The organism is Kitasatospora sp. NPDC056327 (assembly GCF_042261735.1).
Taxonomy (GTDB): Bacteria; Actinomycetota; Actinomycetes; order Streptomycetales; family Streptomycetaceae; genus Kitasatospora.
This window is the reverse complement of the sequence record NZ_JBHJRC010000026.1, coordinates 1-49,445: the sequence shown is the minus strand read 5'-3', so window position 1 is coordinate 49,445 and position 49,445 is coordinate 1. Positions and strand designations below refer to the sequence as shown.

The following is a 49,445-nucleotide window of genomic DNA, read 5'->3' as shown; positions in this document are numbered from 1 at the left end:
GGGGGGTTGTCATCGTGGGGGGGGTGGGGCCGGCGCCGCCGCCCCCGCCGGGGGCCGGCCGGGGGGGGGTCCCCCCCCCACGGCGGCGCCCCCGGCCGGGAGATGGCCGGGGGCGCCGTCGTCGTACCGGGACCGGCCCGGGCTCAGTCGACCGTCCAGGTGTCGCCGCCCAGCAGCAGCGCGCCCAGGTCGCCCGGGCCCCGGTCGGCGGCCGCGGTGGCCAGCTGGCCGGCCATCAGCTCGTCGTACACCGGGCGGCGGACGTCGCGGAGCACCCCGATCGGGGTGTGGTGCAGGGTGTCCGCGTCGGCGATCCGGGAGAGCGCGAACGCCGTGGCCGGGCCGGCCGCGTGGGCGTCGTGGACCAGGACGGCCGACTCGTTCTCCGCCGTGACGGCGTCCACGAACAGCTCGCCGTCGGCCCCGCGGAACACGCCCCGGGCGCGGTCCGCACCGAAGCGCACCGGCCGGCCGTGCTCCAGCCGGATCAGCGCCTCGTCCCGGGTGCCGGCCTCCTTCAGCACCTCGAACGCGCCGTCGTTGAAGATGTTGCAGTTCTGGTAGATCTCGACCAGGGCCGTGCCCTCGTGCTCGGCCGCCGCGCGCAGCACCTCCTGGAGGTGCCGGCGGTCGGAGTCGATGGTCCGGGCGACGAAGGTGGCCTCCGCGCCGATCGCCAGCGAGAGCGGGTTGAACGGCGCGTCCAGCGAACCCATCGGCGTGGACTTGGTGATCTTCCCGACCTCGCTGGTCGGCGAGTACTGGCCCTTGGTCAGGCCGTAGATACGGTTGTTGAACAGCAGGACCTTCAGATTCACATTGCGGCGCAGCGCGTGGATCAGATGGTTGCCGCCGATCGACAGCGCGTCGCCGTCGCCGGTCACCACCCAGACGCTGAGGTCCCGCCGGGCGGTGGCCAGACCGGTGGCGATCGCCGGGGCGCGGCCGTGGATCGAGTGCACCCCGTAGGTGTTCATGTAGTAGGGGAACCTGGACGAACAGCCGATGCCGGAGACGAAGACGGTGTTCTCCCGTCTGATCCCCAGCTCCGGCATGAACGCCTGCACGGCGGCCAGGATCGCGTAGTCCCCGCAGCCCGGACACCAGCGCACCTCCTGGTCCGTCTTGAAGTCCTTGGCGCTCTGCGGCGCCTCGGTCTTCGGGACCAGCTTCAAGGAGGGGAACTTCTCACTCATCGGTTGTCCTCCTCGTCCAGGGTGCCGATCGCCGCCCACAGCACGTCCGCCAACTGGGCAGCCTTGAAGGGAAGTCCGCGCACCTGGTTGTAGGACTCCGCGTCCACCAGGTACCGGGCGCGCAGCAGCAGCGCCAGCTGGCCGAGGTTCATCTCGGGGACGATGACCTTGTCGTAACCGCGCAGCACCGCACCCAGGTTGGCGGGGAAGGGGTTGAGGTTGCGCAGGTGCGCCTGGGCGACCTCGCCGCCGTCCGCCCGCACCCGGCGGACCGCCGCGGTGATCGGACCGTACGTCGAGCCCCAGCCCAGCACCAGCACCCGGGCCTCGCCGGAGGGGTCGTCGACCGCCGTGTCGGGCACCGCGATGCCGTCGACCTTGGCCTGCCGGGTGCGGACCATGAAGTCGTGGTTGGCCGGGTCGTAGGAGATGTTGCCGGTGCCGTCCTGCTTCTCGATGCCGCCGATCCGGTGCTCCAGACCGGGCGTGCCGGGCACCGCCCACGGGCGGGCGAGCGTCTGCGGATCGCGCAGGTACGGCCAGAACTCGCCGTCCTCGCGGTTCGGGCCGGTCGCGAAGTCCGGCTCGATCCGGGGCAGTTCACCGACCTCCGGGATCCGCCAGGGCTCCGAGCCGTTGGCCAGGTAGCCGTCCGAGAGCAGGAAGACCGGGGTCCGGTAGGTGACCGCGATGCGGGCCGCCTCCAGCGCCGCGTCGAAGCACTCGGCCGGAGTGGCGGGGGCGACGATCGGCACCGGGGCCTCGCCGTTGCGGCCGAACATCGCCTGCAGCAGGTCGGCCTGCTCGGTCTTGGTGGGCAGACCGGTGGACGGGCCGCCGCGCTGGATGTCCACCACCAGCAGCGGGAGTTCGAGCGAGACCGCCAGTCCGATGGTCTCGCTCTTGAGCGCCACACCGGGGCCGGAGGTGGTGGTCACGCCGAGCGCGCCGCCGAACGCCGCGCCGAGCGCCGCGCCGATGCCGGCGATCTCGTCCTCGGCCTGGAAGGTGCGCACGCCGAAGTTCTTGTGCCGGCTGAGCTCGTGCAGGATGTCCGAGGCCGGGGTGATCGGGTACGAGCCCAGGTAGAGCGGCAGCCCGGAGCGCTCGGCCGCCGCGATCAGGCCGTAGGACAGCGCCAGGTTGCCGGAGATGTTGCGGTAGCGGCCCGGCGGCAGCTTGGCCGGCGGGACCTCGTAGGACACCGCGAAGGACTCGGTGGTCTCGCCGAAGTTCCAGCCGGCCCGGAAGGCGATGATGTTGGCCTCGGCGATCTGCGGCTTCTTGGCGAACTTGGTGCGCAGGAAGGACTCGGTGCCGCCGGTGGGGCGGTGGTACATCCAGGAGAGCAGGCCCAGCGCGAACATGTTCTTCGCCCGCTCGGCGTCCTTGCGGGCCAGCCCGCTGTCCTTGAGCGCCTCCAGGGTCAGCGTGGTGAGCGGCACCTTGTGCAGGTGGTAGCCCTCCAGCGAGCCGTCCCCCAGCGGGTCCGCGGCGTAGCCGACCTTGGCCAGCGCCCGCTTGGTGAACTCGTCGGTGTTGACGATGATCTCCGCACCGCGCGGCAGGTCGGGCAGGTTGGCCTTGAGCGCGGCCGGGTTCATCGCCACCAGGACGTTGGGCGCGTCCCCCGGGGTGAGGATGTCGTGGTCGGCGAAGTGGAGCTGGAAGGACGAGACGCCCGGCAGGGTTCCGGCGGGGGCCCTGATCTCGGCCGGGAAGTTGGGCAGGGTGGAGAGGTCGTTGCCGAAGGACGCCGTCTCCGAGGTGAAGCGGTCACCGGTGAGCTGCATGCCGTCGCCGGAGTCCCCGGCGAACCTGATGATCACCCGGTCCAGCCGGCGGATCGGCTTGGCACCCCTGTGCTGCGGACCGACCGGCGCGGCGGGGCCGGAGCTGCCCCCACCGGGCCCGGGGCGGCCCTCGCCGCCGTCCGGGCCGTCCACTGCTTCCGACTGATCGACCTGACTGGTCACTGCCGCGGACCTCCTCGTGGGCACCAGCCGCGGGCGTGAGCCGTGTGCCCCGTCCGCCTGGTGCACCTCTCGCATCCTATGCACGCGGGGATTGCCTTGGACGGAACTCCTCGATGCGGCGGAAAATCACCGTCGCACTCGTCAACAACGCCCCGGATGACCGATTCCGTACCCCGGCGCGGGGGGTCGGTTCGAATGCGAACACACGATCCGGCGGAGGCGGCGGCGAGCCGGTCAGGAATTCAGATAAGTGAGTACCGCGAGGACCCGGCGGTGGTCCCCCGGGCTCTGCGAGAGGCCCAGCTTGAGGAAGATGTTGCTGACGTGCTTCTCCACCGCGCCCTCGGAGACGACCAGCTGCTTCGCCACCGCGGTGTTGGTCCGGCCCTCCGCCATCAGCCCCAGCACCTCGCGCTCGCGGGGGGTCAGCCCGGCCAGCACGTCGCCCTTGCGGCTGCGGCTGAGCAGCTGCTGGACGACCTCCGGGTCCAGCGCGGTACCGCCCTCGGCGACCCGGACCACCGCGTCCACGAACTCGCGGACCTCGGCGACCCGGTCCTTCAGCAGGTAGCCGACGCCCCGGGTGGAACCGGCCAGCAGTTCGGAGGCGTAGCGCTCCTCGACGAACTGGGAGAGCACCAGCACGTTGAGCCCCGGGTGGAGGGCGCGGAGGGCGACGCAGGCGCGCAGTCCCTCGTCGGTGTGGGTGGGGGGCATCCGCACGTCGGAGACCACCACGTCGGGCAGCGCGTCGGCGGCGGCCAGCTCGTGGATGGTCCTGATCAGCGCGTCGCCGTCGCCGACGCCGGCCACCACCTCCAGGCCGCGGTCGGTGAGCAACCGGGTCAGACCCTCCCGCAGCAGTACGGAGTCCTCGGCGATGACGACGCGAAGCATGGCGGCCTTCCGGATGGGCGGAACTGCGGTCACGGTGCTGACGGGTGTCAGTCTCCCCCATCCCCGCGCGCCCCGGGGCGGCGGGCCGTGATCGGCCCCGGCGGTCCGGCGGCCGCCCGGCGCCCGTCACATGGTGCGGATGGCCACCCCGTCGCAGAGCGCCTGGAGGGCGTCCTTGGCCGGGCCGCCGGGCAGCTGGTCCAGCAGCGCGCGGGCCTCCTCGGCGTGCCGCAGGGTCTCCCGGCGGGCGTGCTCCAGCGCCGGGTGGCGGCGCAGCAGCCGCAGCGCCTCGGCGTGCAGCTCGTCGTCGGCGAGGTCCTGGTGGAGCAGCTCGCGCAGCCGGGTGTCCTCCGGGTCGGCCGGGTCGGCGGGCATCTGCCGCAGCAGCAGGGTCGGCAGGGTCTCCACGCCCTCGCGCAGGTCCGTGCCGGGGGTCTTGCCGGACTCGTGGCCGTCGCTGGCGATGTCCAGCACGTCGTCGGCCAGCTGGAAGGCGATGCCGATCCGCTCGCCGAAGGCGCTGAGGATGTCGATCACCAGGGGGTCGGCGCCGGCCGCCAGTGCTCCTATCCGGCAGGAGACGGCGATCAGTGAACCGGTCTTGCCGGCCAGCACGTTCAGGTAGTGGTCGAGCGGGTCGTCCTCCGGCCCGGGGCCCGCGGTCTCCAGGATCTGGCCGGTGACCAGCCGCTCGAACGCGTCGGCCTGCAGCCGGACGGCCTCCGGGCCGAGGTCGGCGAGCACCTGGGAGGCCCGGGAGAAGAGGAAGTCGCCGGTCAGGATGGCGACCGAGTTGTCCCACCGGGAGTTGGCGCTGGGGGCGCCGCGTCTCACCGGGGCCTCGTCCATGACGTCGTCGTGGTACAGGGTGGCGAGGTGGGTGAGCTCGACGACGACGGCGGCCGGCACCACGCCGGGCGCGTTGGCGTCGCCGAACTGGGCGGCGAGCAGCACCAGCAGCGGCCGGAAGCGCTTGCCGCCGGCCTCCATCAGGTGGCTGGCGGTGACGGTGATGAACGGGACGTCGCTCTTCACGGCGTCGGTGAGCGCGATCTCCACCGCGTCCATCCCGGCCTGGACGTCGCGGGTCAGATCGCGGTCCTGCACGCTGAGCCCAAAGGGTCCCACGACGGTCACGAAGACCACTCCTCTGTCCCTGGTCGATCTAGCGGCCCGGTCCCTGAGTGCCGCCGCTGGCCATACAGGCAGGGTATCCGGTCGTGAGTGGATCACTGCACGGGCGTGCGGCTCTGTCATGCCCGGAGCGTCCCCGCTGGCCAGCACGGATGCCGCAACGGCGCGTCCGGGCCGCGCTCGGGGCGCGACCCGGACGGTCGTCGGTGCGTTCGGCGGGCAGGTCGGCCCCGCCGTGGCGGACGGTCAGCCGACGAAGAACACGGCCTTCGAGGCGAGGTCCAGGAAGTACTGCGGGAGCAGTCCGAGGCCGACCGTGACCAGCACGCCGACGCCGATCGCGGTCGCCGTGAAGGCGCTCGGGATGGCGACGGTCGGGCCGCCCGGCCGCGGCTCGGAGAAGAACATCAGCACGATGACCCGGATGTAGAAGAACGCCGCCACCGCCGAGCTGAGCACGCCCACGATCACCAGCGGGGTCGCCCCGCCGGCCGCCGCGGCCTGGAACACCGCGAACTTGCCGGTGAAGCCCGAGGTCAGCGGGATGCCCGCGAAGGCCAGCAGGAAGAGCGCGAACACCGCTGCGACCAGCGGCGAGCGCCGGCCCAGCCCGGCCCAGCTGGACAGGTGGGTGGCCTCGCCCTTGGAGTCGCGCACCAGGGTGACCACGGCGAACGCGCCGAGCGTCACGAAGGAGTACGCCAGCAGGTAGAACAGCACCGAGCCGACGCCCTGCCGGTTGCTGGCGATCACCCCGGTGAGGATGAAGCCGGCGTGCGCGATCGAGGAGTAGGCGAGCAGCCGCTTCACGTCCTGCTGGGTGACCGCGAGGACCGCGCCGACCACCATGGTGAGGATCGCCACACCCCACAGCACCGGCCGCCAGTCCAGCCGGAGCGCCGGGAAGGCCACGTAGAACAGCCGCAGCACGGCGCCGAACGCGGCCACCTTGGTGGCCGCCGCCATGAAGCCGGTGACCGGGGTCGGCGCGCCCTGGTAGACGTCCGGGGTCCAGGCGTGGAACGGCACCGCGCCGACCTTGAAGAGCAGGCCGACGGTGAGCATCGCCAGGCCGATCAGCAGCAGCGCGTCGTTCTGGGTCGAGGACACCAGTGCCGGGGTGAGCAGCGCGTTGCCGGCGATGACGTCGGCGATCTCGCCGAGCCGCACGCTGCCCGCGTAGCCGTACAGCAGCGCGGTGCCGAACAGGAAGAACGCCGAGGCGAAGGCACCGAGCAGGAAGTACTTGACCGCCGCCTCCTGGGAGAGCAGCCGGCGGCGCCGGGCCAGCGCGCAGAGCAGGTAGAGCGGGAGGGAGAAGACCTCCAGCGCGACGAACATGGTCAGCAGGTCGTTGGCGGCCGGGAACAGCAGCATGCCGCCGACCGCGAACATGGTGAGCGGGAAGACCTCGCTGGTGGTGAACCCGGCCCGGATCGCCCCGCGCTCCTGCTCGCCGCCGGGGGTGGCGGACGCCTGGGCGGTGAAGGCGTCGGCGGGCTCGCCGCCGGCCCTGGGCTCCAGCCGGCGCTCGGCGTAGGTCAGCACCGCGACCACGGCGACCAGCAGGATCACGCCCTGGAGGAACAGCGTCGGGCCGTCCAGGGCGACCGAGCCCATCGCGACCGCGTCGACCTTGGTGGTGCCGTAGCCCTGCGCGGCCAGCACCAGGACGGCGACGAACGCGCCGGCCAGGCCCACCAGGGCCGTCACCACCTGGGCCCAGTGCCGCGTCCGCCTCGGCAGGAAGGCCTCCAGCAGGATGCCGGCGACGGCGGCGCCGAACACCACCAGCATCGGCGACAGCTGTCCGTACTCGATGTGCGGTGCGGGGATGCTCTGGGTTCCGCCGCCGGCGGCGGCGAGCCATCCGGTGCTGCTCACTTGTGCTCACCTCCTGAGCGGGCGGTCCCGTCCTGGCCGGTCCCGTGGTCGGCGGCGACCGGATGGGCCGGCGCCGGGTCGGTCTGGTGCACCTGCGAGAGCGTCGCGTCCACCGAGGGGTTCACCAGGTCGGTGAGCGGCTTCGGGTAGACGCCGAGCAGCAGGGTCAGTGCCACCAGCGGTGCCACCACGGCGAGTTCGCGGGCCCTGAGGTCCGGCATGCCGCGCACGCCCTCCTTGACCGGGCCGGTCATGGTGCGCTGGTAGAGCAGCAGGGCGTACAGCGCGGCCAGCACGATGCCGAAGGTGGCGACGATGCCGACCGCCGGGTAGCGGGAGAAGGTGCCGACCAGGACGAGGAACTCGCTGACGAAGGGCGCCAGCCCGGGCAGCGAGAGGGTGGCGAGGCCGCCGATCAGGAAGGTCCCGGCGAGCACCGGGGCGACCTTCTGCACGCCGCCGTAGTCGGCGATCAGCCGGGAGCCGCGGCGGGAGATCAGGAAACCGGCCACCAGCATCCACGCGGCGGTGGAGATGCCGTGGTTGACCATGTAGAGGGTGGCTCCGCTCTGGCCCTGGCTGGTCAGCGCGAAGATGCCCATGATGATGAAGCCGAAGTGCGAGATCGAGGCGTAGGCGACCAGCCGCTTGATGTCCTTCTGGCCGATCGCCAGCAGCGCGCCGTAGATGATCCCGATCACCGAGAGGACCAGGATCGCGGGGGCGAAGGTCTTCGAGGCGTCCGGGAAGAGCCCGAGGCAGAAGCGGAGCATCGCGAAGGTGCCGACCTTGTCCACCACGGCGGTGATCAGCACGGCGGTGCCGGCGGTGGCCTCGCCCATCGCGTTCGGCAGCCAGGTGTGCAGCGGCCAGAGCGGGGCCTTGACGGCGAAGGCGAAGAAGAAGCCGAGGAACAGCGCCTTCTCCGCGGTGCCGCCGATCTCCAGCCGGCCGTCGGCGATCGCGCCGGTGAGGGTCTGCAGGTCGAAGGTGCCGAGGCCCTGGCCCTGCGCGATCACGTACAGACCGATCACGGCCGCCAGCATGACCAGGCCGCCGAGCAGGTTGTAGAGCAGGAACTTGACCGCCGCGTAGGAGCGCTGGCGGGCCGAGTCGGGGCCGCCCGCCCGGTCGCCGAAGCCGCCGATGAGGAAGTACATCGGGATCAGCATGGCTTCGAAGAAGACGTAGAAGAGGAAGACGTCGGTGGCGTAGAAGGAGACGACCACCATCGCCTCCACCGCCAGGACCAGCGCGAAGAAGGCCTGGGTGCGGCGGCGCGTCTCGAAGGTGTCGGGGTCCGCGGACCCCCCGGCCGCCGCGGCCGGGTCGGCGTCGTGCCAGGAGGCGAGCAGCACCACCGGCACCAGGACGGCGGTGAGCAGGGCGAGGACGGCGCCGATGCCGTCCACGCCGAGCGAGAACGTGATGCCGAAGGAGCGGATCCAGCTGTAGGACTCGGTCAGCTGGTAGCGCGCGCCGTCCGGGTCGAACCGGGCGGTCACCACGGCCGTCAGGGCCAGGGTGACGGCGGAGAAGGCCAGTGCCACGGTCTTGGTGGTCCGCCGCCGCGCCTCGGTGGTCCCGGCGGGCAGCGCCGCGGTGACCACCGCGCCGGCCGCCGGGACGACGCAGGTGGCGGTGAGGAGGGCGCTCATGCCTCGGCCTCCCGACGGTGTGGGTGAGGACGGTTCATCAGACGGACCTCATCAGGAGAGTCGTGGCGACCAGCACCAGCGTGCCGCCGAACATGGAGAGCGCGTACGTGCGGACGTAGCCGTTCTGGATCCGCCGCAGCCGGCCGGAGACGCCGCCGATGGTGGCGGCCAGGCCGTTGACGAAGCCGTCCAGGCCGCGGCTGTCGAAGTAGACCAGGGCCGCGGTGAGCGCCGAGCCCGGGCGGACCAGGACGGCGTGGTTGAAGTCGTCCTGGAGGAGGTCCCGGCGGGCGGCCCGGGTGAGCGGGGAGCCGTACGGCGGCACCACCGGGACGGCCGAGCGGCCGTACACGAGGTACGAGAGCGCCACGCCGGCCAGCATGCAGGCGCTGGTCAGCAGGGTGACGGTGAGTTCGCCGAGCGGCGAGTGACCGTGCTCGTACCCGGTGACCGGCTCCAGCCAGGTGAGGAAGGACTCGTTGAACGCGAACAGCCCGCCGGCGAAGACCGAGCCGAAGGCCAGCACGATCATCGGAACGGTCATGGTGCGCGGCGACTCGTGCGGGTGCGGCTCGTTGCCCTCGGCGTCCGGCTGCCAGCGCTTCTCGCCGAAGAAGGTCAGGATCATCACCCGGGTCATGTAGAACGCGGTGACGGCGGCGCCGGTCAGGGCGCACAGGCCGAGGATCCAGCCCTCCGTGCCGCCCTTGGCGAACGCCGCCTCGATGATCTTGTCCTTGGAGAAGAAGCCCGACAGACCCGGGAAGCCGATGATGGCCAGGTAGCCGAGGCCGAAGGTGACGAAGGTGACCGGCATGTACTTGCGCAGGCCGCCGTAGTGACGCATGTTCACCTCGTCGTTCATGCCGTGCATGACCGACCCGGCGCCGAGGAACAGCCCGGCCTTGAAGAAGCCGTGGGTCACCAGGTGCATGATCGCGAAGGCGTAGCCGATCGGGCCGAGGCCGGCCGCGAGGATCATGTAGCCGATCTGCGACATGGTCGACCCGGCCAGCGCCTTCTTGATGTCGTCCTTGGCGCAACCGACGATCGCCCCGAACAGCAGGGTGACCGCGCCCACCACCACGACGGCGGTCTGCGCGTCCGGCGCCAGGTTGAAGATCGCCCCGGAGCGGGTGATCAGGTAGACGCCGGCGGTCACCATGGTGGCCGCGTGGATCAGCGCGGAGACCGGGGTCGGGCCCTCCATGGCGTCGCCGAGCCAGGACTGCAGCGGCACCTGCGCGGACTTGCCGCACGCCGCGAGCAGCAGCATCAGGCCGATCGCGGTCAGCTTGCCCTCGCTCGCGCTGCCGGCGGTGGCGAAGACCGGCTCGAAGGCGAAGGAGCCGAACTCGACGAACATCAGCATGATCGCGATCGACAGGCCCATGTCGCCGACGCGGTTGACGATGAACGCCTTCTTGGCGGCCGTCGCGGCGCTCGGCTTGTGCTGCCAGAAGCCGATCAGCAGGTACGAGGCGAGGCCCACGCCCTCCCAGCCGAAGTACAGCAGCAGGTAGTTGTCGGCCACCACCAGCAGCAGCATGGCCGCCAGGAAGAGGTTCAGGTAGGCGAAGAAGCGGCGCCGGCGCTCGTCGTGCGCCATGTAGCCCACCGAGTAGAGGTGGATCAGCGTGCCGACGCCGGTGATCAGCAGGACGAAGGTCATCGAGAGCTGGTCGAGCCGGAACGCGATGTCGGCCTGGAAGCCGTTCACCGGGATCCAGCTGAACAGGTGCTCGGTCAGGGTGCGTTCCTCGGCGTCCCGCCCGAGCAGGTCCGAGAACAGCGCGAGGCCGAAGCCGAAGGACAGGGCGGCGAGCGCGGTGGCCAGCCAGTGGCCGTACCGGTCGAACGCCCGGCCGCCGAGCAGCAGCAGGGCGGCGCCGGCCAGCGGAGCCGCGACCAGCAGCGGAATGAGAGAGTTCACCGAGGCCCTCCGCCTACAGCTTCATCAGGTTGCTGTCGTCGACCGAAGCGGAGTGCCTGGTCCGGAAGATCGAAACGATGATCGCGAGGCCGACCACGACCTCGGCCGCGGCGACCACCATGGTGAAGAACGCGATGATCTGGCCGTCCAGGTTGCCGTGCATCCGGGAGAAGGTGACCAGTGCCAGGTTGGAGGCGTTGAGCATCAGCTCGACGCACATGAACAGGACGATCGCGTTCCGCCGGATCAGTACGCCGGAGGCACCGATGGTGAACAGCAGGGCGGAGAGATAGAGGTAGTTGACCGGATTCACTCCGCCCCCTCCTCGTCGTGGTCGGGTGCCGGGCGGGCCGCCGGCGGCGTGCGGTTGGCGGCCACCGGCTCCAGCGCCTGGCGCGGACCGGTCACCGGCGGGCGCTCGGACCGCGGGCGGCCCAGCCAGTCGGCGGTGGTGGCCTCCAGCTCGGCCATCCGGGCCAGCATCTCCTGGCTGACGTCGCGGATCTGGCCGCGCTCGCGCAGGGTCTGCATCACCGAGTCCTCGGCGATCGAGCCGTCCGGCAGCAGGCCCGGGATGTCCACCGCGTTGTGCCGGGCGTAGACGCCGGGCGCGGGCAGCGGCGGGACCTGCAGGTTGTCGGCGACCCGCTGGGCGGCCAGCTCGCGCTGGGTCTTCGGGGGCCTCACGTGCTCGCGGTGGGTCAGCACCATGGCCCCGATCGCGGCCGTGATCAGCAGCGCGCCGGTGACCTCGAAGGCCCACACGTACTTGGTGAAGATCAGCCGGGCCAGGCCCTGGACGTTGCCCTCGGCGTTCGCCTCGGCCAGACCGCCGAAGGTGTCCAGCCGGGCGTTGGCGATCCCGGCGACCAGCAGCACGCCGAAGCCGAGGCCGCAGAGCACCGCGGCCACCCGCTGGCCCTTCAGCTGTTCCTTCAGCGAGTCCTCGCTGGTCACGCCGACCAGCATCACCACGAACAGGAAGAGCATCATGATCGCGCCGGTGTAGACGACGATCTGCACCACGCCCAGGAACACCGCGCCCTGGGCCATGTAACAGACCGCCAGGGCGAGCATGGTGGCGGCCAGGCAGAGCGCGCTGTGCACCGCCTTCCTCATCAGCAGCATGCCGAGCGCGCCGCCGACGGCGATCACCGCGAGCACCCAGAACTGGACGGCCTCGCCGGTGGAGGTGGCACCCGTGACGGCGGCGAGGGTGGCGGGGGCGGCGGTCACGAGTGCGCCTCCTTCTCCCGGTCGGTGCGCTCCTGACGGACCGTGTCCGGCGCCGCCGCGGTGATCTCGCCCCGGTAGTACGCGCCCTCGTCGGCGCCCGGGAAGATCGAGTGCGGGGTGTCGACCATGCCCTCGGTGAGGCCGACCAGCAGTTGCTCCTTGGTGAAGATGAGGTCCTGCCGGGAGGAGTCCGCGAGCTCGTACTCGTTGGTCATGGTGAGCGCCCGGGTCGGGCAGGCCTCGATGCACAGGCCGCACAGGATGCAGCGGGCGTAGTTGATCTGGTACACCGCGCCGTACCGCTCACCGGGCGAGTAGCGCTCCTCCTCCCGGTTGTCCGCGCCCTCGACATAGATGGCGTCGGCCGGGCAGGCCCAGGCGCACAGCTCGCAGCCGACGCACTTCTCCAGGCCGTCCGGGTGCCGGTTCAGCTGGTGGCGGCCGTGGAAGCGCGGTGCGGTGGGCTTCTTCTGCTCCGGGTACTGCTCGGTGAGCCGCTTCTTGAACATGGCCTTGAAGGTCACGCCGAAGCCGGCGGCCGGTCCGAGGATGGACGGCTTCTCGGCCCGCTCGGGCCGGTCGGTCCGGGGGTTCTGGTCGGACGACATCTCGGTTCAGCTCCCTTCGGAATGGTCGGCCCCGTTGAGGGCTTCCTGGAGTTGCTTCGGGGCGCGGCTGGGCCGGCGCGGGACCGGCGGGAGCTGCTGGCCGGGCAACGGCGGCACCGGGTACCCGCCGGCCATCGGGTCGAACTCGTCCCGGGGCCCCGCCTCCTCGGTCTCCGGACGGCGCCTCAGGGCGTCCCGCAGCAGACCGATCAGCAGCAGGGCACCGACCGGGGCACCGACGTACAGCACCACCTCGCCGAAGCCGTAGCCCTCGTTGCGCAGTGCCCGGACGCCGGCGACCATCACCAGCCAGACCAGCGAGACCGGGATGAGCACCTTCCAGCCGATCTTCATGAACTGGTCGTAGCGGAACCGGGGCAGGGTGCCGCGCAGCCAGATGAAGAAGAACAGCAGCAGCTGGATCTTCAGGGTGATCCAGAGCAGCGGCCACCAGCCGTGGTTGGCGCCCTCCCAGAAGGTGGAGACCGGCCAGGGGGCCCGCCAGCCGCCCAGGAACAGGGTGGAGGCGACGGCCGAGACGGTGACCATGTTGACGTACTCGGCCAGCATGAACATCGCGAACTTCAGCGAGGAGTACTCGGTGTTGAAGCCGCCGACCAGCTCGCCCTCGGCCTCCGGGAGGTCGAACGGCGCACGGTTGGTCTCGCCGACCATCGCCACGATGTAGACGATGAACGACACCGGCAGCAGCACCGCGAACCAGGTCGGCTGCTGCGAGGAGACGATCTCCGAGGTGGACATCGAGCCGGAGTAGATGAACACCGCCGCGAAGGACAGGCCCATCGCGATCTCGTAGCTGATCATCTGGGCCGAGGAGCGCAGACCGCCGAGCAGCGGGTACGTCGAGCCGGAGGACCAGCCGGCCAGCACGATGCCGTAGATGCCGACCGAGGCGGTGGCCAGGATGTACAGCAGCGCCACCGGGAAGTCGGTCAGCTGCATCGGCGTCCGGGTGCCGAAGATCGAGATCTCGCCGCCGGCCGGGCCGAACGGGATCACCGCGAAGGCCATGAACGCCGGGACGGCGCAGACGATCGGGGCCAGGATGTAGACGACCTTGTCGGCGCCCTTGACCACCAGGTCTTCCTTGAGCGCCAGCTTCACGCCGTCGGCGAGCGACTGCAGCATGCCCCACGGGCCGTGCCGGTTGGGCCCGATGCGCAGCTGCATCCAGGCGACCACCTTGCGCTCCCAGACGATCGCCACGAGCACCGTGCCGACCAGGAAGGCGAAGCAGAAGACCGCCTTGAGCAGGACCAGCCACCAGGGGTCGCGGCCGAAGAGGCCCAGCGTCTCGTAGGCGGCGAGGTCGTACCCGGCGAGCGGGTTCGAGGTGGGGCTCACTTCTCCTCCTCGTCGGGCTCGGCGCCCTGCGCCTCGGTGTGCTGCGCCTCGGTGTTCTGCGCCTCGGTGTTCTGCGCCGGGGCGATGGTGACCAGGTGGCCGGTGGTGGTGCCGAGGGCGCGGTGGGCGCCGCCCGGGGTGGAGTTGAGCGGGATCCAGACCGTGCGGTCCGGCATCTCCCCGCTGATCTCCAGCGGCAGGGTGAGCGACCCGGCCGGGCCGGACAGCCGCAGCGCGGGGGCGCCCGCGGCGCCGATCTCCTCGGCGGTGGTCGGCGAGACCCGGGCGACGGCCGGGTGCCGGGTGCCGGCCAGGTGCTGGTCGCCCTGCTGGAGCGAGCCGTGGTCGAGCAGCAGGCGCCAGCCGGCCAGCACCGCCTGCCCGGTGGCCGGGCGGGGCAGCGGACCGGGGTGCGCGGCCGGGGCCGCCGGACGCTCGCCGTCCCAGGGCGCGAAGCGGTCCAGCTCCAGCCGGGCGGCCTGCACGTCGGGCAGCCCGAGCCGGTGGCCCAGCGCGTCGGCGAGCATGTTGAGCACCCGCAGGTCCGGGTGCAGGTGGCGGCCCATCTGCTGGTCCGGCTTGAGCGCGGCCTCGAACATCCGCACCCGGCCCTCCCAGTCCAGGAAGGTGCCGGCCTTCTCGGCGGCCGCGGCGACCGGCAGCACCACGTCGGCGTGCGCGGTGACGGCGGACGGGCGCAGCTCCAGCGAGACCACGAACGGGACGGCGGCCAGCGCCTCCTCGGCCCGCCGCGGGTCGGCCAGGTCGTCCGGGTCGAGGCCGCCGACCAGCAGCGCCCCGAGTTCACCGCCGAAGGCCGCTTCGAGGATCTCCTCGGTGTCCCGGCCGGGCCCGGCCGGGACACCGGGCAGGTCCCAGAGGGCGGCGGTCTCGGCCCGGGCGGCCGGCGAGCCGACCGGGCGGCCGCCCGGCAGCAGGCCGGGCAGCGCGCCGGCCTCGACCGCGCCGCGCTCGCCGGCCCGCCGGGGGATCCAGGCGAGCCGGGCGCCGGTGGCGTGCGCCAGCCGCAGCACGGCGGTGAGCGCGCCCGGCGCGGCGGCGGCCCGTTCGCCGACCAGGATCACCGCCCCGGGGGTGCGGAGCAGTCCGGCGGCGCGGCCGGCGTCGTCGCTGAGCGGCTCGTCCGCGGCGAGCGCGGCCAGCCACTCGGCCTCGGTGCCGGGGGCCGCCGGCAGCAGCGCGCCGCGCAGCTTGGCCAGGCCCCGGGAGGCGTGCGCGGCGATCGAGAAGACCGTCAGGCCGAGGTTGCGGTTGGCCTTGCGCAGCCGCAGGAAGACGATCGGCGACTCCTCCTCCGGCTCCAGGCCCACGAGCAGCGCCACCGGCGCGGCCTCCAGGTCCTGGTAGGTCACGCCCTCGCCGGTGATGTCGACGCCCTGTCCGGCGACCGTGGCGGCCAGGAACTCCGCCTCCTCCGCGCTGTGCGGGCGGGCCCGGAAGTCCACGTCGTTGGTGCCGAGCACCACCCGGGCGAACTTGGCGTAGGCGTAGGCGTCCTCGACGGTGACCCGGCCGCCGGTGAGCACCCCGGTGCGGGCCTCGCGCAGCCCCTCGGCGGCCCGGGCCAGCGCCTCCGGCCAGGAGGCGGCGACGAGTTCGCCGTCCCGCCGGACCAGCGGGGTGGTGATCCGGTCGCGCTGCTGGGCGTAGCGGAAGGCGAACCTGCCCTTGTCGCAGTTCCACTCCTCGTTGACCGCCGGGTCCTCGCCGGCCAGCCGGCGCAGCACCTTGCCGCGCCGGTGGTCGGTGCGCTGGGCGCAGCCGGAGGAGCAGTGCTCGCAGACGCTCGGCGAGGAGACCAGGTCGAACGGGCGGGATCGGAAGCGGTAGGCCGCCGAGGTGAGCGCGCCGACCGGGCAGATCTGGATGGTGTTGCCGGAGAAGTACGACTCGAAGTCGTCGCCCTCCCCGGTGCCGACCTGCTGGAGGGCGCCGCGCTCGACGAGGTCGATGAACGGGTCACCGGCGATCTGCTGGGAGAACCGGGTGCAGCGGGCGCAGAGTACGCAGCGCTCGCGGTCCAGCAGCACCTGGGTGCTGATCGGGACCGGCTTCTCGTAGGTGCGCTTCATCCCCTCGAAGCGGGAGTCGGTGTCCCCGGTGGACATCGCCTGGTTCTGCAGCGGGCACTCGCCGCCCTTGTCGCAGACCGGGCAGTCCAGCGGGTGGTTGATCAGCAGCAGTTCCATCACGCCGCGCTGGGCCTTCTCGGCGACCGGCGAGCTGACCTGGGTGCGGACCACCATGCCCTCGGCGACCGGGATGGTGCAGGAGGCGACCGGCTTGCGCTGGCCCTCGATCTCGACGATGCACTGCCGGCAGGCACCGGCCGGATCGAGCAGCGGGTGGTCGCAGAAGCGCGGGACCTGGGTGCCGATCTGCTCGGCGGCCCGGATCACCAGCGTCCCCTTGGGGACCTGGACTTCGACCCCGTCGATGGTGAGCGTGACCAGCTCGACCGCGGTCTCGCCGCCCTTGGAGGTGGATGGCTCAGTGATCGTCACGCGTGCACCTCCCTTTCGGTGGCGGACTGGTGGCCGGGGCGGGGGCCGTCGGCCCAGACGGTGGAGGCGGCCGGGTCGAACGGGCAGCGACGCTCGACGAGGTGCTGCTCGTACTCGGCCCGGAAGTGCTGGAGCGAGGAGACGATCGGGCTGGCGGCGCCGTCGCCCAGGGCGCAGAAGGACTTGCCGTTGATGTTGTCGGCGATGTCGAGGAGCTTTTCGAGGTCGCCCTCGACGCCCTCGCCGGCCTCGATCCGCTTGAGCAGCTGGACCAGCCAGTAGGTGCCCTCGCGGCAGGGGGTGCACTTGCCGCAGGACTCGTGGGCGTAGAACTCCGTCCACCGGGTGACCGCGCGGACCACGCAGGTCGTCTCGTCGAAGATCTGCAGCGCCTTGGTGCCGAGCATCGAGCCGGCCGCGCCGACGCCCTCGTAGTCGAGCGGGACGTCGAGGTGCGCGTCGGTGAACATCGGCGTGGAGGAGCCGCCCGGGGTCCAGAACTTGATCCGGTGGCCGGTCCGGACACCGCCGCTGATGTCGAGCAGCTGGCGCAGCGTGATGCCGAGCGGGGCCTCGTACTGGCCGGGGTTGGTGACGTGGCCGGAGAGCGAGTAGAGCGTGAAGCCGGGGGACTTCTCGGTGCCCAGGCCCTTGAACCACTCCTTGCCCCTGGCCAGGATCGGCGGCACCGAGGCGATCGACTCGACGTTGTTGACCACGGTCGGGCAGGCGTAGAGACCGGCGATGGCCGGGAACGGCGGACGCAGCCTCGGCTGGCCGCGGCGGCCCTCCAGCGAGTCGAGCAGGGCCGTCTCCTCGCCGCAGATGTACGCGCCGGCGCCGGCGTGGACGGTGATGTCCAGACCGAGGCCGGGGCCGAGGGCGTCGGGGCCCAGCAGTCCGGCGTCGTAGGCCTCGGCGACGGCGGCCTGAAGCCGGCGCAGCACCGGGACGACCTCGCCGCGCAGGTAGACGAAGGCGTGGTCGCAGCGGATCGCGTAGGACGCGATGATCATGCCCTCGATCAGCGAGTGCGGGTTGGCGAACAGCAGCGGGATGTCCTTGCAGGTGCCCGGCTCGGACTCGTCCGCGTTCACCACCAGGTAGTGCGGCTTGCCGTCGTTCTGCGGGATGAACTGCCACTTCATCCCGGTGGGGAAGCCCGCGCCGCCGCGGCCGCGCAGGCCGGCCTCCTTGACGAGCGCGATCACGTCGTCCGGGGGCATGGCGAGGGCGGCCTTGAGGCCCTCGTACCCGGCGTGGCGGCGGTAGGTGGCAAGGCTCCAGGGGCGGCTGTCGTCCCAGGAGGCGGACAGGACTGGGGTGAGCAGCTTCTCGGCCGGCTCGGCGGAGGTCATCACGCTTCGGTCCCTTCCCGGCCGGTGCCGTCGGAGCGGGTGCCCTCGCGGGTGGTCGCTTCGCGGGCGGTGGCGTCGCGGCGGGGCGAGACGACGCGGGTGCCGCCGGTGCCGGGCAGGGCCTCGCCGCGGGCCAGCCGCAGACCGGCCAACGAGGGCGCGCCGCCCGCACCGGACTCGTCGACGGCGCCGGGGCGCTCGTCGGGGAAGCCGGCCAGGATCCGGGCGGTCTCCTTGAACGAGCAGAGCCGGGCGCCGCGGGTGGGAACGGCCTCGCGGCCCGCGCGCAGGTCGTCGACCAGCGCCTTGGCACTCTGCGGCGTCTGGTTGTCGAAGAACTCCCAGTTGACCATCACCACGGGGGCGTAGTCGCAGGCCGCGTTGCACTCGATGTGCTCGATCGAGATCCGGCCGTCCTCGGTGGTCTCGTTGTTGACGATCCCGAGGTGCTCCTGGAGCTCGGCGAAGATCTGGTCGCCGCCGAGCACCGCGCACAGGGTGTTGGTGCAGACCCCGACGTGGTAGTCGCCGGCGGGCCGGCGCCGGTACATGGTGTAGAAGGTCGCCACCGCGGTGACCTCGGCCGTGGTCAGGTCCAGCTGCTCGGCGCAGAACCGGATGCCGGTCGGGCTCACGAAGCCCTCCTCGGCCTGCACCAGGTGCAGCAGCGGCAGCAGCGCCGAACGGGCCACCGGGTAGCGGCCGATCAGCTCCGCTGCGTCGGCGGCCAGCCTGGTGTGCACCTCCTCGGGGTACGGCCCGGCCGGCAGCGCCGGCATCCCCAGTTGGACGTCTGTCACCGGTCCACGCCTCCCATCACCGGGTCGATCCCGGCCACCGCGACGATGACGTCGGCCACCTGGCCGCCCTCGCACATCGCCGCCATCGTCTGCAGATTGGTGAACGACGGGTCCCGGAAGTGGACCCGGTACGGGCGGGTGCCGCCGTCGCTGACCACGTGCACGCCCAGCTCGCCCTTGGGCGACTCGACCGCCGCGTAGGCCTGGCCGACCGGGACCCGGAAGCCCTCGGTGACCAGCTTGAAGTGGTGGATCAGGGCCTCCATCGAGGTGCCCATGATCTTCCGGATGTGGTCGAGCGAGTTGCCCATGCCGTCCGGCCCGACCGCGAGCTGGGCCGGCCAGGCGATCTTCTTGTCGGCCACCATGACCGGGCCGGGGCGCAGCCGGTCCAGGCACTGCTCGACGATCCGCAGCGACTGCTTCATCTCCTCCAGCCGGATCAGGAACCGGCCGTAGGAGTCGGCGCTGTCGGCGATCGCGACCTCGAAGTCGTAGTTCTCGTAGCCGCAGTACGGGTCCGTCTTGCGCAGGTCGTGCGGCAGACCGGTGGCGCGCAGGATCGGGCCGGTGGCGCCGAGGGCCAGGCAGCCGGGCAGGTCGAGGAAGCCGACGTCGACCAGGCGGGCCTTGAACACCGGGTTGCCGGTGGCGAGTTTGTCGTACTCGTGCATCCGGGACCGGATGGTCTTCACGGCCTCGCGGATCTGGTCGACCGCACCGGGCGGGAGGTCCTGGGCGAGGCCGCCGGGCCGGACGTACGCGTGGTTCATCCGCAGGCCGGTGACCAGCTCGAAGACGTCCAGGATCAGCTCGCGGTCGCGGAATCCGTAGATCATCAGCGTGGTGGAGCCGATCTCCATGCCACCGGTGGCCAGGCAGACCAGGTGGGAGGTGATCCGGTTGAGCTCCATCATCAGCACCCGGATCACGCTCGCCCGCTCGGGGACGTCGTCGGTGATGCCGAGCAGCTTCTCGACCGCCAGGCAGTAGGCGGTCTCGTTGAACAGCGGGGTCAGGTAGTCCATGCGGGTCACGAAGGTGGTGCCCTGGACCCAGCTGCGGAACTCCATGTTCTTCTCGATGCCGGTGTGGAGGTAGCCGATGCCGCAGCGGGCCTCCGTCACCGTCTCGCCGTCGATCTCCAGGATCAGCCGCAACACACCGTGGGTGGACGGGTGCTGGGGGCCCATGTTGACGATGATGCGCTCGTCGTCGGCCCGGCCGACCGCCTCGACCACCTCGCCCCAGTCGCCGCCGGTGACCGTGAAGACCCGGCCCTCGGTGGTCTCCCGGGCGCCCGCCTCGGCGGTGCCGTCCTGGTGCGTCTCCTCGTAGTGCTGGGTGCTCATCAGCTGTACGACCTCCGCTGGTCGGGCGCCGGGATCTGGGCGCCCTTGTACTCGACGGGGATGCCGCCGAGCGGGTAGTCCTTGCGCTGCGGGTGGCCCAGCCAGTCGTCCGGCATCATGATCCGGGTGAGGGCCGGGTGCCCCTCGAAGACCAGGCCGAAGAAGTCGTAGGCCTCGCGCTCGTGCCAGTCGTTGGTCGGGTAGACACTGACCACGGAGGGGATCCGCGGGTCGGCGTCCGGCGCGGTGACCTCCAGCCGGATCAGCCGGCCGTGGGTGATCGAGCGCAGGTGGTAGACCGCGTGCAGCTCGCGCCCCTGGTCGCCCGGGTAGTGCACGCCGCTCACGCCGAGGCAGAGCTCGAAGCGGAGCGCCGGGTCGTCGCGCAGGGTGCGGGCGGTGCGCAGCAGGTGCTCGCGGGCGACGTGGAAGGTGAGTTCGGCGCGGTCGACGACGGTCTTCTCGATCACCTCGGCCGGGTCGAGGCCCTGTTCCTCCAGGGCGCCCTCCAGCTCGTCGGCGACCTCGTCGAACCAGCCGCCGTAGGGGCGTTCGCTCGCCGTCGGCAGGGCGATCGGGGCGACCAGCCCGCCGAAGCCGGAGGTGTCGCCGCTGCCCTTGGCGCCGAACATGCCCTGCCGGCGGCCGACCACCTCGACGGGGATCTCGCGGCGCGGCTGCTCGCGGCGGGTCTCGGGTACCTGGTCGTTCATCGCAGCAGCCCCCGCATCTCGCTGACCGGGGTGGCCTGCAGTGCGAGCGCCTCGCCCAGCTCCTCGGCGCGGCGCCTGTTCGCGCCGAGCGGCTCGTGCTGGATCTTGTCGTGCAGCTTCAGGATCGCGTCCATCAGCATCTCCGGGCGGGGCGGGCAGCCGGGCAGGTAGATGTCCACCGGGACGATGTGGTCGACGCCCTGCACGATCGCGTAGTTGTTGAACATGCCGCCCGAGGAGGCGCAGACGCCCATCGAGATGACCCACTTGGGGTTGGCCATCTGGTCGTAGACCTGGCGCAGCACCGGGGCCATCTTCTGGCTCACCCGGCCCGCCACGATCATCAGATCGGCCTGCCGGGGAGATCCCCGGAACACCTCCATGCCGAACCGGGCCAGGTCGTAGCGGCCCGCGCCGGTGGTCATCATCTCGATCGCGCAGCAGGCCAGCCCGAAGGTGGCCGGGAAGAGCGACGCCTTGCGCACCCAGCCCGCGGCCGTCTCCACGGTCGTGAGCAGAAAGCCGCTCGGCAGCTTCTCCTCGATTCCCATCAGATCCCTCTCAATGCCCTCAAGTCCGTTGGCTTGTCCGCACGTTCACAAAGTCAGCGGTCAGTCCCACTCCAGACCGCCGCGGCGCCAGACGTAGGCATAGGCGACGAAGACGGTGGCGATGAACAGGAGCATCTCGACCAGTCCGAAGATCCCCAGGGCGTCGAAGCTCACGGCCCACGGATAGAGGAAGACGATCTCGATGTCGAAGACGATGAAGAGCATCGCCGTCAGGTAGTACTTGATCGGGAACCGACCGCCGCCCACGGGCTGCGGGGTCGGCTCGATGCCGCACTCGTACGCCTCCAACTTGGCCCTGTTGTAGCGCTTGGGGCCGGTCAGTGAGGCCATCACGACGGAGCCGACCGCGAACGCCGCCGCGATGGCACCGAGTACGAGGATCGGCGCGTAGGCATTCATAGCCCCCGCTCCCTCCGTCCAGTCGTCCTTGACTGCAGATCGGAACCGACGGGTCACTCTGTGGTGAACCCGGCGTTCCAGTTCCCGTGATCGACCCCATGTGAGGCAGTTCACAAAGCCTGGAACGAGCGCATCCTATGCCCGTCGGCTTGTGATCTGCGACACGCAGTTCAGGACGATCTTTGTGATCTCCGCCACCTTGTGAATGGTGGCGAAGGTGAACATGACGAGAGTTGTCAACGCAAAGAAGTCAAATGGTCACAAGCAGTCGCAATTATCTGCGAAGCGGCTGGTCAGAGCCGTACTCCTATATCAACTATGCATCGCGGGAGGCAAATTTCTGGACGTCATGTTGACGTGTTAAAGGGGCTCACCCGCAGGGGTGGCAGCCCTGCGAACGCCTGCTTGACCCTTCGTTCACAAGCGCGCAACCGGAGCTCAGGCGCCGCTCTCCCAGGACCACGCGGCGATGCCGACCCGGTTGCGGGTGCCGAGCTTGCGCTGGATCGCGGCGAGGTGGTTCTTCACCGTCCCGGCGCTGATGAACAGCTCTGCCGCGATCTCCGCATTGGTCGCGCCCACCGCGACCAGTCCCGCGATCTCCCGCTCCCGTGCGGTGAGTTCCTCGACCGGGCCGACCTTCGGGCACTCCGCTCCCCTGCCACCGGCCGACCGCTTCGGGGGACCGGCCGACAGTCTGCGGAGCAGCCGGACGGTGATCTGCGGGCTGATCAGTGCGTCCCCCGCAACGGCGGAGCGCACCGCCTCCGCCAGCAGCGCCGGCCCCGAGCGCTTGAGCAGGAACCCCGCCGCCCCGGCGCGGAGCGCCTCGTGCACATACTCGTCCAGGTCGAAGGTGGTCACCACGACCACCCTGAACTCCCCGCCCAGCCGCCGGGTCAGCTCCAGCCCGTCCAGCCGGGGCATCCGGATGTCCGCGAGGATCACGTCCGGCCGCAGCCGTTCGGCCAGGGCGATCGCCGCCAGGCCGTCCGCCGCCTCGTTCACCACCTCGATGTCCGGCTGGGCGTCGAGGATGATCCGGTACGCGCTGCGGATCGCCTCGTCGTCGTCGGCGAGGAGCACCCTGATCGTCATCGGCCCGCGTCTCCTTCCGGTCGCCGGAACGGCCCCCGTGCCGTGCCTGCCATGTCTGCTCCTCCTGTTGTCGTCACCGCGCCGGGCGGCGCTGCGGGCTCCGGCCGCGGCGCCCGCCCCGGTGGCGCCGGTCGGGCCGGACGGTTCGGCCCGCCTGGTCGTGCCGGTCGGGGTTTTCGTGCCGGTCGGTTGGTCGTGCCGGTCGCCCCCCGCCGCGGCCGTTCCCGGCGGAGAGGCCGCCCCTCCGCCCGGACGGTCACCAGGCCGTGAGCGGCAGAGTGACCGCCACCTGCCAGCCACCTCCCTCCCGACCGGCGGCGAGCGTCCCGCCCAGGGCCTCCACCCGGGCGGCCAGGCCCGCGAGGCCGCTGCCGCCCCGGCGCGGCCCGGACGGCTGCGGAACCGCACCGCCGTCGTCCCGGACCCGCACGGTCAGCCGCCGTCCCTCACGGCGCACCCGGACCTCGACCGTGCGAGCGGCGGGCGCGTGCCGGCGCACGTTGGTGAGCGCCTCGACCACGACCCGGTAGACGGTGGCCGCCACCTCCCGGGGCACCGCCGGCTCCTCGGCCGGGGCGTCCAACCGCACCTCCACGCCACCCGCTTCGGCGAACCGCACGGTGAGGTCGGCCAGCTCGGCCAGGCCGGGCTGCGGACCGCGCTCCGGACCGTCCGTGTCCTCGCTGCGCAGCAGGTGGACAGTCCGGTCGAGCGAGGCCAGGGCCTGCAGCCCGGCCCGCTCTATCCGCTCGAACAGGGCGGCAGCACGTACCGGGTCCGAGGCCGCCAGCACCGTTCCCGCCTGCGCCTGGGCAACCATCCCGCTGACGTCGTGGGCGACGAAGTCGTGCAGGTCGTGGGCGAGTTCGAGTCGCTGGGAGCGTCGGGCCGCCGCCACCGAACGGAGCCGGGCCTCGTCCAGCCCGCGCAGGTAGAGCCCGACGAGGACGGCCGGGAGCGCGAGGGCCGAGCCGAACCCGAAGAGGGTAAGTCCGTCCTCCGGGCCGAGGACCTCCTGGAACCGGGACGGCCAGAGCGCGACCGCGCCGCCGACCGTCCACACCGCCACCGCCCCTCGCCGGCCTCCCTCGACGCGCAGCGCGACCACCACCAGGGCGAGCAGGGAGGCGAGTTCGAGCATCCCGACGAGGCCCGTCCAGCGCTCGGCCTCGGCCCACCGGCCGGCCGCCCAGACGCCCACCGTGGCGCCGGCCGACACCGCACCGGCCGCACCCGTCACCACCGCCGCCCCCAGCCGGGACCGCAGCAACCACCCGCAGAGGACCGCCACCGGGGCTGCCAACGCCAGCATCTGACTCATCGTCGCCTCCTTTCTCCGGGAAGCCTACGGATCGCCGGATCGCTCCGCCTGTGCCGATCGGCACATTTCCGTACCCGTTCCGAGCAGCGAAGACAGCCCGATCGGCACTGACGGCGGGCCTCGTCCAGGGGTCACTCTTGATCCCGTCGGACCGGCCACCGTGGCCGGCCGGAGGGGAGTCCGTCACCATGTCCACCACCACCGTCGGCGCGACCACCGCCAGCCCGACCACCGCCGCCACCGCCACCGCCCCGCCCGGCTCCGCGGGCACCGACACCGCGGGCACCGACACCGCGGCGACGCGGAGGCGCGCCGTCCCGCCGTCCGGCATCCCGCGCCGGGCCTGGACGACCGCCCGCGCCACCGTCCGGGCCGCGATCGCCTCCGGAGGACTCCGGCGGCTCGTCCTCGGCCTCACCCTCGGCCTCGGCGTCCCGGCCGGCTTCGGCGGGGCCGGCCGCGGTGGTCGAGCCCGGCACCACGGCCCGGGGCACCGTCCACCCGGTCGCGCCGAGCCGGCCAGCCGAGCCGTCGGCCCTCACCGCCGCAGGGCCGGTCCGCCACCGGAGCCGGGTGCCCGCCGCTGGATCCCGTTCGTCGGCGGCCGGACCGGGGAACCGGGCGCCGCGAACACCCCGCAGCACCCGCCGGGGCGATCAGGATCCTCTGCTGCCTGCTCCGGCGGCCCGGGGTCCGCCGGTCGCCACGCCCACCCGCGCCTGCCCCGGCCCCATCCCGGGCAGCCGCCGACGACCACCGCCCCCGCGCCCGACCCGGTCACGACCTGCACCGGACCCTCCACCCACTCCACCCGTCACGCCCGTCACACCGGAACGGACTCCCGCTCCGCCGTCATCGCCTCCCGGCCGGGTGCCGCGGCGGTCCGCCGGCCCCATTCGGTGGCGATCAGGACGAGGGCACCGCCGAGCAGGGCGAGCGGGCCGAGGCGGTTGCCCGCCAGGGTGATGCCGAACACCGCCGCCCAGAGCGGTTCGGTGCCCAGCAGCAGGCTGACCCGGGAGGGTGAGGTGGTGCGGACGGCCCACATCTGCACGAAGAAGGCGAACAGCGTGCAGAGCAGCGCCAGGTGCAGCAGCCAGCCCCACTGGACCGGCCCGTAGGAGGCCGCGACCGTCCAGGGCAGCGGACCGACGAACGGTGCGACGACGGCGAACACCACCGTCGCGGACGCCAGCTGGACCCAGGTGAGGGCGAGCGTGTCGGCGCCCCGGATGGACCTGGTCCGGGCGGTGGCCAGCACGTTGACCGTTCGCACCACCGCGGCCCCCAGCACCAGCAGGTCCCCCGGGGCCGGGGCCCGCAGTCCACCGTCCCCGGTGAGCAGCGCGATGCCCACCACCGCCAGGCCGGCCGCCGCGAGGAAGGAGCGCGGGAGCCGCGTCCGGGTGAGCGCACTCTCCGCGAGCGGGGTGAACACGATCGTGAGGCTGATGATCAGGCCCGCGTTGGTCGCCGAGGTGTGCACCGCGCCGAACGTCTCCAGGAGGAAGATCGCACCGAGCACCAGCCCGAGCCCCGCCCCGCCCAGCCACTCGGCTCGCCGCAGCCGGCGCAGCGACCGCCAGGCGAACAGTCCGAGGACGGGCAGCACCAGGCCGAACCGCAGCACCAGCATCGCCACCACCGTCTCCGGTTCGGCCACCCGCTGCACCGCCAGGAAGCTGGAGCCCCACACCACCGCCACCAACAGCACCGGCAGATCACGCGACAGGGAGGAGGAAGTGCGCACGGGCAGGGCCTCTCGAAGCGTCCGGGCGGCGGAGGCGCTCGGAGCGGACGGAACCGGCACACGAGAGTCGCGCACGTCGTCGGACGGATCCCGGAGCAGAGCAGGGCCCGTCATCCTCGCGCACCGCACCGCCTCCGATCAACGGTTTCCCACCCCCTACCGGATCTCCGCCCCGCCGTGGATGATGTCGCCATGCCAACTCAGCCGTCCCCCACCCACCGGAAGGCACTCAAGTGAGGCGCAAGCACTGGGCGTTGATCGCCGCCGCCACCGTCATCCCGCTCGTCGCGAGCACCGGCACCGCCGTCGCGGACACCCCGTCGACCGCGGCCGGCTCCGGAGCTGCCGGTGTCACCTGCACCTACACGCCGGCCGTCCCGGCCGACAACTTCAAGGGCATCCCGGTCTTCGACGCCCGGAAGGCCGCCAAGCCGTACAAGGCGACCCTGAAGACCACCCAGGGAGCGATCACCTTCCAGGCGCTCACCGACAAGGCGCCCTGCACCACCTTCTCGTTCCGGTTCCTCGCCGAGCGCGACTACTTCGACCGCAGCCACTGCCACCGGCTCACCACCCAGCGGCTCTTCGTCCTGCAGTGCGGCGACCCGACCGGCACCGGCAGCGGCGGCCCGGGCTACTCCTTCCCGGACGAGAACCTGACGGGTGCGACCTACCCGGCCGGCACGGTCGCCATGGCGAACGCGGGCCCCAACACCAACGGCAGCCAGTTCTTCTTCGTCTGGAAGGACACCAAGCTCTCCCCGGCCTACACGCCCTTCGGCCGGGTCACGGCGGGCCTGGACGTCCTGCAGAAGATCGCCGCCGGAGGCGAGGACGACCAGAACAGCCCCGGCGACGGCTACCCGACCCTGCCGGTGAACATCCGCAACGTGAAGATCTCGGCCCGCTGAGCCGACCGTGAGCCCTGACGGCGGGCTCCCGTACGGTGGACACGCCATCGACACCGTACGGGAGCAGCGCCGCATGGACAGCAGGATCTGGGAGAGCGTCGACCACATGGTCGCCTGGCTGGACGCGGAGAGCCCGCTTCCCCCGCGGGAGGAGCGGCTCGCCCGCATCCTCAAGCTCTCCGAGGAGGTCGGCGAGGTCAGTGCTGCCGTGATCGGCGTCACCGGCCAGAACCCCCGCAAGGGGGTCACCCACAGCTGGGAGGACGTCCAGCACGAACTGTGCGACGTCGTCTTCACCGCTCTGGTCGCCCTGCGCACGCTCACCCCGGACGCCGCCCGGGTGTTCGCCGACCGCCTCGCCTACGTCGAGCGGCGCTCCGCGGCCGGCCGGGCAGCGGCGTCCCCGGACACGCCGGTCGACCCCGCCGCCCCCGTCAGCCCTGCCACCCCCGCCGACTGAACGGCGGGGCCGCCGTGCGGCGGCGGCGTCGCCCGGCGCACCGCCCGGCGGACGGCCCGGCGGACGGCCGGGCCCCTCTCCCGGCGGGCAGACCCCGGACGCCGGCCGTCCGCCCGTAGCAAGGCCGGAGAGTCAGGCGTTCGGCGCGGCCTTCGCCAGGCCGTTGATGATGCGGTCCATGGCGTCGCCGCCCTGCGGGTCGGTGAGGTTGGCGAGCAGCTTGAGGACGAACTTCATCAGGATCGGGTGGGTCAGCCCGCGCTGGGTGGCGAGCTGCATGACCTTCGGGTTCCCGATGATCTTCACGAACGCCCGGCCGAGCGTGTAGTAGCCGCCGTAGACGTCCTTGAGGATCCGCGGGTAGGCCTGGAGCGCGCGCTCCCGGCCGCCGTCGGTGACCCGGGCGAGGGCCTGGACGATCACTCCGGCGGCGATCTGGCCGGATTCCATCGCGTAGGCGATGCCCTCGCCGTTGAACGGGTTGACCATGCCGCCCGCGTCGCCGACCAGCAGAAGACCGCGGGTGTAGTGCGGCTGCCGGTTGAAGGCCATCGGCAGGGCCGCACCCCGGATCGGCTCGGTCATGTTCTCCGGCGTGCAACCCCACTCCTCCGGCATGCTGGCGCACCAGGCCTTGAGCACCTCGCGCCAGTCCAGCTCACCGAAGGCGGGCGAGGAGTTGAGGATGCCCAGGCCGACGTTGGAGGTGCCGTCGCCCATGCCGAAGACCCAGCCGTAGCCGGGCAGCAGCTTGCGCTCCCCGCCGCGGGTGTCCCAGAGCTCCAGCCAGGACTCCAGGTAGTCGTCGTCGTGGCGCGGGGAGGTGAAGTAGGTGCGGTAGGCGACGCCCATCGGGCGGTCCTCCCGGCGGTGCAGGCCCATGGCGAGCGAGAGCCGGGTGGAGTTGCCGTCGGCCGCCACCACCAGCGGGGCGCGGAAGGTCACCTGCCGCTTCTCGTCGCCGAGCTTGGCGGTGACCCCGACGATCCGGCCGGTCCGCTCGTCCAGCACCGGGCCGCTGACGTTGCAGCGCTCGTAGAGCCGGGCCCCGGCCTTCTCGGCCTGACGGGCCAGCAGCTCGTCGAAGTCGGCCCGCTTGCGGACCAGCCCGTAGTCCGGGAAGGCCGCCAGTTCGGGCCAGTCCAGCTCCAGCCGGACCCCGCCCCCGATGATCCGCAGACCCTTGTTGTGCAGCCAGCCGTTCTCGGTCGACACGTCGATGCCCATGTCCACCAGCTGCTTGGTGGCCCGCGGGGTGAGGCCGTCGCCGCAGACCTTCTCCCGCGGGAAGCCGGTCTTCTCCAGCAGCAGCACGTCCAGGCCGGCCTGCGCGAGGTAGTACGCGGTGGTGGACCCGGCCGGGCCCGCGCCGACCACGATGACGTCCGCGGTGCTCTCCACAACGCCTGCGCTCAGGTCAACGGCGGTCTCGGACACGGTGGGCACACTCCTACTGGGGGTCGGCCGGCCGGTGGGGGCCGGCGCGGCTGGGCTTGGACGAGTCTACGAGCTGCGGACGTCGCAGCGGCCGGTCCCGGCGGCGGGACCGGCCGGTCGGCGGGTCAGACCTTGTAGGCCCGGTGCAGGGCGACGATCCCGCCGGTCAGGTTGCGCCAGGCCACCTTGGACCAGCCGGCCTCCTGCAGCCGGGCCGACAGCGCCGGCTGGTCCGGCCACTCGCGGATCGACTCGGCGAGGTAGACGTAAGCGTCGGGGTTGCTGCTGACCGCGGTGGCGACCGGCGGCAGCGCGCGCATCAGGTACTCGGTGTAGACCGTCCGGAACGGCGTCCAGGTCGGCGTGGAGAACTCGCAGATGACCAGCTTGCCGCCGGGCTTGGTGACGCGGAGCATCTCGCGCATCGCGGCGTCGGTGTCGTGGACGTTGCGCAGCGCGAAGGAGATCGTCACCGAGTCGAAGGTGTCGTCGGCGAACGGCAGCCGGGTGGCGTCGCCGGCGGTCAGCGGCAGCTCGGGGTGGCGGCGCTTGCCCTCGGCGAGCATGCCCACCGAGAAGTCGCACGGCACGACCTGCGCCCCGGCTTCCACGAAGGGCAGCGAGGAGGTGCCGGTCCCGGCCCCGAGGTCGAGCACGACGTCCCCCGGGCCGGCGGCCACCGCCTCGGCCACCGCGCGGCGCCAGGCGCGGGCCTGGCCGAGCGAGAGAACGTCGTTGGTGCGGTCGTACTTGGCCGCCACGTCGTCGAACATGGCGGCGACTTCGTGCGGCTGCTTGTCCAGGGAGGCTCGGGTCACGTCCCCATTGTTCACCCTGGCTCCGGCGATCCGGGCAAGGGGGCGCCTTCCGGGCGCCCCGGGAACACCCCGGGGCGTGCCCGCGACAGCCGCCGGGCGAACACGGGGCGCGCAGACGCCCCCCGCACGCCCCCACAGTGCGGCGCACGCAGCCCCACCCGGAAGTGCGCCGCATCACCCGCACGGGGCAACCTCGTCACACCGGAGGCCTCGCGCCGAACAGCGCCCCACCGCCCCGCCGCCCCGCCGCCCCACCGGACGGCCCGCCGGCTCAGTGCAGACCGCGCCGTCCGCCCGCGCGGCGTCGGCGCCGCGAACGCTTGCCCTGCGTTATCGCGGGCATCCCGTCGGCCAGCGCCCCGGTCGCCAGGGCGACCGTGGTGGCGAACCGGTTCTGCCCGCTCCGGACGGCGAGCGCGCGCCGGTACCGCCGGATCCGCAGCATGCAGACGACGAACATCAGCACGGCCACCGGCACGCTGAACCGGGCCAGCCCGACGCCCACCGGCTGCGGGTAGGTGTCACCGCAGATCCGCACCGCGCCGGGGTCGTCCGCCGCGTGCTCCAGGCAGACGGCGTCCCCGACCTTGCTGCCGTCGGCCAGCGGCAGCGCGGTGGCGGTGTGGTGCTGACCGCCCGCCTGGTAGCTGACGGTGCTGTAGGAGCCGCCGCCGGTCGGCGTCTGGGTCACCACGCCGTCGACGCGCACCGGGTGCGCCCCGATCCGGTCGGCCTGCTCGGCCTGACGCCACCCCAGCAGACACATCCCGACGGCCAGCACGGCGCTGAGCACGGCGGTGACGTACCAGCCACGGCCCAACCGCGGGGATCGCTGCGGGGGGACGGTCGCGGATCGCATGGTTCCTGTCCTGGCTTGCGTTCGGGGCCTGGGACGGGGCCCCGCCGCCCGCGGGCACGGGCGGTGTGTGGTGAGGGTGTACGGAGTGAGCTGAGCCGGATGCTATCCGCTGGCGGGCCCTCAGGTCACGACGAAGGGGGAATCAGGCCAGGGGATCGAAGCCGCAGTTCGGCGGGCACACGAAGCAAGTCCCGGGCGTCGCGGGGGAGTACGGCGGCCCGACCGGGTCGGACGGCCACCGACGGGTGGCGTGCGGCCGGAACGCCTTCCGGCACACCCTCGGGGCGGCGTTCAGCGCCGTCGGAACACCAGCCGGCCGGCCAGCACCGTCGCCCGGCACGCACCGACCCGCACCGGACCCGCCGGCGCCGGAGCCACGTCCACCGCACCGCGCACCGGAACACCCGCCGGAACACCCGCCGGAGCACCCGCCGGAGCACCCGCCGGAGCACCCGCCGGAGCGTCACCCCGGGGAGCGAACACCGCGAAGTCCGCCCGGCCCCCGGCCGTCACCCGCCCGTGCAGGGCCTCGGTGAGCGGCAGCACCGCCAACGGGTCCAGCGGTCCCACCGGCCCGGCCCCGGCGGCCCCGGCAGTCCCCCCACCTCCCCCACCGCCCCCGCCACCCGTCGCGCCCGCCGGCAGCACGGCGAGCCCGGACCGGGCCACCGCCGTCCGCACCGAGGCGCGCTCGAACGGCCCGGCCACCGCCGTCACCCCGAAGCCCAGCATCCGCTGCAGCCCGCGCCGGGCGCTCGCCCCGCACCGGGCCTCGTCCGGCTCCCCCGCCAGCCCGTCCGGCACCGGCTCGTCCCCGGCCCCTTCACGCGGGTCCGGGTGGTAGGCGCGCTCCAGCAGCCAGTACCCGCAGGGGTTGCGCAGCCCCGGCAGGATCAGCGCGTCGCCCCAGTCCCGGACCCGGGCCGCCGGGTGGGCGGCCGTCAGCTCCGCGTACGGGCCGACGGCCTCGACCAGCTCGCCGCGCACCAGCACCGCCCCGTCGGCGTGGGACGGGGCGGTGGGGTCGGCCGGGTCGGGCAGCACGAGGGTGGCCCGGTGCAGGGTCAGCACGGCTGGCGGTGCCTCAGTCGTTGTCGAGGATCTTCAGCTCGGGGTGCGCGGTGCCGCCCTCGATCGCGGTGGAGGCGATGTGCGAGGCGACCCGCGGGTCGACCGGGTCGTTGGCCGGGTCGTCCAGCACCCGCAGGTGCTCGTACGTGGTCGAGCGCTGCGCGGGGACGCGGCCGGCGGCCCGGATCAGGTGGATCAGCTCGGTGAGGTTCGAACGGTGCTTGGCGCCGGCCGCCGAGACCACGTTCTCCTCCAGCATCACCGAGCCGAGGTCGTCCGCGCCGTAGTGCAGCGACAGCTGGCCGGCCTCCTTGCCGGTGGTCAGCCAGGAGCCCTGGATGTGGGCGACGTTGTCGAGGAAGAGCCGGGCGATCGAGATCATCCGCAGGTACTCGAAGACGGTCGCCTGGGTCGAGCCCTTCAGGTGGTTGTTCTGCGGCTGGTAGGTGTACGGGATGAAGGCGCGGAAGCCGCCGGAGCGGTCCTGCACATCGCGGATCATCCGCAGGTGCTCGATCCGCTCGGCGTTGGTCTCGCCGGTGCCCATCAGCATCGTGGAGGTGGACTCCACGCCCAGGCCGTGGGCGGTCTCCATGATCTCCAGCCAGCGCTCGCCCGACTCCTTGAGCGGCGCGATCGCCTTGCGCGGGCGCTCCGGCAGCAGTTCGGCGCCGGCGCCGGCGAAGGAGTCCAGACCCGCCTTGTGGATCCGGGTGATCGCCTCCTCGACCGGGACGCCCGAGATCCGCGCCATGTGGTCGACCTCGGAGGCGCCCAGCGAGTGGATCACCAGCTGCGGGAACTCCGCCTTGATCGCCGAGAAGGCGCGCTCGTAGTACTCGACGCCGTAGTCCGGGTGGTGGCCGCCCTGGAACATGATCTGGGTGCCGCCCAGCTCGACGGTCTCGGCGCAGCGGCGCAGGATCTCGTCGAGGTCGCGGGACCAGCCCTTGGTGCTCTTGGGCGGCACGTAGAAGGCGCAGAACTTGCACGCCGTCACGCAGACGTTGGTGTAGTTGATGTTGCGCTCGATGATGTACGTCGCGATGTGCTCGGTACCCGCGTAGCGGCGGCGGCGCACCGCGTCGGCCGCCGAGCCGAGCGCGTGCAGCGGGGCCGAGCGGTAGAGCTCCAGCGCCTCCTCCGGGCTGATCCGGCCACCGCCGGCCGCCCGGTCGAGCACGGCCTGCAGGTCGGTGCTGGGCGCATCGAGGGTGGTCGCTGCGAGCTCGGACACCTGACGGCCTTCTCTCTGTCGGGTACATCGGGTACATCTGCGTCGGGTTCATCGGGCGCACCGGGTGCGTCGGCCGCTCCGGGAGCGCCGGGCGCCTCCGGTGCCGCGACGTCCACGACGTGCCGCGATGGGCTGCGACCGCCGTGCGGGGGCACCGGGTCGCATCCGGTTCAGCCTACGCCAGCCCTTTCGGGCGCCCGCGTCAGCCCGCCGGGCGCAGCGTCCCGGACGGGTTGCCGGCGCTGGGGTCGGCCGAGGTGAAGCGAATCGTGCCGTCCTTCTGCAGGGTGAGCGTCTCGGCGTAGGAGCCGCCGGTGCACGCCCCGGGCAGTGAGGAACGGACCAGCCGCGAGGTGAGGACCAGCTTCTCCGGTTCGGCCGAGCCGAGCGTCCAGGCGCCCTCGCAGGTGATCGACAGCAGTCCGGTCAGCTCGTTGCGGCTGGTGACGGCGTCCTGCCCGATCCCCGCGCGGCCGATGACCAGGGTGGTGGTGCCGGCGGGTACGCCCTTCTGCGTGGTCATCTCCCCGCGCCAGGTGCCGACGAACCGTTCCGGCACGGCGTTCGGTCCCGTGGCCGTGGCCGTGGCCGTGGCCGCGGAAGTCGCCGTGGGCGTGGCCGCCGGGGTCCCGGACGACGGCGCCCTCACCGGAGCCGAGGGCGCCGTCGTGGCCGGAGCCGGAGCGGACGCCGGAGCCGACGACGGGGCGGACGGCAGCGGCAACGCCTGTGACGGATCCCCGGTCGCGGCGGTCGTGGGCTCCGGCTCCGGCCCGCCGTTCCCCCGGACCCGGTAGGCCCCGTACCCGCCTGCCGCGAGCACCAGCAGCACGGCCGCCACCACCACCGCCACCACGCCCCGGCGACGCCCACCACCCGCTCCCCGCGCGGCCCCCGCCGTCGCTTCCCCCGGCCCGCCGACGGCTCCGGCCCCGGTGCCCGCGTCCGGCACCAGGGTCGGCGTCCGGTCCCCTCCCCCCGAACCGGCCGAACCCGCCAGACCCGCCAGACCCGCCGCAACGACCGCACCACCCGGGCCACCCGGGCCACCCCCGTCCCCGCCTCCGCCACCCCCGGAGACCGCCTCCGCCTCCAGATCCAGCAGCTGCACCGCACTCCGCCCGACCGCCGCCGCCAGCACCGGAGGCAGCCAGTCCCCCCGCCCCGGCCGCCCGACCGCCGAGCCGTCCGGGTCCAGCCGCTCCCTCAGCCGGCGCGGCGTGGGCCGCGCCGCCGGGTCCTTCGCCAGGCAGTCGAGGACGATCGAACGCAGCGGCCCCTCGGGCAGCCCGGTCAGGTCCGGCTCCTCGTGCACCACCCGGTACAGCAGGACGGCCGCGCTCACGCCCTCCCCGAACGGGTGCACCCCGGTCGCCGCGTACGCGAGGACCGCGCCCAGCGAGAAGACGTCGCCGGGCGGCCCGGCCGGCCGGCCGTTGGCCTGCTCCGGCGACATGAAGCCGGGCGACCCCACCACGAAGCCCGACCGGGTGAGCCCGGTGGCCGCGTCGAGGGCACGGGCGATGCCGAAGTCGATCAGCCGCGGGCCGTCCAGGGTGAGCAGCACGTTGGACGGCTTGACGTCGCGGTGCACCAGGCCCAGCCCGTGCACGTGCTCCAGCGCCTCCGCGAGGCCCGCGCCGAGCGTGTGCAGGGCGGGCCCGGGCAGCGGCCCGTACTCCCGGACGGCACCGCCGAGCGCGGGCCCCGCGACGTAGCCGGTGGCCACCCACGGGCGCTCGCCCTCGGTGTCGGCGTCCAGGACGGGTGCGGTCCAGGCGCCGCCGACCAGCCGGGCTGCGGCGACCTCCTGCCGGAACCGGGCCCGGAACTCGGCGTCCTCGGCGAGTTCCGCGCGCACCACCTTGACCGCGACCGTGCGCCCGCCCGCCGTCCGGCCGAGGTAGACCCGGCCCATGCCGCCCGCGCCGAGCCGCCGCAGCAGCCGGTACGCCCCCACCCGGCGAGGGTCGTCCGTTCCCAGTGCCTGCATCCCCCGCACGCTCCCGTCACCCGTCACGGTGCCCCGCCGCCGGGGCCGTCTCGCGTGCAGACGCTATCGGGCGGCGGGGCACCGTGACGGGTCGCCACCGGACGGAACCGCTCGGGCGACCTGCTCAGGCGGCCGGCTCAGGCGACGGGCTCAGGGGCGGGCTCCAGCAGCCGGACCGCCACGTCGGGGGCGAACCCGCTGTCGTGGCCGACCCGCCGGGCGAACTCGGCGATCCCGGCCAACTGCCGCTCGCCGAGCGAGAAGTCCAGCGCCTCGCTGAAGTAGCGCTCCAGCACGCCCGCGTCGAAGGCCTCCCAGCGGGCGGCGTGCGCGGCCACCTCCCCGGCCTCGACCAGTGAGAGGTCCCGGGACTCCAGGAAGGCCCGGTGGACGGCGGCGGTGAGCTCGGGCCGGCGCTCCGCGAAGTCTCGGCGGGCGGCCCAGACGGCGAAGACGAACGGCAGCCCGGTCCACTCCTTCCACATCGCCCCGAGGTCGTGCACGGTGAGGCCCTGCGCCGCCGCCTGTCCGAGACAGGCGCGCAGCGCCGGGTCGCCGATCAGCACGGCCGCGTCGGCGTCGGCGAGCATCGCGTCCAGGTCCGGCGGGCAGCTGAAGTACTCCGGCCGCACCCCCTCGCGCTCCTCCAGCAGCAGCCGGGCGAGCCGCACCGAGGTCCGGCTGGTGGAGCCGAGGGCGACCCGCCGGCCGTCCAGCTCGGCCAGCGGCAGCTTGCTGACGATCACGCAGGACATCACCGGGCCGTCGCTGCCGACCGCGATGTCCGGGAGGACCAGCAGGTCGTCCGCGTGCCGCAGGTACTCCACACAGGTGATGGGACCGATGTCCAGCGCACCGCCGACCAACTGGTCGCTCAGCTTCTCCGGGGTGTCCTTGGTGAGGTCCAGATCGAGCAGGTTGCCGGTCCTGGCCAGCCCCCAGTAGAGGGGTACGCAGTTGAGGAACTGAATATGCCCGACCCTGGGCCGGACCGGGGTGTTCTCCCGGACCGGGGTGTTCTCCCGGGGCTCCCGCGTTTCCGCATCCGGTACTGCCACTGCGCCGCTCCCTTGCTGTTCGTGCGCCTCCCCCGCAGGGTATGCCCGTCGTCCGGGAAGCCCCGCACCGCCCTTCCGCGACGCGTCGCGGCGCCCCCGCGCTACGCCTCGCCGCGCCCCTCCGCGAGCGCCACAACGGCCTTACGACACGCGCTGTCCGGCCCGCAAGTCACCCCTGGTCGTCACAGCAGCCGCATGCTAGCGTTGCCCTCAGTTGCAGTTTGATTCCCCTTGCAGTACTTGAAGCCTGCGGAGCATGTAACCGCAGGCTTTTCGTAGTTTTTCAGCAATATCGAAAAACTCCGGACCCGTCCGGAGGCAGGGCGATCAGCGCAGCGGACCGGGTGCCACACGGTGTGGTCCCCGACACGTCCCTCGCAAGGAGAACGGCATGGCTCAGGGAACCGTCAAGTGGTTCAACGCTGAGAAGGGCTTCGGCTTCATCGCCCAGGAGGGCGGCGGCCCCGACGTCTTCGTCCACTACTCCGCCATCAACGCGAGCGGTTTCCGCTCGCTGGAGGAGAACCAGGCGGTCAGCTTCGACGTCACCCAGGGCCCGAAGGGCCCGCAGGCGGAGAACGTCACCCTTATCTGACCATCCTCAATGATGATCTGATCGCTCGGGACCCGTTCGGGTCTGCCGACGGCCGCCGGCCGTCACCGTGAGCAGAAGAGCGCAGTACCCAAGGGGGCCCGCCGTTCCGGTGGGCCCCCTGCCTTGTGCCCCGGCGCGTCCGCGGTGCCGCACGCCCGTGTCGCACGCCGCTCCGCCTGCCTCGCGACGCCGCGGCGCTCCGCACCGCGCATGCGCGAGGGCCCTCCTCCCGTCCCGGGGAGGAGGGCCCTCGTGTGCCCGTGCGAGGGGGCGTCAGGCCGTCGCGGTGGCCGCGGGGCCGGCCTGGCCCGGGATCGCGGGCTTGGCCGGGGTCTCGTCGTAGAGGTCACCGGTGGGGTTGTTGTAGGCGACCAGGTCGAGGGTCTTCTCCCGGGCCGCGACCAGGACCGGCACCAGCGCCTGACCGGCGACGTTGGTCGCGGTGCGGACCATGTCGAGGATCGGGTCGATCGCCAGCAGCAGACCGACGCCCTCCAGCGGCAGACCCAGGGTGGAGAGGGTCAGCGTCAGCATGACGATCGCACCGGTGAGACCGGCCGTGGCGGCCGAGCCGATCACCGAGACGAAGGCGATCAGCAGGTAGTCCTTGATGCCGAGGTCGATGCCGTACACCTGGGCGACGAAGATCGCGGCCAGCGACGGGTAGATCGCGGCGCAGCCGTCCATCTTGGTGGTGGCGCCGAACGGGACGGCGAACGAGGCGTACTCGCCCGGGACGCCGAGGCGCTCGGTGACCCGGCGGGTGACCGGCAGGGTGCCGACCGACGAGCGGGAGACGAAGGCCAGCTGGATGGCGGGCCAGGCGCCCCGGAAGAAGTTGACCGGGTTGAGGCCGGCGGCGAACTTCAGCAGCAGCGAGTAGACGACGAACAGCACCAGCGCGCAACCGACGTAGACGTCGACGGTCAGCGTCGCGAAGGGCTCCAGCAGGTCCCAGCCGTACTTGGCGACGGACTTGCCGATGAGGCCGAGGGTGCCGAGCGGCGAGAGCCGGATGACCCACCAGAGCGCGGTCTGGACCAGTTCCAGCACCGACTCGCTGAGCTTGAGGACCGGCTCGGCCTTGGCGCCCAGCTTGATGATGGCGGCACCGGCCACGATCGCCAGGAAGACGATCTGCAGGACCTCGACCTCGGTGAACGCGGTCACGATGTTGGTCGGGAAGATCCCGGTGAGGAAGTCGATCCAGCTGCCGGTGGACTTCGGCGGCTTCAGGCCCTCGGTCTTGAGGTTGGTGCCCTCGCCCGGGTTGGTCAGCAGGCCGAGGCCGAGGCCGATGGCCACCGCGATCAGCGAGGTGATCGCGAACCAGAGCAGGGTGCGGACGGCCAGCCGGGCCGCGTTGGTGACGTTGCGCAGGTTCGCCACGCTGACCAGGATCGCGGTGAAGACCAGCGGCGGGACGGCGAGCTTCAGCAGCTGGACGAAGATCCGGCCGATCGTCTCAAGCGTGGTGGCCAGCCAGGATATGTCGGCCGCGCGGGCCAGGTAGCCGAGGCCGATGCCGAGCACGAGACCGGCGACGATCTGGGCCCAGAACGGGGTCCTGCGGATTCTGCTGAGCACGGACGGCGACGAGGTCGCCTCGGGCGCTGTGGACATGACGGTGCGGCTCCGGGGGAGGCGTTGCTGATGGTGGGGGGCGAGGACGGCGGCACGGCGCTCGGGCCGGACGGGAAGGGACCGGCCCCGGTCAGGGGCGTGCCGCCTGAATACAGCTCGTGGCGCGACAACGGCGCGGGCTGTCCACAGCACCGGACAGACAGCACCCGCGGGCGGCGTCGGGCTGGTGGCCCGGGCCGAGCGGCGGACGTGCGTCTGAGGTGGTCACGGCCGATACGTTAGCAGTAAAGGTTTGAGATGTTCAAAGTAGTTGTTTGAGTTCCGGACACGGACGACCCCTGCCACATCTGACGATCCGTTACCGGGCCCGATTGACCGCCTGATGGTTATACGTATAACTTGGCTGCACACCCCGTCCGTCCCCCCATGCCCAGACCGGAGAATCCCGCCCATGGGCTACCTCGCCCTGCTCCGCGCCCCGCACGTCGGCCGCCTGCTCCTCGGCACCCTGCTGGGCCGCCTCCCGGCCGGCATGACCGCCCTGGTGATCGCCCTCGCCCTGCGCGAGGCGGGCGCGCCGTACAGCAGGATCGGGCTTGCCACCGCCGCCTACGCGATCGCGGCGGCCGTCGGCGGACCGGTGCTCGGCCGGATCGTGGACCGCACCGGGCAGCCGCGCGTCCTGCTCGTCTCCGCGGTGGTGGCCGGCGGCGGGTACGCCCTGCTGGCGCTGGCACCCGGCTCGCCGGTCGCCGCCCCGCTCGGCGCCGCGATCGCCGGTCTGGCGATGCCCCCGCTCGAACCCTGCCTGCGCTCGCTCTGGCCGGACGTCGTCGAGGAGGAGCAGCTGGACACCGCGTACGCCTTCGACTCCGCCGCGCAGCAGATCCTCTACGTCGCCGGCCCGCTCGCGGTGGCCGGCCTCGCGGGCACGGCCGGCCCGGTCGCGGCGCTCTGGGTGGCGGCCGGACTCGGCCTGGCCGGGGCGCTCGTGGTCGCCACCACCGCGCCGGCCCGGGCCTGGCAGGCCCCGCCCCGGGCCCACTCGGCGGGCCTGCTCGGTCCCCTCCGCTCCCCCGGTCTGGTCCTGCTGCTGGTCGGCCTGGCCGGCGCCGGCTGGGCGGTCGGCGCGCAGAACGTGCTGTTCATCGCCTACGCCGACGCCCGTGCGGCGGACGCCCCGCCCGGCGGCGCGGGCACCCTGCTGGCCCTGGCGGCGCTCGGCGGCCTGCTCGGCGCGCTCGCCTACGGCGCGGTGCCGTGGCGCAGCTCGACGGCCACCCGTACCTGGCTGATGGCGCTCGGCATGGCCGTGAGCTACCTGCCGCTGGTGCTGGTCCCCGGGCCGGCCGCGATGGCCGGGGCCGCCTTCCTCTCCGGGATCGCCCTCGCCCCGCTGCTGGCGGCGGCGTTCGTGCTGGTCGCCGAGCTGGCCCCGGCCGGCACCGTGACCGAGGCCTTCGCCTGGCTGGTCACCCTCTTCGCGACCGGGAACTCCCTGGGCTACGCGGTCTCGGGGCACCTCGCGGAGGGGTCGCTGCGCTCCGTGGCGCTCTGCGCGGCGGGCGGGATCGGCCTCGGCGGGGTGCTGCTGTTCGGCGCCCGCCGCTGGTTCCGGCCGGCCGCCGCACCGGACGGGGCGCGGCCGCTGCCCGCCGAACCGGTGCCGGCGGGCTGACGCCCGCGGCACCCCTCGGAGGTGGCTGCGCCCGTCGGGCCGGTGGTCCGGCCGACGGGCGCGGTCACTTCGTCATTCCGTCATCCGGATTCCCCGTCTCAGCCGTGGCGGCCCCGGCTTCCCCGGGCGACCAGGGCGAGCAGCAGACCGGCTCCGAGTGTCACGGCTCCGAGGAGCCCCAGCAGGGTGCCCGTCCCGCCGCCGGTCTCCGGCAGCCCGCTGCCGTGGCCCGGCGAGTGCGTCGGCTGGTGCGGGTGGGTCGGCCCCGGGTGGTGCGACGTCGGGTGGTGCGACGGCGTGTGGCTCGGTGACGGCGTCGGCGCGGGCGGGGAGGTCGACGCGCTGGGTGACGGCGTCACCGTCGGGGTCGGGGTGACCGTCGGCGACGGCGAAGGCGTCACGGTCGGCGAAGGCGAAGGCGAAGGCGACGGAGAGGCAGAGGGAGACGGCGAGGGAGACGGGGAAGGCGAGGGCGACGGCGACGGCTCCGGCGGCAGCACCAGCCCCATGTCCAGCCCCAGATCCTCCACCCCGCCGGCCAGGGTGACGGTCTGCGTCACCCCGGTCGCCTGATCCGCGTCCGAGTCCAGCGCCCGGTCCGTCCCGGCCGCCCGCTTGGTGACCGTGGCGTCCTTCGGCAACGTGGCGAGGTCGAACCGCACCGCGTAGACGCCGTCCGGCAGCCGCTCGAACCGGTAGTGCCCGGTCGCGTCGGTCACCGTCGAGACCGGGTTGCCGTCCTTGTCCCGGATCACCCGGCCCTCACCGTCCAGCAGTTCGACCCTTACGCCCGGTACCCCGGGCTCGCCGGCCTGCTGGACGCCGTCCCCGTCGAGGTCGTTCCAGACGAAGTCGCCGAGCACGTTGGACGGCGGGGCGGCCTGCTCGATGCCGACCCCGACCTTGGCGGGCTCGGCCGGCAGCAGCTGACGGCCGGAGGCGTCGGTGGCGGTGTAGCCGAAGCTGTTCCAGGCGAACTCGTCCGGCCCGGCGTCGAACGAGGCCACCATCGGCCAGGTGAGCGTGAACAGCTCCCCGGGCGCCAGCGTGCCGGGCCGGTGGATCCGGAACCAGGTCACGGTGCCCGGGCCGGGGAAGGCGGCGCTCCACTGCGCGTCGATGTCGCACGGGCCGGGCACCGCGAACCCGCCCGGCAGGCAGGGGTCGGGGGCGGTGGTGTACTCGATCACCACGGTCGGGTCGCTGGAGGTGAGCGGCTCGACCAGCGAGGGCCGCCAGGCCGAGTTGCGCGGGACGTCCTGCCGCAGCACGTAGGAGTCGCCCGGGGTGGGCAGCCGGTCGTACGCGAGGAACTCCGTGACCGGGTCGGCGGAGTCGTTGCGGACGGTCAACCGGTAGGAGATCCCGCCGCCGGGGCGGGTGGTGCCGGTGGCGGTGTACTCCGGGTCGAGGTCGCCCCGGACCTCCTTGTACGAGCGCAACACGGCCGGCACCTGCACCTCGACCGGCGAGGAGGCCCGGCACACGGTCTCGGCGGTGTCGCCGTCCTTGTCGATGTCCTGGGCGTCCGCCTCCCCGCTGTCGCTGCCGAAGTAGAAGCAGGCGGTCGGGGCGCCGGAGCCCTCGGCGGTCACGAAGACGTCGTTGGTGAGCGTGCCGGGCCTGGCGCTGCCGGCCACCTGGACGTCGATCAGCGTCCGGTAGGCCAGGTGGTCGTTCAGGTACATCATGTCGGGGGCGCCGGCGGGCCAGATCATCCTGAGCAGCTGACGGCCGTCGGGACCGGGCAGCACGGTGACGGACTGCGGGGCGACCGCCTCGGGGTAGGACGGGTCCTTGCGGGCGCTGCCGTCGACGTAGACCATGCCGGGCGGCAGCAGGTCGTACAGGACGAGCGGGCGGTCCAGCACCCGGCCGGTGCGGTTGTACGGGGTGACCTGGAAGGTGGCCGTGCCGCCCGGGGAGAGCACGGCGCCGGCGACGGTGGTCTTGGCGGCGCCCAGGTTGGTGGCGGCGGTGACGGTGTTGTCGGCGCACTCGGTGGCCGCCGCGGTGTCGCCGCCGGCACCGGTGCCGACCGCGTCCAGGCAGTTGTGCAGCGGCACCGGGGCCGGGCGGCCGTCGTGGCCGGGGGTGACCACCTGGGCGAGCACCTGGACGGAGTTGCCGGGGCTCCAGCCGCCGGGGATCGGACCGGTCCAGCCGAACCGCAGGCCGTCCAGGTGGCGGCCGGCCGGCAGGCCGATCACGTCGTCGGCCGGATCCCCGGCGCCCTCCGCGAAGGTGATCCGGCGGCTGGCGGAACCGTTCAGCGGGTCGGCGGGGGTGAAGGGGAGCCAGGCGGGATCGCCGTCCAGCCGGTACTCCAGCGCCAGCGTGATCGAGGTGGGGTTCCACGCCTCCAGCTGGATGGACTGCGGGATCAGCCAGTTGTACAGGTCCGGGGTGGTGCCGGTGCCCGGGTCGGTCATCACCAGGCCGGTGACCGGGTCCGCGTTGTTGGAGACCCGCAGGCTGAAGGAGGCGAGGTCGCCGGAGACCGTGGCCTCCTGCCACACCTTGGAGGCGCCGATCTGCACACCGGTGACCGGCGGCTGGAAGGTCGGGGTCTCGGCGGTGTCGGTGGACAGGTCGCGCTGCGGGTCGGGGCCGAGCGGATCGCCCTGGAGCGTCACCGTGTTGGTGGAGGTGGTGCCGCTGGGGAAGGCCGGGTCGGGGTAGTCCACCACCAGGACGCCGGGGATCCGGCAGCCGGCCTGCCCTCCGGCGGCCCGGAACTCGCCGATGTCGTAGACCCAGGTGGTGGAGCCCGCCGGGTCGTTGACCCAGCCGGGCGAGCGGCTCGTGTCGACGACGGCGCCGGGCGGCAGCGTGTCGACCAGGCGGCTGCCGTCCAGGTCGACGTTGGGCACGTTGGCGGTGGAGCAGGCGCTGAACTGGTAGGTGACCGAGCGGCCGTCCTGGCTGCTGGTCTGCACGCCCTTGGTCGTGGTGTAGCCCGGCTGGACCACGGCGGTGGTGTCGGCGCCGTCGGTCTGCGGCGGCTCGCCGTCGGCGGTGAGGGTGGCCGAGTTGCTGCTCCGGGTGCCGTTGGGGGTGCTGAAGTTGGGGTACCGCATCACCACGTTGATGGAGGCGGTGGTGCCCGGGGTGAGGGTCAGCAGCTCGGCGGTGAGGGTGCCGCCCACGGTGCCGGCCGGGGGCACGGTGGAGTTGGGGACGTCGACCGTGGAGGCGTCCGGGGTCCAGCCGACGAACTCCATCCCGGCCGGGAGGACGTCGGTGATCCGCCCGTTGACGCAGTCGCTCACCGAGCAGGTGTACCGCAGGGTGTAGGTGACGTTCTCGCCCGGCGCCGGGGTCGGCTTGTCCACCGTCTTGGTGAAGCTGACGGCGGCCTCGGCGGGCGGCGCGGTGAGGGTACCGGTGAGCAGGGTGCCGCCGACCAGGCCGAGCGCGGCGGCCAGGCGCGGCAGGCGGGACGGCCGGGAGGGCCGTGGGGGTCGTGGGGGTCGTGGTCGTGACGTCCGCATAGGCGGAATCTCATCGTCCGTTAATCCGCCCGCCCCTCCGCCGCGAGCCGGTGCGACGGTCTTTCACCCGCCCGGTGGAGCCCGGACGGAGGAACGCGGCCCGCAGGACGGCCGAACGCCCCGCACCCCTCCCTCCACCGGTGGCGCCTGCGAAGGAGAGGCCCTAGAGGACCCGGGCCGTGGAGGAACGCCGCACCAGCGCGGTGGCGAGCGGCGGCACCGGCGCGACCGCCTCACCGCGCAGCAGCCCGGCGAGCGCCGCGACCCCGGCCCGGCCCAGCTCCTCGCCGGGCAGGTCGACGGTGGTGAGCGGCGGGGCGAGCAGCGCGGCCACCGGGACGTTGTCGATGCCGACCACCGAGAGGTCGGCGGGCACCCGCAGTCCGCGCTCGGCGGCGGCCTGGTAGACGCCGGAGGCGACCACGTCGTCGTCGCAGATCACCGCGTGCGGCCGGTCCGGGCGCTCCAGCAGCCGGTGGGCCACCTCGCGCGCGGCAGGCTGGCCCTCGTTCAGGCTGACACCGAGTTCGACCACCTCCAGGCCGAGCTCCCGGACCGTCTCCTCGAAGGCCGCCTGCCGGACCCGGAAGGTGTACGCGGCGTGCGTCGAGCGCAGCCGGCCGATCCGGCGGTGGCCCAGATCCGCGAGGTGCTCGACGGCGGCCCGCATGCCGCCGGCCACGTCCAGTTCGACGGTGGGCCGGGCCCGGTCGGTACCGGGGTCGGCGTCCAGGAAGACGACGGGGGTGTCGGCGGGCAGGTCGCCGAGCTGGCTGTCGTCCGGGGAGCAGATCAGCAGGCCGTCGAAGCGGCTGGTGGTGGCGGCCTCGGCGAGCGTCGCGCTCCCCCAGCCGGAGCTGACCACCACGGCCAGGCCGTGCCGGCCGGCCTCCTCGTGGACGCCCTCCAGGACCCGGCCGAAGAACGGGCCGAGGATGTTCGGCACGGCCAGCAGGATCATGCCGCTGCGGCCGAGCCGCAACTGCCGGCCGGCCGCCTGCGGACGGTAGCCGAGGCCGCGGGCGGCCTCCCGGACCCGTTCCCGGGTGGCCTCGGAGACCCGGCGGCCGGCCTCGGAGCCGGAGAACACCAGGGAGACGGTGGCCTGCGAGACCCCGGCGAGCCGGGCCACGTCCCGGCCGGTGGGGCGGCGGACCGGGGCCGGCCAGGTCCCGGCCGCGGGCCGCTCGGGGCCGGGCTCCGACGGGGCCCGGCCGGGTGCGCCGCGGTCCGGTGCGTCCTGGTCGGACTCGTCGTGGTCGGGTACGGCCCGGGCCGGCGGGGTCCGGACCGGTGCGATCGGGTCCGAGGGGGTCCGGTCCGAGCGGGTCCGGGCGGGCGGGGTCCGGTCCGGTGAGGCGTGCTCCGGCACTGCGGCGCGGGTCAGTTCTGCGGAGCCGGGGCGGTGGAACCGGCGGCGGCCCTGGCGGCCGCGGCGTCGACCGCGGCGTCCTCCTCCGCGTTCTGCGCGGCGATCTTCGAGGCCGTCCGGGCCCGGATGCCGTCGACCCTGCCGGAGATCGCGGCGGACATCTCGTCGCGCTGCCGGCTGAGCAGCACGTAGCTGAGCGGCGCCGAGGCGACGGCGGCCAGCAGGAAGAGGAAGATGACGCCGGTCTCGCCGGAGACCGGGATCACCTGGAAGTGTCCGAGGGTCAGCGCGACCAGCAGGCAGACGAGGAAGACGGAGACCCGCATCGAGGTGTAGCGGAGCGTGGCGTGCGACTTCTTGCTCACTTTGCTGCTCACCGGGGACACATCCTTCACTGCGCTGGGGACCGGGCCGGTCTCCCAGTGAAGCATGCCCGACGCGCCCGGCGGGGAACGGGTCCCACCGGGCACCGCACCGCCCCCGCGCGATCAGCGCAGGTCGAGCCACATGGTGACGTCGTCGCGGTCGTCCCCGGGTGCGACCCGGATGGCGCCGGGCACCCGCCCGACCTCGGTGTAGCCGCTGCGGGCGTAGAACGACTCCAGGCCGAGCCCGCCCCGCACCTGGAGCTTCAGACCGTCCAGGCCCCAGGTCCGTGCCGTGCGCTCGGCCTCGGCCAGCAGCGCCGCACCGTGGCCCCGCCCCTGGAGGTCGGGGTGGACCATGACCTTGGAGACCAGCCGCCAGTGGTCCATCGGCCCGAACCGCATCGACTCCATGAGCAGCAGCGCGGCCAGTCGGCCGGTCGCGGTCTCCCGGGCGATCAGCAGCCGGTCCGGCCCGGCCGGCGCAATCCCGGCGAACTGCTTCTCCCCGGCGGCCCGCACCTCCTCCTCGGTCACCCGGTGGACGAAGCCGATGGCCCCGCCCGCGTTGCTGGCGGCCGTCCACAGGCCGGTGATCTCGGCGTGCAGTCCGGGGCCGGGGGCCGGGTCGATGGTGAAGGTCAACGTCATGGGCCCGGAGCCTAACCGGCGATCATGACAGGACGGGGGCCGTCCGGTCCGCCGCGGCCGTCGACCGCAGGGCCAGGCAGAGCAGCACGGCGACGGCGCAGAGCCCGCCGGCCGCGTACCAGGCGAGGTCGTAGTCGCCGAGCGCGTCCCGGGCGAAGCCGGCCAGGCCGGCCACCGCGGCGGCGCCCACCTGGTGGCAGGCCAGCACCCAGCCGAAGACGATGGGCGCGTCCTCCCCGAAGTGGCGGCGGCAGAGCGCGACGGTCGGCGGCACGGTGGCGACCCAGTCCAGCCCGTAGAAGATCACGAACGCCAGGATCGGCGGCTCCAGCGAGCCCGCGAACAGCTGCGGCAGCACCAGCAGCGAGAGCCCGCGCAGCGCGTAGTAGACGACCAGCAGCCGCCCGGCGTCGAAGCGGTCGGTGAACCAGCCGCTGGCGACGGTGCCGATCACGTCGAACACCCCGATCAGCGCGAGCAGGCTCGCCGCCGTGGTGACCGGCAGGCCGTGGTCGTGGGCGGCCGGGATGAAGTGGGTGCCGACCAGCCCGGCGGTGGTCGCGCCGCAGATCGCGAAGGAGGTGGCCAGCAGCCAGAACGCCCGGGTGCGGGAGACGCTCCGGAGCACCCGCAGCGAGCGGGCCAGCGCCCCGCCGCCGGTCGCGGGGACCGGCGGCGCCTCGGTCGCGCCGTACGGGAACAGGCCCAGGTCGGCGGGCCGTTCGCGCATCAGCAGCAGCACCGGGACGGCCACCGCGGTGGCCGCCAGCGAGACCACCACGACGGCCGAGCGCCAGCCGTGCTGCTCGACCAGCCAGGCGCCGAGCGGCAGGAAGACCAGGTTGCCCGCCGCTCCGGCGGCCGTCAGCACTCCGGTGACCAGCCCCTGCCGGGCCCGGAACCAGCGCCCGGTGATCGTGGTGGCGAACGCGCCGGCCATCGATCCGCTGCCGAGACCGACCAGCACGCCCCAGCAGAGCACCAGTTGCCAGGGCTGGCGCATCAGCATGGTGAGCCCCGCGCCGACCGAGATCGTCAGCAGCGCGCAGACCACCACGAGCCGGACGCCGAACCGGTCCATCAGCGCGGCGGCGAAGGGCGCGGTGAGGCCGTAGAGGGTGAGGTTGACCGAGGTGGCGCTGGATATGGTGCCCATCGACCAGCCGAACTCGGTGTGCAGCGCGTCCATCATCAGGCTCGGCGCGGACCGGAATCCGGCCGAGCCGAGCAGCACCAGCAGGGCCACGCCGGCGACGACCCAGGCGTAGTGCACCCGCGGCGCGCGGGAGGGCCCGGGGTGCGCGGCGGCCGGACCGGCGGGAGCGGTGGGACCGGTGGGGCGGTCGGTTTCGTTCACCCGGCCGATTTTCCCGACGGGGTCCGGGCACGACGAGGGGCGGGACTGCCGACTTCCGTCGGATTCGGGCCAACCGGGGGCGGGAAACGGACGACCGGAACCGGGGGTTCACCGCGCGGGCCGGGTGGCCGAAAAACACCGCCCGCGGCGGGTGGATCGGACGGCGGCGGGCCGCACGCACCCCGAGCACGGCACGGCCGGCCGCCATCCGATCCCCGAACACGGGCCCTGAACCCGTGCCACGCCCTCCGCACTCGCCGAGGAGCCAGCGCACGACCGTCCGGAGCTGCGGCCCCCCTGCTGACGTGATCCCCCTGGACAGCAGCACCGCAGTGGCGTTCGGGTGTTCCCTCGGCGTCCCCTCGCGACGGAGCGCTGCACCCAAGAGTGATCACCCGGATACGTCACGTCAATGGGTTGTCCGAAATTCGGAATGGTTGCGTCAACTTTCGGCCCGGCGATCACCACGGGCCGGACGTGCCGTCAGGACACCGGTGCCTACTGGGCGAGCGCGGCCCAGTCGACGGCGGTGAGCGGGTCCGCCGGGCGGGCGTCCGGGCTGATCTCGCACCAGACCCGCTTGCCCGAGCCGTCGGGGTACCACCCCCAGCGGTCGCAGAGCAGTTCGACCAGTTCGAGACCGCGGCCGTTGGTGGCGTCGACGTCCGCCCCGGCGTGCCGGGGGGCGGGGGCGGCCTGGCTGGCGTCGGCGACCTCGACCCGCAGCGGGCCGACCGTCGCCGCCTCGCGCACCGCGCCGCACCCCGGTCCGCCCGGGGATCCGGCGACGTCCGGCACACCGGCCGGGGCGCCGCCCCGCAGGTCGCCCAGCGGGAAGCAGAGCCGCAGCACGGCCGGACGGCCGGTGTGCACCACGGCGTTGGTGACCAGCTCGGAGACCACCAGCACCACCGTCTCGGCGATCGGCGCGTCCGGGTCCACCCCGTGGTTGAGCAGCCGCGAGCGGACCCACCGGCGGGCCCGGCCGACCTCGGCGGGATCCGCCTGCACCGCAAGCTGTACCTGAAGAACCTGCACCGCTCCACCACCCGCACTCGCAGTTCGGCCACCGTCACGGCCGGGCCCTGGTCGCCCGACCGGCCCGGGCACGCACCGGGCCGCCCTCCGTCGGGCCGCCGCCCACCGGATCACCGCACGTCGCACCCGGTCCGGTGCGCCCGCGCCACCTCGTCCGTCGCGCACTGGCCGCGACTCGAATACGCCTCAGGATGATTCGGCGGGCGGGCCCCAGCAAGCGCTTCGGGCATATTCCAGCGATCGGGGGACGGGGCAGGGCATACTGTCCCGTTCACTCCGGCGAGCCTCGGACCGGCGATCGGCGGGCCCTCGCGGACCGGCCCGCGTCCCGGCCCGGGGCGCAGAGGCGAACCTACCGCCGTCCGTCCCCCCTGCCGCACCCGCCACTCGCGAACCACCCCTGCGACATATGTCCAGCCACCGTCGAACAGCGCAACCGCAGGATCGACGGCAGATCCCACCATCCGACGATCCGAAGCCCCCGCCTCCGTTCTTCACGGAATCCCGCCGCCCGCCGAACCGCGCGGGTTACCGTGGGACGCGTCAGCGGTCGGTCCGGCAGGAGAGGTGGTGACCGGTGGCCACCACCGACGACGCCCCGCGCCGGGACGAGCAGCTGCAACGGCGCCTGGCCCGCGGCGAGGAGACCGCCCTCGGCGAGCTCTACGACCAACTCGCCCCGATGGTCCACGGTTTGGCGGGCCGGATACTCGCCGACCAGAGCGCCGCGGCGCAACTCACCCGGGAGATATTCGCGCACGTCTGGGAGCACCCCGAGGCCTTCGACCCGGCCCGCGGCTCGCTCCGCTCCTGGCTGGGCGCGCTGACCCACCGCCGTGCCGTGGACCGGCTGCGGGCCCGCCGCGCCGAGGAGACGGGCTTCGCCGTCGAGGCCGAGGACGAGATCCGCACGGTGGCCACCGCGGCCCGGGTCCAGTACGTGGTCGCCGCCCTGCCGCAGCCGCTGCGTGAGACCATCGCGGAGTCCTACTACGACGGCCGCACCTACCAGGAGACGGCCCGTCGGCTGGGGATCAGCGAGCACGCCGCCAAGCAGCGGATGCGGCAGGGCCTGGAACTGCTCGCCGGCGAACTGGAGCAGGAGCGCGCCCGGCACCGGAGCCCCGCCCCGGCGGGCGGGCAGTGCCCGGACCGCCGGCCGGCGGAACGGCCGGACGACGACGGACGGCGGAAGGAGGGCGGGGGGACGTGACGATCACCGACGAGCAGCACGAGGCCCTGCGCTCGCTGCTCGGTGCCTGGGCGCTCGGCGCCGTCCGGCCCGGCGAGGCCACCGCCCTCGAAACCCACCTGACCGGCTGCCCACCGTGCGCCGAGGAGGCCGAGCGGCTGCGCGAAGCGGCCGGCTGGCTCTCCGTCGAGGAGCCGCTGGACCAGCCCGGCGCGCTGCGCCAGCAGGTGCTCGACTGGTGCCTGGCCCGCCGCCCCGCCGAACTGCCCGTCCCGCCCTGGGGCGTGCCGTACACCGCGGAGACCGCCAAGCTCGACGCCCTGCTGCGCGACCTCGGCCCGGAGGAGTGGCAGGAGGTCGCCGAACTGCCCTGGCACGGCGGCACCGAGTACCTGCGCCCGGCCGAGGTGCTCTGCCACCTCGCCGCCGTGGACGGCTACCTGGCCGTCGCCCTCGGCCTGCCCGACCCGGTGCCGGGCTCCCCGGCGCCGGGTCGGGCA

41 protein-coding genes are annotated in these 49,445 nt (G+C 73.1%); 6 read left to right on the top strand and 35 right to left on the bottom strand.

All coding sequences use genetic code 11. The features are described 5' to 3' along the window. Positions 1-143: 143 nt before the first annotated feature. The 21 genes from ACFCX4_RS06680 to ACFCX4_RS06580 all read right to left on the bottom strand — a co-directional run bounded on the left by ACFCX4_RS06680 (position 144) and on the right by ACFCX4_RS06580 (position 25,775). Positions 144-1,196 (bottom strand): 2-oxoacid:ferredoxin oxidoreductase subunit beta, encoded by a 1,053-nt coding sequence (locus tag ACFCX4_RS06680; RefSeq protein ID WP_376139433.1) that lies wholly within the window; start codon positions 1,194-1,196, stop codon positions 144-146. Further along, the gene (locus ACFCX4_RS06675) at positions 1,193-3,172 is read right to left on the bottom strand and encodes a 2-oxoacid:acceptor oxidoreductase subunit alpha (RefSeq protein WP_376139432.1); all 1,980 of its coding nucleotides are present in this window, start codon (positions 3,170-3,172) and stop codon (positions 1,193-1,195) included. Before ACFCX4_RS06675 ends, ACFCX4_RS06680 begins: the two co-directional genes overlap by 4 nt. Before the next feature lie 234 nt (positions 3,173-3,406). Continuing rightward, on the bottom strand, positions 3,407-4,069 hold the full coding sequence (locus ACFCX4_RS06670) for a LuxR C-terminal-related transcriptional regulator (protein WP_376139430.1): 663 nt from the start codon (positions 4,067-4,069) through the stop codon (positions 3,407-3,409). A gap of 126 nt (positions 4,070-4,195) precedes the next feature. Then, positions 4,196-5,206 carry a polyprenyl synthetase family protein gene (locus ACFCX4_RS06665; RefSeq protein ID WP_376139428.1) on the bottom strand — a complete coding sequence of 337 codons (1,011 nt, stop codon included), beginning with the start codon at positions 5,204-5,206 and terminating at the stop codon, positions 4,196-4,198. A 243-nt stretch (positions 5,207-5,449) separates the two neighbouring features. Next, a complete protein-coding gene (nuoN, locus tag ACFCX4_RS06660) occupies positions 5,450-7,087 on the bottom strand; it encodes an NADH-quinone oxidoreductase subunit NuoN (RefSeq protein WP_376139427.1) in 1,638 nt (545 codons plus the stop codon). Then, entirely contained in the window at positions 7,084-8,745 is a 1,662-nt protein-coding gene (locus ACFCX4_RS06655) for an NADH-quinone oxidoreductase subunit M (RefSeq protein ID WP_376139425.1), read from the bottom strand. Before ACFCX4_RS06655 ends, nuoN begins: the two co-directional genes overlap by 4 nt. Before the next feature lie 37 nt (positions 8,746-8,782). Then, positions 8,783-10,678: an NADH-quinone oxidoreductase subunit L gene (gene nuoL, locus ACFCX4_RS06650; protein WP_376139424.1), complete on the bottom strand. Its 1,896-nt coding sequence runs from the start codon at positions 10,676-10,678 to the stop codon at positions 8,783-8,785. Positions 10,679-10,691: 13 nt separating this feature from the next. After that, entirely contained in the window at positions 10,692-10,991 is a 300-nt protein-coding gene (nuoK, locus tag ACFCX4_RS06645; protein ID WP_030300898.1) for an NADH-quinone oxidoreductase subunit NuoK, read from the bottom strand. After that, entirely contained in the window at positions 10,988-11,914 is a 927-nt protein-coding gene (locus ACFCX4_RS06640; protein ID WP_376139423.1) for an NADH-quinone oxidoreductase subunit J, read from the bottom strand. The genes nuoK and ACFCX4_RS06640 overlap by 4 nt, the downstream gene beginning before the upstream one ends. Further along, the gene (nuoI, locus tag ACFCX4_RS06635; RefSeq protein ID WP_376139421.1) at positions 11,911-12,522 is read right to left on the bottom strand and encodes an NADH-quinone oxidoreductase subunit NuoI; all 612 of its coding nucleotides are present in this window, start codon (positions 12,520-12,522) and stop codon (positions 11,911-11,913) included. The genes ACFCX4_RS06640 and nuoI overlap by 4 nt, the downstream gene beginning before the upstream one ends. Positions 12,523-12,528: 6 nt before the next feature. After that, positions 12,529-13,887, bottom strand: a complete 1,359-nt coding sequence (gene nuoH / locus ACFCX4_RS06630; protein ID WP_376139419.1) for an NADH-quinone oxidoreductase subunit NuoH — start codon at positions 13,885-13,887, stop codon at positions 12,529-12,531. Next, positions 13,884-16,412: an NADH-quinone oxidoreductase subunit G gene (locus ACFCX4_RS06625; protein WP_376139418.1), complete on the bottom strand. Its 2,529-nt coding sequence runs from the start codon at positions 16,410-16,412 to the stop codon at positions 13,884-13,886. Before ACFCX4_RS06625 ends, nuoH begins: the two co-directional genes overlap by 4 nt. Next, on the bottom strand, positions 16,409-17,770 hold the full coding sequence (gene nuoF / locus ACFCX4_RS06620) for an NADH-quinone oxidoreductase subunit NuoF (RefSeq protein ID WP_376139416.1): 1,362 nt from the start codon (positions 17,768-17,770) through the stop codon (positions 16,409-16,411). Before nuoF ends, ACFCX4_RS06625 begins: the two co-directional genes overlap by 4 nt. Then, positions 17,770-18,549 (bottom strand): NADH-quinone oxidoreductase subunit NuoE, encoded by a 780-nt coding sequence (nuoE, locus tag ACFCX4_RS06615; protein WP_376139435.1) that lies wholly within the window; start codon positions 18,547-18,549, stop codon positions 17,770-17,772. The genes nuoF and nuoE overlap by 1 nt, the downstream gene beginning before the upstream one ends. 17 nt (positions 18,550-18,566) lie before the next feature. After that, the gene (locus ACFCX4_RS06610; protein ID WP_376139415.1) at positions 18,567-19,922 is read right to left on the bottom strand and encodes an NADH-quinone oxidoreductase subunit D; all 1,356 of its coding nucleotides are present in this window, start codon (positions 19,920-19,922) and stop codon (positions 18,567-18,569) included. Further along, positions 19,922-20,635: an NADH-quinone oxidoreductase subunit C gene (locus ACFCX4_RS06605; RefSeq protein ID WP_376139414.1), complete on the bottom strand. Its 714-nt coding sequence runs from the start codon at positions 20,633-20,635 to the stop codon at positions 19,922-19,924. Before ACFCX4_RS06605 ends, ACFCX4_RS06610 begins: the two co-directional genes overlap by 1 nt. Beyond that, complete coding sequence (locus ACFCX4_RS06600) at positions 20,632-21,186, bottom strand: NuoB/complex I 20 kDa subunit family protein (RefSeq protein WP_376139412.1); 555 nt, start codon at positions 21,184-21,186, stop codon at positions 20,632-20,634. Before ACFCX4_RS06600 ends, ACFCX4_RS06605 begins: the two co-directional genes overlap by 4 nt. 60 nt (positions 21,187-21,246) lie before the next feature. After that, complete coding sequence (locus ACFCX4_RS06595) at positions 21,247-21,606, bottom strand: NADH-quinone oxidoreductase subunit A (protein ID WP_014137597.1); 360 nt, start codon at positions 21,604-21,606, stop codon at positions 21,247-21,249. Between the two features lie 438 nt (positions 21,607-22,044). After that, positions 22,045-22,704, bottom strand: coding sequence for a response regulator (locus ACFCX4_RS06590; RefSeq protein ID WP_376139410.1), 660 nt, complete (start codon positions 22,702-22,704; stop codon positions 22,045-22,047). A gap of 256 nt (positions 22,705-22,960) precedes the next feature. After that, the gene (locus ACFCX4_RS06585) at positions 22,961-24,025 is read right to left on the bottom strand and encodes a sensor histidine kinase (protein WP_376139408.1); all 1,065 of its coding nucleotides are present in this window, start codon (positions 24,023-24,025) and stop codon (positions 22,961-22,963) included. A gap of 823 nt (positions 24,026-24,848) precedes the next feature. Next, positions 24,849-25,775, bottom strand: a complete 927-nt coding sequence (locus ACFCX4_RS06580; protein ID WP_376139407.1) for a DMT family transporter — start codon at positions 25,773-25,775, stop codon at positions 24,849-24,851. Positions 25,776-26,008: 233 nt separating this feature from the next. Here ACFCX4_RS06580 and ACFCX4_RS06575 point away from each other — a divergent pair, with 233 nt between their 5' ends. Both ACFCX4_RS06575 and ACFCX4_RS06570 read left to right on the top strand, forming a co-directional pair. Then, positions 26,009-26,686 carry a peptidylprolyl isomerase gene (locus ACFCX4_RS06575; RefSeq protein ID WP_376139405.1) on the top strand — a complete coding sequence of 226 codons (678 nt, stop codon included), beginning with the start codon at positions 26,009-26,011 and terminating at the stop codon, positions 26,684-26,686. A 73-nt stretch (positions 26,687-26,759) separates the two neighbouring features. Next, positions 26,760-27,146, top strand: a complete 387-nt coding sequence (locus tag ACFCX4_RS06570; RefSeq protein WP_376139404.1) for a MazG-like family protein — start codon at positions 26,760-26,762, stop codon at positions 27,144-27,146. A gap of 132 nt (positions 27,147-27,278) precedes the next feature. On the opposite strand, the gene ACFCX4_RS06565 is transcribed toward ACFCX4_RS06570, so the two are convergent. The 7 genes from ACFCX4_RS06565 to ACFCX4_RS06535 all read right to left on the bottom strand — a co-directional run bounded on the left by ACFCX4_RS06565 (position 27,279) and on the right by ACFCX4_RS06535 (position 35,619). Further along, complete coding sequence (locus ACFCX4_RS06565) at positions 27,279-28,583, bottom strand: geranylgeranyl reductase family protein (RefSeq protein ID WP_376139403.1); 1,305 nt, start codon at positions 28,581-28,583, stop codon at positions 27,279-27,281. A gap of 125 nt (positions 28,584-28,708) precedes the next feature. Beyond that, positions 28,709-29,401: a demethylmenaquinone methyltransferase gene (locus ACFCX4_RS06560; protein WP_376139401.1), complete on the bottom strand. Its 693-nt coding sequence runs from the start codon at positions 29,399-29,401 to the stop codon at positions 28,709-28,711. Between the two features lie 271 nt (positions 29,402-29,672). Further along, the gene (locus ACFCX4_RS06555) at positions 29,673-30,260 is read right to left on the bottom strand and encodes a hypothetical protein (protein ID WP_376139399.1); all 588 of its coding nucleotides are present in this window, start codon (positions 30,258-30,260) and stop codon (positions 29,673-29,675) included. Between the two features lie 291 nt (positions 30,261-30,551). Continuing rightward, the gene (locus ACFCX4_RS06550; protein WP_376139398.1) at positions 30,552-31,331 is read right to left on the bottom strand and encodes a hypothetical protein; all 780 of its coding nucleotides are present in this window, start codon (positions 31,329-31,331) and stop codon (positions 30,552-30,554) included. A 13-nt stretch (positions 31,332-31,344) separates the two neighbouring features. Next, positions 31,345-32,568 (bottom strand): cyclic dehypoxanthinyl futalosine synthase, encoded by a 1,224-nt coding sequence (gene mqnC, locus ACFCX4_RS06545; RefSeq protein ID WP_376139397.1) that lies wholly within the window; start codon positions 32,566-32,568, stop codon positions 31,345-31,347. A 202-nt stretch (positions 32,569-32,770) separates the two neighbouring features. Then, positions 32,771-34,561 carry a serine/threonine-protein kinase gene (locus ACFCX4_RS06540; protein WP_376139396.1) on the bottom strand — a complete coding sequence of 597 codons (1,791 nt, stop codon included), beginning with the start codon at positions 34,559-34,561 and terminating at the stop codon, positions 32,771-32,773. Between the two features lie 137 nt (positions 34,562-34,698). Continuing rightward, a complete protein-coding gene (locus tag ACFCX4_RS06535; RefSeq protein ID WP_376139394.1) occupies positions 34,699-35,619 on the bottom strand; it encodes a menaquinone biosynthetic enzyme MqnA/MqnD family protein in 921 nt (306 codons plus the stop codon). A 391-nt stretch (positions 35,620-36,010) separates the two neighbouring features. On the opposite strand from ACFCX4_RS06535, the gene ACFCX4_RS06530 reads away from it, so the two are divergent. Beyond that, on the top strand, positions 36,011-36,214 hold the full coding sequence (locus tag ACFCX4_RS06530; RefSeq protein ID WP_329883282.1) for a cold-shock protein: 204 nt from the start codon (positions 36,011-36,013) through the stop codon (positions 36,212-36,214). A gap of 273 nt (positions 36,215-36,487) precedes the next feature. Here the strand turns inward: ACFCX4_RS06530 and ACFCX4_RS06525 are convergent, their stop codons facing one another. Further along, positions 36,488-37,837 (bottom strand): dicarboxylate/amino acid:cation symporter, encoded by a 1,350-nt coding sequence (locus ACFCX4_RS06525; RefSeq protein ID WP_376139393.1) that lies wholly within the window; start codon positions 37,835-37,837, stop codon positions 36,488-36,490. A 412-nt stretch (positions 37,838-38,249) separates the two neighbouring features. Between ACFCX4_RS06525 and ACFCX4_RS06520 the strand changes: the two genes are divergently transcribed. After that, on the top strand, positions 38,250-39,476 hold the full coding sequence (locus ACFCX4_RS06520; RefSeq protein WP_376139391.1) for an MFS transporter: 1,227 nt from the start codon (positions 38,250-38,252) through the stop codon (positions 39,474-39,476). A 98-nt stretch (positions 39,477-39,574) separates the two neighbouring features. Here the strand turns inward: ACFCX4_RS06520 and ACFCX4_RS06515 are convergent, their stop codons facing one another. The 6 genes from ACFCX4_RS06515 to ACFCX4_RS06490 form a co-directional block, all read right to left on the bottom strand. After that, on the bottom strand, positions 39,575-42,970 hold the full coding sequence (locus tag ACFCX4_RS06515; protein WP_376139390.1) for an SdrD B-like domain-containing protein: 3,396 nt from the start codon (positions 42,968-42,970) through the stop codon (positions 39,575-39,577). A gap of 163 nt (positions 42,971-43,133) precedes the next feature. Beyond that, positions 43,134-44,342 (bottom strand): substrate-binding domain-containing protein, encoded by a 1,209-nt coding sequence (locus ACFCX4_RS06510; RefSeq protein WP_376139388.1) that lies wholly within the window; start codon positions 44,340-44,342, stop codon positions 43,134-43,136. An 11-nt stretch (positions 44,343-44,353) separates the two neighbouring features. Beyond that, entirely contained in the window at positions 44,354-44,719 is a 366-nt protein-coding gene (locus ACFCX4_RS06505; protein WP_376139387.1) for a DUF4229 domain-containing protein, read from the bottom strand. Between the two features lie 111 nt (positions 44,720-44,830). Beyond that, positions 44,831-45,358 carry a GNAT family N-acetyltransferase gene (locus ACFCX4_RS06500; protein ID WP_376139386.1) on the bottom strand — a complete coding sequence of 176 codons (528 nt, stop codon included), beginning with the start codon at positions 45,356-45,358 and terminating at the stop codon, positions 44,831-44,833. 22 nt (positions 45,359-45,380) lie between these two features. Beyond that, positions 45,381-46,715 (bottom strand): MFS transporter, encoded by a 1,335-nt coding sequence (locus tag ACFCX4_RS06495; protein WP_376139384.1) that lies wholly within the window; start codon positions 46,713-46,715, stop codon positions 45,381-45,383. 498 nt (positions 46,716-47,213) lie between these two features. Next, positions 47,214-47,753, bottom strand: coding sequence for an ATP-binding protein (locus ACFCX4_RS06490; RefSeq protein WP_376139383.1), 540 nt, complete (start codon positions 47,751-47,753; stop codon positions 47,214-47,216). 577 nt (positions 47,754-48,330) lie between these two features. On the opposite strand from ACFCX4_RS06490, the gene ACFCX4_RS06485 reads away from it, so the two are divergent. Together ACFCX4_RS06485 and ACFCX4_RS06480 are read left to right on the top strand one after the other, a co-directional pair. Further along, positions 48,331-48,966 (top strand): sigma-70 family RNA polymerase sigma factor, encoded by a 636-nt coding sequence (locus ACFCX4_RS06485; RefSeq protein WP_376139381.1) that lies wholly within the window; start codon positions 48,331-48,333, stop codon positions 48,964-48,966. Continuing rightward, on the top strand, positions 48,963-49,445 hold a 483-nt coding region (locus ACFCX4_RS06480), incomplete at its 3' end, for a zf-HC2 domain-containing protein (RefSeq protein ID WP_376139380.1). The genes ACFCX4_RS06485 and ACFCX4_RS06480, both read left to right, overlap by 4 nt.

Excerpts from the sequence above, each read along its gene's own strand:
- ACFCX4_RS06595 (WP_014137597.1), bottom strand. The coding sequence starts at position 21,606 with ATGAATGCCTACGCGCCGATCCTCGTACTCGGTGCCATCGCGGCGGCG.
- nuoF (WP_376139416.1), bottom strand. The coding sequence starts at position 17,770 with ATGACCTCCGCCGAGCCGGCCGAGAAGCTGCTCACCCCAGTCCTGTCC.
- ACFCX4_RS06670 (WP_376139430.1), bottom strand. The coding sequence starts at position 4,069 with ATGCTTCGCGTCGTCATCGCCGAGGACTCCGTACTGCTGCGGGAGGGT.
- ACFCX4_RS06555 (WP_376139399.1), bottom strand. The coding sequence starts at position 30,260 with ATGCGATCCGCGACCGTCCCCCCGCAGCGATCCCCGCGGTTGGGCCGT.
- ACFCX4_RS06500 (WP_376139386.1), bottom strand. The coding sequence starts at position 45,358 with ATGACGTTGACCTTCACCATCGACCCGGCCCCCGGCCCCGGACTGCAC.
- nuoI (WP_376139421.1), bottom strand. The coding sequence starts at position 12,522 with ATGTCGTCCGACCAGAACCCCCGGACCGACCGGCCCGAGCGGGCCGAG.
- ACFCX4_RS06530 (WP_329883282.1), top strand. The coding sequence starts at position 36,011 with ATGGCTCAGGGAACCGTCAAGTGGTTCAACGCTGAGAAGGGCTTCGGC.
- ACFCX4_RS06590 (WP_376139410.1), bottom strand. The coding sequence starts at position 22,704 with ATGACGATCAGGGTGCTCCTCGCCGACGACGACGAGGCGATCCGCAGC.
- ACFCX4_RS06540 (WP_376139396.1), bottom strand. The coding sequence starts at position 34,561 with ATGCAGGCACTGGGAACGGACGACCCTCGCCGGGTGGGGGCGTACCGG.
- ACFCX4_RS06525 (WP_376139393.1), bottom strand. The coding sequence starts at position 37,837 with ATGTCCACAGCGCCCGAGGCGACCTCGTCGCCGTCCGTGCTCAGCAGA.
- ACFCX4_RS06655 (WP_376139425.1), bottom strand. The coding sequence starts at position 8,745 with ATGAGCGCCCTCCTCACCGCCACCTGCGTCGTCCCGGCGGCCGGCGCG.
- ACFCX4_RS06520 (WP_376139391.1), top strand. The coding sequence starts at position 38,250 with ATGGGCTACCTCGCCCTGCTCCGCGCCCCGCACGTCGGCCGCCTGCTC.
- ACFCX4_RS06585 (WP_376139408.1), bottom strand. The coding sequence starts at position 24,025 with ATGAGTCAGATGCTGGCGTTGGCAGCCCCGGTGGCGGTCCTCTGCGGG.
- ACFCX4_RS06515 (WP_376139390.1), bottom strand. The coding sequence starts at position 42,970 with ATGCGGACGTCACGACCACGACCCCCACGACCCCCACGGCCCTCCCGG.
- nuoE (WP_376139435.1), bottom strand. The coding sequence starts at position 18,549 with ATGCCGGCGCTGCCGGCCGGGCCGTACCCCGAGGAGGTGCACACCAGG.
- ACFCX4_RS06605 (WP_376139414.1), bottom strand. The coding sequence starts at position 20,635 with ATGAACGACCAGGTACCCGAGACCCGCCGCGAGCAGCCGCGCCGCGAG.
- ACFCX4_RS06610 (WP_376139415.1), bottom strand. The coding sequence starts at position 19,922 with ATGAGCACCCAGCACTACGAGGAGACGCACCAGGACGGCACCGCCGAG.
- ACFCX4_RS06600 (WP_376139412.1), bottom strand. The coding sequence starts at position 21,186 with ATGGGAATCGAGGAGAAGCTGCCGAGCGGCTTTCTGCTCACGACCGTG.
- ACFCX4_RS06570 (WP_376139404.1), top strand. The coding sequence starts at position 26,760 with ATGGACAGCAGGATCTGGGAGAGCGTCGACCACATGGTCGCCTGGCTG.
- ACFCX4_RS06680 (WP_376139433.1), bottom strand. The coding sequence starts at position 1,196 with ATGAGTGAGAAGTTCCCCTCCTTGAAGCTGGTCCCGAAGACCGAGGCG.